General features: G+C 64.3%; 58 protein-coding genes and 1 riboswitch (2 of these 59 cut by a window edge). Of the genes, 30 read left to right on the forward strand and 28 right to left on the reverse strand.

Going from position 1 to position 55,357, the window contains the following annotated elements:
* Positions 1-110 carry the start of a glycosyltransferase family 2 protein gene (locus FNA67_RS12755; protein ID WP_147656289.1) on the reverse strand. Its footprint begins 631 nt before the window's first position, so 110 of the gene's 741 nt are visible here — the first part of the coding sequence; its start codon is at positions 108-110; its stop codon lies beyond the left edge, outside the window.
* Between the two features lie 160 nt (positions 111-270).
* On the opposite strand from FNA67_RS12755, the gene FNA67_RS12760 reads away from it, so the two are divergent.
* Positions 271-912: a sulfite oxidase-like oxidoreductase gene (locus FNA67_RS12760; protein WP_147656290.1), complete on the forward strand. Its 642-nt coding sequence runs from the start codon at positions 271-273 to the stop codon at positions 910-912.
* A gap of 1 nt (position 913) precedes the next feature.
* Here the strand turns inward: FNA67_RS12760 and FNA67_RS12765 are convergent, their stop codons facing one another.
* Entirely contained in the window at positions 914-2,293 is a 1,380-nt protein-coding gene (locus FNA67_RS12765; RefSeq protein WP_147656291.1) for an FAD-containing oxidoreductase, read from the reverse strand.
* A gap of 140 nt (positions 2,294-2,433) precedes the next feature.
* On the opposite strand from FNA67_RS12765, the gene FNA67_RS12770 reads away from it, so the two are divergent.
* The gene (locus tag FNA67_RS12770) at positions 2,434-2,838 is read left to right on the forward strand and encodes a hypothetical protein (RefSeq protein ID WP_049705536.1); all 405 of its coding nucleotides are present in this window, start codon (positions 2,434-2,436) and stop codon (positions 2,836-2,838) included.
* 303 nt (positions 2,839-3,141) lie between these two features.
* Positions 3,142-4,617 carry an AMP nucleosidase gene (locus FNA67_RS12775; RefSeq protein ID WP_049705537.1) on the forward strand — a complete coding sequence of 492 codons (1,476 nt, stop codon included), beginning with the start codon at positions 3,142-3,144 and terminating at the stop codon, positions 4,615-4,617.
* Between the two features lie 509 nt (positions 4,618-5,126).
* Here the strand turns inward: FNA67_RS12775 and FNA67_RS12780 are convergent.
* From FNA67_RS12780 to aspS, 3 genes are all read right to left on the reverse strand, one after another.
* Entirely contained in the window at positions 5,127-7,412 is a 2,286-nt protein-coding gene (locus FNA67_RS12780; protein ID WP_280176961.1) for an NADP-dependent malic enzyme, read from the reverse strand.
* Positions 7,413-7,484: 72 nt separating this feature from the next.
* Positions 7,485-9,089, reverse strand: a complete 1,605-nt coding sequence (locus tag FNA67_RS12785) for an EAL domain-containing protein (protein WP_145976747.1) — start codon at positions 9,087-9,089, stop codon at positions 7,485-7,487.
* Between the two features lie 133 nt (positions 9,090-9,222).
* Positions 9,223-11,004 (reverse strand): aspartate--tRNA ligase, encoded by a 1,782-nt coding sequence (aspS, locus tag FNA67_RS12790; protein WP_147656292.1) that lies wholly within the window; start codon positions 11,002-11,004, stop codon positions 9,223-9,225.
* A 190-nt stretch (positions 11,005-11,194) separates the two neighbouring features.
* On the opposite strand from aspS, the gene rnd reads away from it, so the two are divergent.
* On the forward strand, positions 11,195-12,352 hold the full coding sequence (rnd, locus tag FNA67_RS12795) for a ribonuclease D (RefSeq protein ID WP_049705539.1): 1,158 nt from the start codon (positions 11,195-11,197) through the stop codon (positions 12,350-12,352).
* Here the strand turns inward: rnd and FNA67_RS12800 are convergent.
* Genes FNA67_RS12800 through FNA67_RS12815 form a run of 4 tightly spaced genes read right to left on the reverse strand, consistent with a single transcriptional unit; the run spans position 12,339 to position 17,874 of the window.
* Complete coding sequence (locus FNA67_RS12800) at positions 12,339-13,877, reverse strand: Ppx/GppA phosphatase family protein (protein WP_147656293.1); 1,539 nt, start codon at positions 13,875-13,877, stop codon at positions 12,339-12,341. The two genes, rnd and FNA67_RS12800, sit on opposite strands and share 14 nt — an antisense overlap.
* Positions 13,874-16,045 (reverse strand): RNA degradosome polyphosphate kinase, encoded by a 2,172-nt coding sequence (locus FNA67_RS12805; protein ID WP_049705541.1) that lies wholly within the window; start codon positions 16,043-16,045, stop codon positions 13,874-13,876. The genes FNA67_RS12800 and FNA67_RS12805 overlap by 4 nt, the downstream gene beginning before the upstream one ends.
* A complete protein-coding gene (locus tag FNA67_RS12810; RefSeq protein ID WP_147656294.1) occupies positions 16,038-16,748 on the reverse strand; it encodes a P-loop NTPase family protein in 711 nt (236 codons plus the stop codon). Before FNA67_RS12810 ends, FNA67_RS12805 begins: the two co-directional genes overlap by 8 nt.
* A gap of 25 nt (positions 16,749-16,773) precedes the next feature.
* Positions 16,774-17,874 (reverse strand): AI-2E family transporter, encoded by a 1,101-nt coding sequence (locus FNA67_RS12815; protein WP_049705543.1) that lies wholly within the window; start codon positions 17,872-17,874, stop codon positions 16,774-16,776.
* 121 nt (positions 17,875-17,995) lie between these two features.
* Between FNA67_RS12815 and purM the strand changes: the two genes are divergently transcribed.
* From purM to purN, 3 genes are read left to right on the forward strand one after another with little or no spacing between them, the layout of a single operon-like run.
* On the forward strand, positions 17,996-19,072 hold the full coding sequence (gene purM, locus FNA67_RS12820) for a phosphoribosylformylglycinamidine cyclo-ligase (protein ID WP_049705544.1): 1,077 nt from the start codon (positions 17,996-17,998) through the stop codon (positions 19,070-19,072).
* 1 nt (position 19,073) lies between these two features.
* Complete coding sequence (locus tag FNA67_RS12825; RefSeq protein ID WP_147656295.1) at positions 19,074-19,553, forward strand: P-loop nucleotide/nucleoside kinase family protein; 480 nt, start codon at positions 19,074-19,076, stop codon at positions 19,551-19,553.
* The gene (gene purN / locus FNA67_RS12830) at positions 19,550-20,206 is read left to right on the forward strand and encodes a phosphoribosylglycinamide formyltransferase (protein WP_147656296.1); all 657 of its coding nucleotides are present in this window, start codon (positions 19,550-19,552) and stop codon (positions 20,204-20,206) included. Before FNA67_RS12825 ends, purN begins: the two co-directional genes overlap by 4 nt.
* A 1-nt stretch (position 20,207) precedes the next feature.
* On the opposite strand, the gene FNA67_RS12835 is transcribed toward purN, so the two are convergent.
* A complete protein-coding gene (locus tag FNA67_RS12835) occupies positions 20,208-21,176 on the reverse strand; it encodes a bifunctional helix-turn-helix transcriptional regulator/GNAT family N-acetyltransferase (RefSeq protein ID WP_170267306.1) in 969 nt (322 codons plus the stop codon).
* A gap of 171 nt (positions 21,177-21,347) precedes the next feature.
* On the opposite strand from FNA67_RS12835, the gene FNA67_RS12840 reads away from it, so the two are divergent.
* Positions 21,348-22,238: a DMT family transporter gene (locus tag FNA67_RS12840; RefSeq protein ID WP_147656298.1), complete on the forward strand. Its 891-nt coding sequence runs from the start codon at positions 21,348-21,350 to the stop codon at positions 22,236-22,238.
* Between the two features lie 71 nt (positions 22,239-22,309).
* Complete coding sequence (locus tag FNA67_RS12845; RefSeq protein WP_147656299.1) at positions 22,310-22,903, forward strand: carboxymuconolactone decarboxylase family protein; 594 nt, start codon at positions 22,310-22,312, stop codon at positions 22,901-22,903.
* A 126-nt stretch (positions 22,904-23,029) separates the two neighbouring features.
* Here FNA67_RS12845 and gatB read toward each other — a convergent pair whose 3' ends face one another.
* The 3 genes from gatB to FNA67_RS12860 all read right to left on the reverse strand — a co-directional run bounded on the left by gatB (position 23,030) and on the right by FNA67_RS12860 (position 25,416).
* The gene (gene gatB, locus FNA67_RS12850; RefSeq protein ID WP_049705549.1) at positions 23,030-24,511 is read right to left on the reverse strand and encodes an Asp-tRNA(Asn)/Glu-tRNA(Gln) amidotransferase subunit GatB; all 1,482 of its coding nucleotides are present in this window, start codon (positions 24,509-24,511) and stop codon (positions 23,030-23,032) included.
* Between the two features lie 67 nt (positions 24,512-24,578).
* Complete coding sequence (locus tag FNA67_RS12855; protein ID WP_049705550.1) at positions 24,579-25,094, reverse strand: GNAT family N-acetyltransferase; 516 nt, start codon at positions 25,092-25,094, stop codon at positions 24,579-24,581.
* A 4-nt stretch (positions 25,095-25,098) separates the two neighbouring features.
* Positions 25,099-25,416 (reverse strand): chorismate mutase, encoded by a 318-nt coding sequence (locus FNA67_RS12860; RefSeq protein ID WP_147656300.1) that lies wholly within the window; start codon positions 25,414-25,416, stop codon positions 25,099-25,101.
* Positions 25,417-25,577: 161 nt separating this feature from the next.
* Here FNA67_RS12860 and FNA67_RS12865 point away from each other — a divergent pair, with 161 nt between their 5' ends.
* Both FNA67_RS12865 and FNA67_RS12870 read left to right on the forward strand, forming a co-directional pair.
* Positions 25,578-26,051 (forward strand): c-type cytochrome, encoded by a 474-nt coding sequence (locus FNA67_RS12865; protein ID WP_049705552.1) that lies wholly within the window; start codon positions 25,578-25,580, stop codon positions 26,049-26,051.
* 224 nt (positions 26,052-26,275) lie between these two features.
* Positions 26,276-26,533: a YjhX family toxin gene (locus FNA67_RS12870; protein ID WP_147656301.1), complete on the forward strand. Its 258-nt coding sequence runs from the start codon at positions 26,276-26,278 to the stop codon at positions 26,531-26,533.
* A 49-nt stretch (positions 26,534-26,582) separates the two neighbouring features.
* Here FNA67_RS12870 and FNA67_RS12875 read toward each other — a convergent pair whose 3' ends face one another.
* From FNA67_RS12875 to FNA67_RS12920, 10 genes are all read right to left on the reverse strand, one after another.
* Positions 26,583-26,900 carry a hypothetical protein gene (locus tag FNA67_RS12875; protein ID WP_049705554.1) on the reverse strand — a complete coding sequence of 106 codons (318 nt, stop codon included), beginning with the start codon at positions 26,898-26,900 and terminating at the stop codon, positions 26,583-26,585.
* 114 nt (positions 26,901-27,014) lie between these two features.
* On the reverse strand, positions 27,015-27,782 hold the full coding sequence (locus FNA67_RS12880; RefSeq protein ID WP_147656302.1) for a pentapeptide repeat-containing protein: 768 nt from the start codon (positions 27,780-27,782) through the stop codon (positions 27,015-27,017).
* Entirely contained in the window at positions 27,776-29,260 is a 1,485-nt protein-coding gene (gatA, locus tag FNA67_RS12885) for an Asp-tRNA(Asn)/Glu-tRNA(Gln) amidotransferase subunit GatA (RefSeq protein ID WP_147656303.1), read from the reverse strand. The genes FNA67_RS12880 and gatA overlap by 7 nt, the downstream gene beginning before the upstream one ends.
* A complete protein-coding gene (locus FNA67_RS12890) occupies positions 29,257-29,733 on the reverse strand; it encodes a hypothetical protein (RefSeq protein ID WP_147656304.1) in 477 nt (158 codons plus the stop codon). Before FNA67_RS12890 ends, gatA begins: the two co-directional genes overlap by 4 nt.
* 20 nt (positions 29,734-29,753) lie before the next feature.
* Entirely contained in the window at positions 29,754-30,236 is a 483-nt protein-coding gene (locus FNA67_RS12895; protein WP_147656305.1) for a GNAT family N-acetyltransferase, read from the reverse strand.
* 5 nt (positions 30,237-30,241) lie between these two features.
* The gene (gene gatC, locus FNA67_RS12900) at positions 30,242-30,529 is read right to left on the reverse strand and encodes an Asp-tRNA(Asn)/Glu-tRNA(Gln) amidotransferase subunit GatC (RefSeq protein WP_049705559.1); all 288 of its coding nucleotides are present in this window, start codon (positions 30,527-30,529) and stop codon (positions 30,242-30,244) included.
* A 91-nt stretch (positions 30,530-30,620) separates the two neighbouring features.
* A complete protein-coding gene (locus tag FNA67_RS12905) occupies positions 30,621-31,160 on the reverse strand; it encodes a hypothetical protein (RefSeq protein ID WP_147656306.1) in 540 nt (179 codons plus the stop codon).
* Positions 31,157-31,432 (reverse strand): type II toxin-antitoxin system RelE/ParE family toxin, encoded by a 276-nt coding sequence (locus FNA67_RS12910; protein WP_147656307.1) that lies wholly within the window; start codon positions 31,430-31,432, stop codon positions 31,157-31,159. Before FNA67_RS12910 ends, FNA67_RS12905 begins: the two co-directional genes overlap by 4 nt.
* A complete protein-coding gene (locus FNA67_RS12915; RefSeq protein ID WP_147656308.1) occupies positions 31,432-31,680 on the reverse strand; it encodes a CopG family ribbon-helix-helix protein in 249 nt (82 codons plus the stop codon). The genes FNA67_RS12910 and FNA67_RS12915 overlap by 1 nt, the downstream gene beginning before the upstream one ends.
* Before the next feature lie 74 nt (positions 31,681-31,754).
* Positions 31,755-32,213, reverse strand: a complete 459-nt coding sequence (locus tag FNA67_RS12920; RefSeq protein WP_170267307.1) for a DUF2442 domain-containing protein — start codon at positions 32,211-32,213, stop codon at positions 31,755-31,757.
* Positions 32,214-32,582: 369 nt separating this feature from the next.
* Between FNA67_RS12920 and ruvX the strand changes: the two genes are divergently transcribed.
* The 10 genes from ruvX (at position 32,583) to rpmG (ending at position 43,811) form a co-directional block, all read left to right on the forward strand.
* On the forward strand, positions 32,583-33,044 hold the full coding sequence (gene ruvX / locus FNA67_RS12925) for a Holliday junction resolvase RuvX (RefSeq protein ID WP_147656310.1): 462 nt from the start codon (positions 32,583-32,585) through the stop codon (positions 33,042-33,044).
* A gap of 81 nt (positions 33,045-33,125) precedes the next feature.
* Entirely contained in the window at positions 33,126-34,115 is a 990-nt protein-coding gene (locus tag FNA67_RS12930; RefSeq protein WP_147656311.1) for an aspartate carbamoyltransferase catalytic subunit, read from the forward strand.
* The gene (pyrC, locus tag FNA67_RS12935; protein ID WP_147656312.1) at positions 34,112-35,410 is read left to right on the forward strand and encodes a dihydroorotase; all 1,299 of its coding nucleotides are present in this window, start codon (positions 34,112-34,114) and stop codon (positions 35,408-35,410) included. Before FNA67_RS12930 ends, pyrC begins: the two co-directional genes overlap by 4 nt.
* Positions 35,407-36,006, forward strand: a complete 600-nt coding sequence (gene plsY, locus FNA67_RS12940; protein WP_049705564.1) for a glycerol-3-phosphate 1-O-acyltransferase PlsY — start codon at positions 35,407-35,409, stop codon at positions 36,004-36,006. The genes pyrC and plsY overlap by 4 nt, the downstream gene beginning before the upstream one ends.
* Before the next feature lies 1 nt (position 36,007).
* Entirely contained in the window at positions 36,008-37,135 is a 1,128-nt protein-coding gene (dprA, locus tag FNA67_RS12945; RefSeq protein ID WP_147656313.1) for a DNA-processing protein DprA, read from the forward strand.
* A 42-nt stretch (positions 37,136-37,177) separates the two neighbouring features.
* Positions 37,178-37,258, forward strand: a riboswitch (ZMP/ZTP riboswitch).
* The gene (locus FNA67_RS12950; RefSeq protein ID WP_244616345.1) at positions 37,225-37,956 is read left to right on the forward strand and encodes a DJ-1/PfpI family protein; all 732 of its coding nucleotides are present in this window, start codon (positions 37,225-37,227) and stop codon (positions 37,954-37,956) included. It overlaps the preceding riboswitch by 34 nt.
* Positions 37,957-38,161: 205 nt before the next feature.
* A complete protein-coding gene (topA, locus tag FNA67_RS12955; protein WP_147656314.1) occupies positions 38,162-40,774 on the forward strand; it encodes a type I DNA topoisomerase in 2,613 nt (870 codons plus the stop codon).
* Complete coding sequence (gene rnr, locus FNA67_RS12960) at positions 40,774-43,080, forward strand: ribonuclease R (protein WP_147656315.1); 2,307 nt, start codon at positions 40,774-40,776, stop codon at positions 43,078-43,080. Before topA ends, rnr begins: the two co-directional genes overlap by 1 nt.
* A gap of 2 nt (positions 43,081-43,082) precedes the next feature.
* The gene (locus FNA67_RS12965) at positions 43,083-43,487 is read left to right on the forward strand and encodes a DUF983 domain-containing protein (protein ID WP_049705569.1); all 405 of its coding nucleotides are present in this window, start codon (positions 43,083-43,085) and stop codon (positions 43,485-43,487) included.
* 156 nt (positions 43,488-43,643) lie between these two features.
* On the forward strand, positions 43,644-43,811 hold the full coding sequence (gene rpmG, locus FNA67_RS12970) for a 50S ribosomal protein L33 (protein ID WP_035038488.1): 168 nt from the start codon (positions 43,644-43,646) through the stop codon (positions 43,809-43,811).
* Between the two features lie 394 nt (positions 43,812-44,205).
* On the opposite strand, the gene FNA67_RS12975 is transcribed toward rpmG, so the two are convergent.
* Positions 44,206-45,576 carry a PleD family two-component system response regulator gene (locus tag FNA67_RS12975; RefSeq protein WP_049705570.1) on the reverse strand — a complete coding sequence of 457 codons (1,371 nt, stop codon included), beginning with the start codon at positions 45,574-45,576 and terminating at the stop codon, positions 44,206-44,208.
* Between the two features lie 42 nt (positions 45,577-45,618).
* A complete protein-coding gene (locus FNA67_RS12980) occupies positions 45,619-45,993 on the reverse strand; it encodes a response regulator (RefSeq protein WP_035038484.1) in 375 nt (124 codons plus the stop codon).
* Between the two features lie 89 nt (positions 45,994-46,082).
* On the opposite strand from FNA67_RS12980, the gene FNA67_RS12985 reads away from it, so the two are divergent.
* The 7 genes from FNA67_RS12985 (at position 46,083) to FNA67_RS13015 (ending at position 51,824) form a co-directional block, all read left to right on the forward strand.
* Positions 46,083-46,373 (forward strand): DUF3572 family protein, encoded by a 291-nt coding sequence (locus FNA67_RS12985; RefSeq protein WP_147656316.1) that lies wholly within the window; start codon positions 46,083-46,085, stop codon positions 46,371-46,373.
* A 1-nt stretch (position 46,374) separates the two neighbouring features.
* A complete protein-coding gene (locus FNA67_RS12990; protein WP_147656317.1) occupies positions 46,375-47,694 on the forward strand; it encodes a DNA polymerase IV in 1,320 nt (439 codons plus the stop codon).
* The gene (locus FNA67_RS12995; RefSeq protein WP_049705573.1) at positions 47,691-48,149 is read left to right on the forward strand and encodes a RidA family protein; all 459 of its coding nucleotides are present in this window, start codon (positions 47,691-47,693) and stop codon (positions 48,147-48,149) included. Before FNA67_RS12990 ends, FNA67_RS12995 begins: the two co-directional genes overlap by 4 nt.
* A 3-nt stretch (positions 48,150-48,152) precedes the next feature.
* Positions 48,153-48,908: a glycerophosphodiester phosphodiesterase family protein gene (locus FNA67_RS13000; RefSeq protein WP_049705574.1), complete on the forward strand. Its 756-nt coding sequence runs from the start codon at positions 48,153-48,155 to the stop codon at positions 48,906-48,908.
* Complete coding sequence (locus FNA67_RS13005) at positions 48,901-50,061, forward strand: GNAT family N-acetyltransferase (protein WP_210246384.1); 1,161 nt, start codon at positions 48,901-48,903, stop codon at positions 50,059-50,061. Before FNA67_RS13000 ends, FNA67_RS13005 begins: the two co-directional genes overlap by 8 nt.
* 169 nt (positions 50,062-50,230) lie before the next feature.
* The gene (locus FNA67_RS13010; protein ID WP_170267308.1) at positions 50,231-51,316 is read left to right on the forward strand and encodes a sterol desaturase family protein; all 1,086 of its coding nucleotides are present in this window, start codon (positions 50,231-50,233) and stop codon (positions 51,314-51,316) included.
* Between the two features lie 82 nt (positions 51,317-51,398).
* Complete coding sequence (locus FNA67_RS13015) at positions 51,399-51,824, forward strand: HIT family protein (protein ID WP_147656319.1); 426 nt, start codon at positions 51,399-51,401, stop codon at positions 51,822-51,824.
* On the opposite strand, the gene FNA67_RS13020 is transcribed toward FNA67_RS13015, so the two are convergent.
* Positions 51,816-52,445: a TetR/AcrR family transcriptional regulator gene (locus tag FNA67_RS13020; protein WP_147656320.1), complete on the reverse strand. Its 630-nt coding sequence runs from the start codon at positions 52,443-52,445 to the stop codon at positions 51,816-51,818. The genes FNA67_RS13015 and FNA67_RS13020 overlap by 9 nt on opposite strands.
* A 35-nt stretch (positions 52,446-52,480) precedes the next feature.
* On the opposite strand from FNA67_RS13020, the gene FNA67_RS13025 reads away from it, so the two are divergent.
* Positions 52,481-52,951 (forward strand): cupin domain-containing protein, encoded by a 471-nt coding sequence (locus tag FNA67_RS13025; protein ID WP_049705579.1) that lies wholly within the window; start codon positions 52,481-52,483, stop codon positions 52,949-52,951.
* A gap of 125 nt (positions 52,952-53,076) precedes the next feature.
* A complete protein-coding gene (locus FNA67_RS13030) occupies positions 53,077-53,358 on the forward strand; it encodes a TFIIB-type zinc ribbon-containing protein (RefSeq protein ID WP_147656321.1) in 282 nt (93 codons plus the stop codon).
* A gap of 67 nt (positions 53,359-53,425) precedes the next feature.
* On the opposite strand, the gene FNA67_RS13035 is transcribed toward FNA67_RS13030, so the two are convergent.
* Both FNA67_RS13035 and clpA read right to left on the reverse strand, forming a co-directional pair.
* A complete protein-coding gene (locus tag FNA67_RS13035; RefSeq protein ID WP_147656322.1) occupies positions 53,426-54,097 on the reverse strand; it encodes a GAP family protein in 672 nt (223 codons plus the stop codon).
* 214 nt (positions 54,098-54,311) lie between these two features.
* Positions 54,312-55,357, reverse strand: the 3' end of a protein-coding gene (gene clpA, locus FNA67_RS13040; RefSeq protein ID WP_049705581.1) for an ATP-dependent Clp protease ATP-binding subunit ClpA. It continues 1,306 nt past the right edge of the window; only the last 1,046 of its 2,352 coding nucleotides appear in the window; its start codon lies off the right edge, out of view; it ends in the stop codon at positions 54,312-54,314.

The raw sequence follows: 55,357 nt of genomic DNA on the forward strand, positions 1-55,357 counted from the left end.
ATCTCCACATCGGCACCCGAGCGCGCGACTTCCTTGAGCACGGATTCGACGCACTGGCCGATTAGAGCCTGCTCGTTATAGGCCGGGATCACAAAAGCCAGTTTCGCCAAGACTACCTCCAGCCGCGTCAAAAAGCCGTGCGGCGCCGCTTCCAATGGCACAGGCGGGCACGAAGACGCAAATATGTCGTTCGACGGCGTTCATTTCTCTTTCATATTTATGGTGAAAACGCCCGTTGCGGGCGCATAATCGCCCGACAAGGAGTGTGCCATGGCCGACGAGAGCAAGCTAACCCGCACCAAGCAGCTTTGGGCCCAGACGGGGAAATTCCTCACCGGCCACACCACCCGCCCCGAAACCGACCGCCTTCCGCCGGGCCAGCACCTGGTCAACAATTGGCCGATCCTGGATCTCGGCCAGACGCCAAACGTGCCCAGGGAACGCTGGCGGCTCGATGTCGGCGGGTCGGTCGAGAATACGGTTTCCTGGGACTGGAGCACGTTTGCCGCCCAGCCGCAGGTGCAAAAGACCACCGATATCCACTGCGTCACCTCCTGGTCGCGCTACGACAATGCCTGGGAAGGCATCTCGACCCATCACCTGCTCGATGTCGTGATGCCCAGGGAAGACGCCGCCTTCGTGCTCTTCACCAGCAATGACGGCTACACCACCAACATGGCGATCGAGGATTTCGCCAGCCCGGACGCCATGCTTGTCCACTCCTGGCAGGGCGAGCCGCTGCCGCTCGAACATGGCGGCCCGGTGCGCGTCGTGGTGCCCCATCTCTACTTCTGGAAGAGCGCCAAGTGGATCCGCAAGATCGAGTTCGTGCCGCGCGACCAGCTTGGCTTCTGGGAGGTGCGCGGCTACCACAACCACGCCGATCCCTGGCTCGAGGAGCGCTATTCCTGATCTATTCGAGCGGCTTGAGCTCCTGCAGCATCGTCGGAATGAGCTCGCTGACGGTCGGGTGAATGTGCATCGCCCGCTTGATCACGGTGTAGGGCACCTTGCCCGCCATGGCATCGAGGATCGTGTGGACGATCTCGTCGCCTTCCGTGCAGAGGAAAGCCGCGCCCAGGAACTGCTCGCTGTCGGCATCGACCAGCACCTTCATGAAGCCCTGCGTCTCGCCCTTTTCCTTGGCGCGTCCGACCCGGGTCATCGGCATCTTGCCGGCCAGAACCCGCCGGCCGCTCTTGCGCGCCTCCGCCTCGCTCATTCCCACCCGGCCCAGCGGCGGATCGACGAAGAGGGCATAGGTATCGATGCGATCGCTCACGCGCCGCGGGTCGTTGTCGAGGAGATTGCCGGCCACCACTTCGAAGTCGTTGTAGGAGGTGTGGGTGAACGCGCCATGCCCGGTGACGTCCCCCATGGCCCAGATGCCCTCGGCACTGGTGCGCAACTGGTCATCGACCTTGATGTAGCCGCGCTCGTTGGTGACCACCTCCGACGGCAGGTCGAGAGCTTCGACATTGGGGACCCGCCCGATCGCCAGCAGCAGGTGGGAGCCTTCCGCCGTCATGCTCATGCCCCCAGCATTGGCATTGAGCTTGACCCCGCCGCCCTCCATGGCCGACACCGCTATGTCCCGCGCGTTGAGATGGATGGCGATCCCCTCCCCCTCGAGAACCTGGCGGATGGTGTCGGAGACGTCAGGATCCTCCCGCCCGATGAGGCGGTCGCCATGCTCGATGACGGTGACGCGCGAGCCGAAGCGCGCGAACATCTGCGCGAATTCCAGCCCGATATAGCTGCCGCCGACGATGATCAGGTGCTCGGGCAGGACATCGAGGTCCATGATGGATTCGTTGGTGAGGTAGGGAATGCCGGCCAGCCCCGGCCAATCCGGCACCACCGGCCGTCCGCCGGTATTGATGAAGATACGCGGCGCGGCGAACACGCGATCGCCCGCCGTGATCTCGCGCGGACCGGAGAACCGGGCAGTCTCCCAGACCAGTTCGAGGTTTTCCGTGCCCTCGATCCAGTCGACGAGGCCCTTGGCCGACGTCTCGACGATCTTGTCCTTGCGCGCCTTGACCGCCTTCATGTCCACGCTCACCGCCCCCCCGACCGAGACGCCGTACTCGGAGGCCCTGCGGGCCATGTGCGCGACCCTGGCGCTGGCGACCATGGTCTTGGTGGGCATGCAGCCGTTGTTGACGCAGGTGCCGCCCATGTGGCTGCGCTCGATGATGACGGTCTTCATCCCCGCCTGAGCGAGCCTGACGGCCAGGAACGGTCCCGCCTGGCCGCCTCCGATCACGATTGCATCGACTTGTTCGGCCATGGGTCCGGTCTCCCTGATTTGGCGCGGAGCCTAGCAGGGAGCGCCTGCATCCCCAAGCCGGGCCGCCTTATTTATGGATAACGAAACCTTAAATCCGTTCCGCTAGGGTCTGGATGCTTCACTAGCCAGGGATCCCTCGATTGCCCGCTTCCGCCGCCAGCTTCTTCAGCCTCAACACTGCCGCGAGCAACTACAGCCAGCTCACGCAGATGACGGAGAACGGCTATTTCCGCGGCACGGACGGCAAGATGCACATGAACGGCTCGTTCAAGGGCCGCGACGGCAAGTACCACCCCAAGGGTGCGTTCGTGGGCAATGACGGGCTGTATCACGTGCAGGGCTCCACGCTCGGACGCGACCGCAAGTATCACCTGCCCGGCTCCTTCCTCGGCCGGGACGGCGCCTATCACATCAAGGGCTCGTTCGTCGGCACGGACGGCAAGTACCACGGACCGGGCGCCGTGCGGCAGCGCGACGGCACCTACAAGGAAACCCGCTCGAGCGTGAGCCTGATGCAGCTCGAAGCCAGCAATTGCGTGGTGTGAATAGAAAAGGCCCCGATCACCATCTCTGATGATCGAGGCCTTTGGAGAAACGTGCCCGCCGCACTGTTGAGGGCTTGGGGGACAGCGGCGTTCGCGCCTCTCTCGCTCACCGGTGCATGGGTCGTTTGCAGGGTCCAGTGAACTGCCTCACTAGATGGGGTGCATTTGCGGCAGAAAAAGTGCGCTTCACTCAATGGTGAACCCGTTGTTAGCAATGCGCTCACGGTTGCCCAAACGCGACGAAGCTGTCATGGCTTTGCGCTAGAGCGCTGCCTCGAAAAGGTTACGCGAAGAGAGCGAACAATGCCCACGATCAGCCCCGAATCCATGCCCCTGAAGGGCTTCACCGACCCGCAGGAAGCCTGGGCTTACATCGACGAAATCTATAAGAGAAACACGGGCTTCATCCGCATGCACCTGGACGCGCTGGCGCGCGGCGTTGTGCCGGCGGGCAAGGTGCGGGCCTATTATCCTTCCGTGCAGGTGACCTCCAAGAGCTACGGCAAGACCGACTCCACACTGCCCTACGGATACCTGCACACGCCGGGCGTCTACCGCACGACGATCACGGCGACGGACCTGTTCAAGAACTACCTGATCGAGCAGTTCGCCGTGCTCCTCAAGAATCACGGCGGCACCATCGAAGTGGGCGAATCCGCAACCCCAATTCCACTCCATTTCGCGGTGCAGCCGACCGAGCGCGTCAACGGCGAAGCGCTCAACGCCCTGGGCATTCCGCTGCGCGACATTTTCGATGCGCCGGACCTCGCCCATGCCGACGACGAGATCGCCAACGGCACCTTCGTGCCGCCCCAGGGCGGCCCCTACCCGCTCTCGGCCTTCACCGCCCCGCGCATCGACTATTCCCTGCACCGGCTCACCCATTACACGGGCACCGATGCCGAGCATTTCCAGAATTTCGTGATCTTCACGAACTATCAGTTCTATATCGACGAGTTCTGCCGCATCGCGCGCGACCACATGGAGAGCGGCCACGGCTATTACGACGCCTTCGTCGAGCCCGGCAACGCCATCACCATCAACAAGCGCCATGGCGGCGGCACCGAAGGCACGCCCTCGACCCGCGTGCCGCAGATGCCGGCCTATCACCTGGTCGGCGAGCGCGGCCGGGGCATCACGATGGTCAACATCGGGGTCGGCCCCTCCAACGCCAAGACCATCACCGACCACATCGCCGTACTGCGCCCGCACGCCTGGATCATGCTGGGCCACTGTGCGGGGCTGCGCAATTCCCAGGAGCTGGGCGATTACGTGCTGGCCCACGCCTATGTGCGCGAGGACCACGTGCTCGACGCCGACCTGCCGCTCACGGTGCCGGTGCCGGCGCTGGCCGAAATCCAGGTTTCGCTCGAACAGGCGGTGGCCGAGGTCACCAAGCTCGAGGGGCTCGAAACCAAGCGCATCATGCGCACGGGCACGGTAGCGAGCTTCGACAACCGCAACTGGGAACTGCTCGACCAGCGCGAGATCGTCAAGCGCCTGAGCCAGTCGCGCGCGGTGGCGCTCGACATGGAAAGCGCCACGATCGCCGCCAACGGCTTCCGGTTCCGCGTGCCCTACGGCACCCTGCTCTGCGTCTCGGACAAGCCGCTGCATGGCGAGCTGAAACTGCCGGGCATGGCTTCGGACTTCTACCGCACCCAGGTGAGCCAGCACCTGCTCATCGGGCTGCGCGCCATGGAAATCCTGCGCGACCAACCGCCGGAACGGCTGCACTCGCGCAAGCTGCGCAGCTTTGCGGAGACGGCGTTCCAGTAGAGCCCGTCACCCGATCTTCCTTCACCCCGATCTTCCCCGGCCGCAGAGCCGGGGCCCACGTAAGGCTCCACTCGGGCGGAGGGGTGCAATGGGCCCCTTTGCATTTGCGTTATGGTTAGATTGCGGGCGTGACAGACCGGGACGGCTCGCTTCCCTCCCCCTTGTGGGGAGGGATTGAGGGTGGGGAGCAGCCTAAAGACTCCGAGCTCGCTTCTCCCCCACCCTTGTTCCCTCCCCACAAGGGGGAGGGAGACCTGCTGGCGCGATCGTGCTCACCTGCTTGCGCTCGCTGCCCTGGCTAGGCGGTTCCTTCTCACCCTCAACGCCATGATGAGGTCCGGTCCAACTTCGCAGCGTGAATTACAGTTGCCGGATAAGTACGGGAAGGTCAGTGGGAGTGGCGAGTGTTGTGGTCAAGCGCACCAGTGGTTAAGCGCGACAGTCGTGGCTTAAGCACACCAAAAGCAAAGGGGGCCGCAGCCCCCTCTTCATTCCACGCCCAGCGAACCTCACAGCTCCGCGGAGATCGATTCCGTGGCGGCGATGGAGGCCATGTTGACGATGCCGCGGCTGGTGACCGATGGGGCCAGGATGTGCGCGGGCGCGCGGGTGCCCATCAGGATGGGGCCGACTGCAAGTGCGTTGTTCATTTCCTTGAGCAAGGTCATGGAAAGATTCGCTGAATCCAGGTTCGGGAAGATCAGCAGATTGGCTTCGCCCTTGAGCACGGTATCGGGAATATAGCGCTCGCGCAGGTCGGGATTGAGGGCAAGGTCGCCCTGCATTTCGCCCTCGGCGATGAGGTCGGGCGCCACCGCCTTGAGCTTCTGGTAGGCCTCGCGCATCTTGAAGGCGCTGTCGCCATCGCGTGAACCAAAGTTGGAATAGCTCAGCAGCGCCACCTTGGCTTCGATGTTGAAGCGCTTGAGATGGTCGCGCGCCTGGAGCGCGATCGCCACGATCTCGTCGGCGGTGGGGTCCTGGTTGACATAGGTGTCGGCCAGGAAGAACGCGCCGCGCGGCATAATGAGCATCGAGAGCGCCGAAACGTCCTTCACCCCATCCTGGAGCCCAATCACGGAACGGATGTCGCGCACGTGCTTGATGTAGCGGCCCTGAAGGCCGCAGAGCAGCGCGTCGGCCTCCCCGCGCTTGACCGCCAGCGCGCCGATGACCGTGGTGTTGGTGCGCACGATGGTGCGCGCGGTATCGGGGGTCACCCCGCTCCGGCCCACCAGGGAATGGAAGAGAGCCACATAGTCGCGATAGCGCGGATCGTCCTCGGGATTGATGACCTCGAGGTCGCGCGAAAGGTCGAGCGAGAGGCCAAAGCGCGCGATGCGGGCCTCGATGACGCTCGGGCGGCCGATGAGGATCGGGCGGGCGATCTGCTCTTCGAGCAGCACCTGGGCGGCGCGCAGAACGCGCTCGTCCTCGCCATCGGCAAAGGCGATCCGCTTGTTCTGGCCATGGGCGCGATCGATGATCGGCTTCATGACCAGGCCCGAGCGGAACACGAAGCGGTTGAGGCTGTCGTTGTAGGCGACGAAATCCTCGATCGGCCGCTTGGCCACGCCTGAGTCCATCGCCGCGCGCGCCACGGCCGGCGCGATGCGAAGAATCAGGCGCTGGTCGAACGGGTTCGGGATGATGTGCTCGGGGCCGTAGATGGCCGGAGCGCCCGAGGGCGAGACTTCCAGGCCCGGCTCATGGGCGAGCTTGGCGATGGCCTTGACCGCGGCCAGCTTCATCTCCTCGTTGATCGCGGTTGCGCCCACGTCGAGCGCGCCGCGGAAGATGAAGGGGAAGCACAGAACGTTGTTGACCTGGTTTGGGTAGTCAGACCGGCCGGTGCACACCATGGCGTCCGGGCGCGTGGCCTTGGCGACTTCCGGCATGATCTCGGGATTGGGGTTGGCAAGCGCCATGACCAGCGGCTTGGGACCCATGCGCGAGAGCATTTCGGGCGAAAGCGCGCCTGCGGCCGACAGGCCAAGGAAAATGTCAGCGCCATCAATGACTTCGGCAAGCGTCGTCGCTTCGCTGGTCTGGGCGAACTTGGAGCGCCATTTATCGAGCACGTCGGTACGCTTGTGCGTGACGAGCCCGTCCTTGTCGCCGACCCAGATATTCTCGATCTTCGCGCCGAGCGCCACGAGGATGTTGAGGCACGCAATGGCCGCCGCGCCGGCGCCAGACGTGCAGATCTTGACGTCCTCGATCTTCTTGCCGGCCAGTTCGAGACCGTTGAGCACCGCCGCGCCCACGATGATGGCCGTGCCGTGCTGGTCGTCATGGAACACCGGAATGTTCATGCGCGCCCGCAGCGCTTCCTCGATCTCGAAGCAGTCGGGCGCCTTGATGTCCTCAAGGTTGATACCGCCGAAGGTCGGCTCGAGCGGGGCCACGACCTCGATGAACTTCTTGGGGTCGAGTTCGTCGATCTCGATGTCGAAGACGTCGATGCCTGCAAACTTCTTGAAGAGGACCGCCTTGCCTTCCATGACCGGCTTGCTGGCCAGCGCGCCGATGGAGCCCAGGCCGAGAACGGCGGTGCCGTTGGAAATGACGGCCACGAGGTTGCCGCGCGACGTGTAGCGGGTGACGGCGTCCGGATTGGCGGCGATTTCCTCGCACGGAGCGGCTACACCGGGGGAATAGGCGAGCGCCAGGTCGCGCTGGTTGCCCAGCGGCTTGGTCGGCTGGATTTCAAGCTTGCCGGGCTTGGGAAACTCATGGAAATGCAGCGCCGCTTCGCGCAACGCTTTTTTCTGCTCGCTCATGTCCGACGACATGCTGGCCCCCTGCTATTTTCGTGGGGTTGTCCTGCCACTAAACCGAGACAAATGAAAGGCGCAAAAACGGGTTTACGCCGCTGCCGGCTTGAGCTTTCCGCCCGAGGTGACGCCGCCCTTGGAGGGAACGTTGAGCCCGCGCGCGAGCTCGCGGAACTGGGCAACCTTGAGCGCGGGCGCAAAGAGGAAGCCCTGGGCCATGAGCACGCCGTGGTTGCGCAGGTAGATGGCCTGCTCCTGCGTCTCGACGCCTTCGGCGATGACCTCTGTACCGAGATCCCGCGCCATGGCCACCAGGCCATCGAGCACCGGGACGGTGGTGGTATCGGCCTTGACCATATCCACGAACACCCGGTCGATCTTGATGATATCGACGCCCAGCGTCTGCATGTAGGCAAGGTTCGAGTGGCCGGTGCCCACATCGTCCATGGCCAGCTTGCAGCCCAGGGCATGCAGGCCCGCGATGACGCTGTTGGCGGCCGTCGAATTGCCGATGGGTCGCCGTTCGGTGATTTCGAAGCACAGCTGGCGGAAGCCGATGGGGGAATCCCCGAAGATGGCCTGCACGTCCTCCACGATCGTCGAGTCGCGGAAATGGCCCTCGAAGAGGTTGATGGAAATCTTGAGGTCCGGGATCTCGCGGGCGAGATCGGACATATCCACCCTCACCTGTTCCATGAGGCTGAGCGTCATCGGCACGGCCAGGCCCGTGACCTCGGCATAGTCGATGAACGAGCCGGGCGGCACGATCTGGCCGTTGCGCTTCTCCCAGCGGCAGAGCACCTCGCAGCCGGCGATCTTGCCCGTCGCCAGGTTCACCACCGGTTGGTAGTAGGGCTTGATCTCGCCGGCCTGGATGGCGCGCTCGAGATCGAAGGCGGGCAACTGGGAACGGCGCACATACTGAAGCATGAGCAGCAAGAACGCCCCGCTCATGGCTGCCGCGATGACAGTGAAGCTCAGATCGAGATCGGAATAGGTGGAGCGCACCAGCGCGAACGGCAGGGCTGCGTCGACGCGCAGCGGCAGCTCGCCTGCGAAGGCCTGGGCGGTAATGAACTCGGCATCGCTCGAGCGGCGCTCATAGGGCGTGGGATCGCCCGAAGTGCTGATCGGGGTACCGTTGGTCAGCGAGACCTGCGCCATGCCGCCGGTCGTCAGGTCCTGCGCGACGGTCTCGGGCGGGAACGGCAGCACGGGCACGAAGGCCGAGATCCGGCGGGTCGTGCTGTAGCTCTGCGTGATCTTGAAGGCCGGCACGTCCAGGTCCGCCAGGCGCACCACTGCAATCGTCTCGGTGCGGCCCGGGATGCCCAGGTCGTCGGACAGACGGGTATATTTCACCTCGCGCCCGAAGGCGTCGCAGAACTGGGCCCCATCGGTGTTCTCGACCAGGATCTGGCGCAGGTAGAGGTTGGATTCCATCTCCTTGAGCACGTTGCCGACGAAGGTCGGCGTGCACAACGACGGACTCTCGGCCACGATGGTCCGCAGACCGGCAATGCCGGCATTGGCGGTGGCCTGGATCTTTTCGGTGACGTGCTCGATGCCGGCCTGCAGCACCCCCTGCTCGCGCACCCGCACGTAGTTGTCGAGGAGATAGTCCACGCCCAGGACCGGCACGAAGGCTATGAGGGCCGTCAGCAGCACGACGATGTGTGAGTACCGGGATTTCACGCTGCGCGGTTCCAAGGACACGGATCCCTATTACCGCTAGCAAGGGCCGCTTAAATTGGCGTTAAACGCGCAACAGGCAAAAGGCGGCACAAGTGCCGCCTTTTCAGATGTTTGGCTTGATGGGGCGTGAGCCCTATTCCTTGACGTTCAGGCGCACGTGCAGTTCGCGCAACTGCTTGGGCGAAGCCGGCGACGGCGCGCCCATCAGCAGGTCTTCGGCCTGCTGGTTCATCGGGAACAGCGTGATCTCGCGCAGGTTCTGCGCGCCGCAGATCAGCATCACGATGCGATCGATGCCGAATGCGGCGCCGCCGTGCGGGGGTGCACCGTACTGGAAGGCGCGGTAGAGGCCACCGAAGCGCTCCTCGACGTCCTGGCGGGTCAGGCCGACCTTTTCGAACGCCTCCACCATCGTCTCCGGTTCCTGGTTACGGATCGAGCCCGAGGCGATTTCGAAGCCGTTGCAGACGGCGTCGTACTGGTAGGCCTTGATCTTGAGCGGATCCTGGTTGTGCAGGGCGTCCAGCCCCCCCTGCGGCATCGAGAACGGGTTGTGCGCGAAGTCCAGCTTCTTTTCTTCCTCGCTCCACTCGTAGAACGGGAAGTCCACGATCCAGCAGAGCTCGAACCGCTCGGTATCGACCAGGTTCAGGTCCGTGCCGGCCTTGGTGCGGGCCTCGCCAGCGAACTTGTAGAACTTGGCCGGATCGCCTGCCACGAAGAAGGCGGCGTCCCCGTCACCCAGGCCCAGCTGGTTGCGGATGGCCTCGGTGCGCTCGGGCCCGATGTTCTTGGCGATCGGGCCAGCGCCCTCGATGACGTCGCCTTCCTTGCGCCAGAAGATATAGCCCAGGCCCGGCTGGCCCTCGCCCTGCGCCCAGGCGTTCATGCGATCGCAGAACGCGCGCGAACCGCCGGTCTTGGCCGGAATGGCCCACACTTCAGTCTTGGAATCGGAAGCGATGAGGTTGGCGAAGACCTTGAAGCCCGAACCGGCGAAATGCTCGGTCACGGCCTGCATCTCGATCGGATTGCGCAGGTCCGGCTTGTCCGAGCCGTACTTGCGGATCGCGGTGTCATAGGGAATACGCGGCCATTCCTTGGTGACAGGCTTGCCCTCGGCGAATTCCTCGAAGAGGCCGGTGATGACCGGGCTCATCGTGTCCCAGACGTCTTCCTGGGTCACAAAGCTCATCTCCAGGTCGAGCTGGTAGAACTCGCCCGGCAGGCGGTCGGCGCGCGGATCTTCGTCACGGAAGCACGGCGCGATCTGGAAGTAGCGGTCAAAGCCCGCCACCATCAGGAGCTGCTTGTACTGCTGGGGCGCCTGCGGCAGGGCGAAGAACTTGCCCGGATGGATGCGGCTGGGCACCAGGAAGTCGCGCGCGCCTTCCGGCGAGGACGCCGTCAGGATGGGAGTCGAATACTCGGCAAAGCCGATCTCGCCCATGCGCTGGCGCATCGAGGAGATGACCTTGGTGCGCTTGACGATATTGGCGTGCAGCGTTTCGCGGCGCAGGTCGAGGAAGCGGTAGCGCAGGCGCACGTCTTCCGGGTAGTCCGGCTCGCCGAACACCGGCAGCGGCAATTCCTTGGCGGCGCCGAGCACTTCGATTTCGCGGATGAACACTTCGACCGAGCCGGTCGGCAGGTTCGGGTTCACCGTCTCGGGCGTGCGCAGCTTGACCTCGCCGTCGATCCGCACGACCCATTCGGCGCGCAGCGTCTCGGCGAGCGCGAAGGCCGGGGAATCCGGGTCGATCACGCACTGGGTGAGGCCATAATGGTCGCGCAGGTCCAGGAACAACAGCCCGCCGTGATCGCGGATACGATTGACCCAGCCGGCAAGGCGGACGGTCTGCCCTACCTCCTGGACGGTGAGTTGTGCGCATGTGTGCGAACGGTAGCGATGCATCTTGATACTCTTGCGGGAAAAAACCGGCGGATTCTGCGCCGGGAAAAGCGCATGCAAGGGCCGCTTTGTCAAGGCGAGCCGCCCTTTCCATTTACCTTAGGCCAACGTTTCCGCGAGCGCGGCAAATCGGTTCTGGAGTGATCCGGCCACACCTGTTAGGAATTCGTTAATTGTGTTTGGTGGGCGAATAATGGATCTAGTTACCTCCACCGCTGTCTTGGCCGAGTTCAGCGCCAGGGCGGCGGGGTATGATTTTGTTACGGTTGATACCGAATTTCTTCGCGAAACAACCTATTGGCCGAAGCTGTGCCTCATACAGGCCGCAACGGATGATGAAGCTGTACTTATCGACCCGCTGGCGCCCGGCCTCGACCTCGCCCCGTTCCTCGAACTGATGAACAATCCCGCCGTGGTTAAGGTCTTCCACGCCGCGCGCCAGGATATCGAAATCTTCGTCAAGCTGACCGGCCAGGTCCCCCAGAACATCTTCGATACCCAGGTCGCCGCAAGCGTTTGCGGTTTTGGCGACAGCGTCTCTTACGACAACCTGGTGCGCTCGATCACCAATGTCGATCTCGACAAGAGTTCGCGTTTCACCGACTGGTCGGCCCGCCCGCTGACCGACAAGCAGAAACTCTACGCGCTGGCGGACGTCACCCACCTGCGCGACATCTACAAGGCCCTGCGCAAGCAGATCGAGGATACCGGGCGCGGTGCCTGGGTGGAGGACGAAATGTCGGTGCTGCGCAGCATCGATACCTATGTCGTCCAGCCGGATACGGCCTGGGAGCGACTCAAGCTCAAGATCAATCGCCCGCGCGACCTGGCCGCCCTCAAAGTGCTGGCCGGCTGGCGCGAGAAGCGCGCGCAGGACACCGACCAGCCGCGCAGCCGCATTCTCAAGGACGACGCGCTTTACGAACTCGCCCAGCAGCGCCCGCTCTCGCCGGAAGACTTCGAAAAGCTGCGCGCCGTGCCGCGCGGCTTCGGGCGCTCGAGCGCGGCCGGCGAGATCATGAACCTGCTCAAGAGCGTCGAAGCGCTGACCAAGGCGCAGCTGCCGCCGATGCCCGAGCGCTATCGCGGCCCCTCGCCCAAGGGCGCCGTCGGCGACCTGCTGCGCGTGCTGCTCAAGGCGGTCTCCGAACAGCACGGCGTCGCCACCCGTATCATCGCCACGTCCGACGACATCGACGCCATCGTGCTCGATGACGAGGCGGACGTCCCTGCCCTCAAGGGATGGCGGCGCAAGCTCTTCGGAGACAAGGCGCTGGCGGTCAAGCACGGCCGGGTCGGGCTGGCCGCGACCCGCAAGGGAATCATCGAGATCCCGATCAAGGAATCCTGATCACCGCGCCTTTGAGATCGGCCACGGACGCCAACTGATCGAGCCGTCCTTGCAGGTGCTCGCCTGCAAGGAACGCCAGGTCCTTGGCGAGATTGAGCACCAGCGTCTCCCCGTCGAGCGAGAAGCTGGTCCGCGGCAGGACGCCGGGCATGGCAGCCGACATCGGATAGGCTACGCGGAACAGCGCACCCAGCAGGCGCGCCCGGGTGCTGTAGATGGGCCCGGAAAGGCTCAGGATCGCGCGGCTTACGCTCTTCTGCTTGAGGCCCATGTAGCGCACGGCCAGGACCTCGGCGAGGAAGGCGCGGCCCGGATGGTCGATGCCGGTCATCGAGCCATAGGCGACCATGTCGATACTCTGCTCGCCGCGATAGTCCGGATGCCCGCGCCAGCCGATATCGGAGATGAGGCAGGCAACGCGCCGCAGGCGCTTCTCTTCCTCGGTCTCGGAAAAGCCGATGGCGCCGAGGAAATTGTCGGTGAACCCCACCAGATCGATGGCATGAAGCGGCGAGCGCGAACGCAGTACCGAGACTTCCTCGGCCGCCTGCACCAGCGGATCGACGTCCTGCTCCCCGGCTTCGAGCAGGCTGTAGAGGTAGCCCTCGCGCACCCCGAGGGCGGAGAACACCACGGTCTTGAAATTGCCCGCCTTGATCACTTCGCCCAGCACCGCCGCGCCATAGGGCACGAGGTCCCGGCGCGAGGACGAGGCGGTATCCATGCCAGGATAGGGCTTGCCCGCCTCCGCGGCCTCCACGATGTCGTCGCAAAGCTTGACCAGGTCAGGCCCCTTGGCTGTGTAGTGCTGGACCATATGGAGCGGGTAACGCCGCTGGACCTGATGCACCTTGGCCAAGGACCGCCAGGTGCCGCCGATGGCGCAGAAGGCCGTGGCCGGCGTCTTGATGAGCTGGGAGTCCTTGAGACGCGCCCGCACCAGCGCCGCGGCCTTGACCGGCGAGACCTCGCTATCGTCCTGAAGACGGATGACGCCGAGTTCGTGGGTTTCCCCCACCGCGTCGAGGCCATCGGCGATGCTGGAAAGTTCGAGGCTGCCGCCTCCGAGATCGCCCACGAGGCCGGTGAAGCCCGGGATGCCCGCAACCACGCCGAGCGAGGCGAAATGGGCTTCCTGCTCCCCGCTGAGCACCTTGACCGGCACGCCCATGATGCGCTCCACCGCCGAGACGAACTCGGCGCGGTTGCTGGCATCGCGAACCGCGGAGGTCGCCAGGACATGGACGGTGCCGGCCTTCATCAGGCGCGCCACGAGCGCGAACCGCTGGATGGCGGTCAGCGCGCGCGTCATGTTTTCCTCGGCCAGCTTGCCGGTGGTGGCAATCCCGCGCCCGAGGGCGCAGGACGACTTTTCGTTGTAGAGCGCGGTCAGCGCCCGGGCGTGACGTTCGTAGACGACGAGTCGAACGGAATTGGAGCCAATGTCCAGAACCGCGACCGGCCGGGCCCCTTTGATTCGCCCCTGCGCAGTCGGGTCGGCATCAACGCCCCAGTATTGGTTCAATCGTCGCCCTCGTCGCTATCGTGCGCAATGGCACTGCCCCGCCCGGAAAGACTGGGGTTGGTCATGAAGTAGTCGTGCGCGTTGAAGGGCTCTTCCCCCTCTTCGATCCGCACACGATGCGAGCTGCCGTCGGGCAGCACTTCCCAGCTCTGCTGGTTGTCCCGAAGATACGCAACCAGGATGCGGTCAACAATCTGCTTATGCACGGTCTTGTTGAGAATGGGCACCATCACCTCGACGCGCCAGTCGAGATTGCGCTGCATGAGGTCGGCCGAGGACATATAGACCTTGGCCTGGCGCGAAGGCAGCGGGGCACCGTTGCCGAAGCAGTAGATGCGCGAGTGCTCGAGGAAGCGCCCGACCACCGACTTGACCCGGATATTGTCCGAGAAGCCCGGGATCCCGGGCCGCAGGCAGCAGATGCCGCGCACGATCAGCTCGACCTTAACCCCGGCCTGGCTGGCATCGTAAAGGGCGTCGATGATCTGCGGATCGACCAGCGCGTTCATCTTGAGCCAGATGGTGGCCGGCTGGCCGTTGCGGGCGAACTCAACCTCGCGGGCGATGTTGTCGAGCAGGGTCTGGCGCAGGTTGACCGGCGAGGCCGCAATGACTTCGAGTTCGGTCGGACGCGCATAGCCGGTGATGAAATTGAAGACCCGCGCCACGTCCCGCGTGATGGCGGGGTTGCAGGTGAAATAGCTCAGGTCCGTGTAGATCTTGGCGGTGATCGGGTGGTAGTTGCCGGTGCCCAGGTGGCAGTAGGAAACGAGCTTGCCGTGCTCGCGCCGCACCACCTGGCTCATCTTGGCGTGGGTCTTGAGCTCGATGAAGCCGAAGACCACCTGCGCCCCTGCCCGCTCGAGATCGCGGGCCCAGCGGATATTGGCCTCTTCGTCGAACCGCGCCTTGAGCTCGACCAGCGCCGTCACCGACTTGCCGGCCTCGGCCGCCATCACCAGCGCCTTGACGATCGGGGAGTCCGCCGAGGTGCGGTAGAGCGTCTGCTTGATGGCCACCACATCGGGGTCGCGTGCCGCCTGCAGCAGGAACTGGGCCACGACGTCGAAGCTCTCGAACGGATGGTGGACAAGGATATCCTTCTGCCGCACCGCCGCGAACACGTCTCCGCTGTAGTCGCGGATCCGCTCGGGAAAGCGGGCGTGATAGGCGGCGAACTTGAGGTCGGGCCGCTCGATGTCGCAAATCTTGCGCGCATCCGCCAAACCGAGGAAACCCTCGACCTGGAAGATGTCTTCCGGGCTCGCATGGATCTGCTCGCTGATCTGCTTGCGCAGCGCCATGGGTGCGGACTTTTCGATTTCGAGGCGGATCACCTGCCCGCGCCGGCGCTGGCGCAGGGCGGATTCGAACTCGACCACGAGGTCGGCCGCTTCGTCGTCGATTTCGATTTCGCTGTCACGGATTACGCGGAACGCGCCTGACCCGATGACCTCGTAGCCGGGGAACATCTTGTGAAAGAAGATCTTGATCAGCGTCTCGATGGCCACGACCTCGATCCGCCCCTCCGACACCAGCCCGGCCGGCAACGAAATGAAACGCTCGAGATTTGCCGGAATGCGCACCAGCGCGGTCAGTTGCTGGGACGAATTGGGGCGCTGGAGCTGGAAAGCCAGCGCAAAGCCGAGATTGGGAATGAACGGGAAAGGATGGGCCGGATCGATGGCGATCGGCGTCAGGACCGGGAAGATTTCCTCCCGGAACAGCCGTTCGAGATAGCGCAACTGCTCGGAGGTCAGGTCGTCCGCCTCGTGGATCACCACGTTAGCGGCGAACAGTTCCTCGCGGATCGACTGCCAGTAATCCTGCTGCTCGAGCTGGAGATGCTGGGTGAGCGTGATGATGTCGTCGAGCTGTTCCTTGGGCGTCAGGCCGTCATCGGACGGCTTGGTGAGCCCGGCGCGCAACTGGCCCTTCAGGCCCGCCACGCGCACCATGAAGAACTCGTCGAGATTGTTCGCGGAGATCGAGACGAACCGCAGCCGCTCGAGCAGCGGGTGATGAACGTTCCCCGCCTCCTCGAGCACGCGCATGTTGAACTGGAGCCAGGAGACCTCGCGGTTCACGAACCGCGCCGGGCTGTTGCGCAGTTCGGCCACGTCCGGAACCGCCCCTTCGGCTTCGGCAATCTCGGTTATCTCATTCATCCTCTTGGTCGCTTTCCAGCTCGCTGTCCGCGGCCCCTTCGCCGCTTTCCCCCCGGCGCATCGCCAGCGCTTCGGCCGCCAGCGCCCGTGTGATCCTGCTCCCGCGCTCGAGCGCAAGCCGATCCAACAGGTCCACCAGCGCCGTCGCCTCCTCGGGCGACCGCTCCATCCGCGCCACCAGATAGGAAATGATCCGGGGATCGACCGCCACCTGGCGATCTCCGAACAACTTCACGAAAATCTGTGACAATTGAATGTCGTCGGTCTGCTCGATGGTAAACGATGCGGCCAGCCGCGCACGCGATTTTACATCGTCCGTCACATAGGGCCAGCTTGAAACCGGCTCGCGCGCCGTCATCAACAGCGGCCGTCTGTCGCGCATGGACTGGTTGAGCAGGTGGAAGAGCGCCGCCTCCTCATAGCCGGCCCGATCCACATCCTCGATGACGAGCGGCGCCGTGCCACCCTGGCGCGAGAGCTCTTCGAGCTCCTCGGGCCTGGCCGTGCGGGCACCGGTGCGATCGGCCCAGATACGGGCCAGATGCGACTTGCCCGCGCTCGCCGGTCCGGTGACCAGCGTCAGCGGCCCGGGCCAGTTGGGATAGGCGAGCAGGTGCGCGAGCGCCAACTCGTTCCCCTCCCCGACCAGGAAATCAGCTTCTGCATGCGAAGGCGTGTGGCCGAGTTCGAGCGCCAGTTGCACACTCGGGAGAGCACCTTCGCCCGCCTTAGGCGGCCGCGTCGGGCTTGTCACCGCCGCCCCCGTTCGGCCCGAGATAGAGCGGGCTCGCCTTGTACTTGCGCACGCTGTAGCGCAGCAGCACCGCAGCGATGGCCGAAAGCGGCACTGCCAGCAGCAGGCCGAGGAAACCGAAGAGCTGGGCAAAGGCCAGCAGCGCCAGCATCAGCCAGACCGGGTTGATGCCGATGCTGGAGCCCACGAGCTTGGGATAGAGCACGTTCCCTTCCAGGAACTGCCCGACACCGAAGACAATGCCGATGATGATGATCCGGAACCAGTCCGGCCAGAACTGCACGATGGCGATGCCGACCGACAGCCCGAAGCCGATGACGAACCCGACATAGGGAATGAAGCTGAGAAGCCCGGTGATGAGGCCCAGCACGAGGCCGAAACTGAGCCCGCCCAGTGTCAGGCCCGTGGCGTAATAGACGCACAGGATCAGCACCACGCTGCCCTGCCCACGGATAACGCCTGCCATGGACCTGTCGATATCGGCCAGGACACCCTGGATTTCCTCGCGATAGGCGCGCGGGAGGAGGTTATCGAGCCCTTTGACCATGCCGTCCCAATCGAGCAGCAGGTAGAAGGCCACCACCGGCGCGACGATGGCGAGGCCCAGCGTACCGATGAACGAGGCGCTGCTCTGGTAGATCTGGCCGGTGACCCAGGCGGTGATGCCCGGCAGGTTGAGGCTGTTGAACCACTCGGTAAGGCTATGTTCGAGCTGCAGGGTGCGCTCGGGGCCGAGCCACTCGTTTAGGGCCGGAACGGCGCGATTGGCCAGGGCCTGGAGGTCCGACACATATCCGGGCAGGCGTTGACCGAGGCCGATCACCTGCGAAACCACAAGCGGCACCAGCAGGAACATGCCCCAGGCGATGACCGACAGCACGACCACGAGTACGATAGCCGTGGCCCAGCCGCGGTTTAGCCGCAGCTTTTCAAGCTGGGCGACAACCGGGTTGAGCAGGTAGGCCAGCGCCAGGCCGATCACGAAGGGCAGCAGGATGCCCCGGAAGAACCAGATGGATAGCGCCAGGGCGACCAGAAAACCCACCCAGACGAGGACCTGATTTCGCAGCGACATAAATCGGGCAACCCTTGCGTCGTATCGGTGGAGCGTTTATCAGCGCTGTTAACGGCCGGGACCGGCAATTTCAACTGTTTTGGTCTCGACCCAAATGCCAACCAAACCGGCATCGAGGCCAATGTCCGACCAGCAAAACCTGCCATCAAACGGGCTGTCCTACAAGCAGGCGGGTGTCGATATCGACGCCGGGAACGCCTTGGTCGAAGCCATCAAGCCAGCGGTGCGCTCGACGCGCCGGCCCGGCGCCGACGGCGAGATCGGCGGCTTCGGCGGCCTCTTCGACCTCAAGGCCGCCGGCTTCAACGACCCGATCCTCGTCGCCGCCAATGACGGCGTGGGCACCAAGCTCAAGATCGCCATCGATACCGGCAAGCACTCGACCATCGGCATCGACCTGGTGGCCATGTGCGTCAACGATATCGTCGTGCAGGGCGCCGAGCCGCTGTTCTTCCTCGACTACTTCGCCACCGGCAAGCTCGACGTGACGGCCGGTACGGCCATCGTTGAAGGCATCGCCGAGGGTTGCCGCATCGCCGGCTGCGCGCTGATCGGCGGCGAGACCGCCGAAATGCCCGGCATGTACCAGGGCCACGACTACGACCTGGCGGGCTTCGCGGTGGGCGCGGCCGAACGCGGCACGCTGCTGCCCCGCAACGACATCAAGGCCGGCGACACGCTGGTGGCCATCGCCTCCTCGGGTGTGCACTCGAACGGCTATTCGCTCGTGCGGCGGATCGTCGATATTTCGGGTCTCGACTGGTACATGCCCGCTCCGTTTGCCGAGGGACAGGAACTCTCCGAGGCCCTGCTCACGCCCACCCGCATCTACGTTAAGCCGATCCTGGCCGCCCTCAAGGCGGGCCTCGGGATCAAGGCGCTGGCCCACATCACCGGCGGCGGCTTCATCGACAATATCCCGCGCGTGCTGCCCGAGACGCTGGCGGCGCACATCAACCTCTCCGCCATCACCGTGCCGAAGGTCTTCGGCTGGCTGGCCAAGGTCGGCGGCATCGAGGAGCGCGAGATGCTGCGCACCTTCAATTGCGGCGTCGGCATGCTGGTGGCCGTCGAGGCTGCCGATGCCGAAGCGCTTGTCGCCCAGCTCACCGCAGCCGGCGAAACGGCCTCCGTGATCGGCACGCTGACCGAGCGGACGGGCGAACCCGTGACCTTCGAAGGCGCGCTGGCCCTCTAGGATGGCGGGCGGCAAGGGGCGGCTGATCATCGTCTGCGGCTTGCCGGGGTCCGGCAAGACCCCCCTTGCCCTCGAACTCGCCGCCGAACCCGGCGCGGTGCGCTATTCGCCCGACGACTGGATGGACGCCCTGGGCATCAACCTCTGGGACGAGGATAAGCGCGACGGCATAGAGCAGTTGCAGTGGCAGGCCGCCCAGCAGGTCCTTGCGCTTGGCGGCACCGCCATCATCGAATGGGGAACCTGGGCTCGCTCCGAACGCGACCGGCTGCGACTGGGCGCCCGCGCCCTTGGCGCCGCAGCGGAACTGATTCATCTCGAAGCCCCGCTCGAGGTGCTTCTTGAACGCACCCGCAAGCGTGGCAGGGAAAACCCGCCAATCACGCTCGACATGCTCGAAAAGAGCTCCAGGTCCTTTGAAGTCCCGAACGCCGAAGAACTGGCGCTCTACGATCCTCCAGCAAAGGTTCGCTCCTCGTGAAAGTCCGCAAGCGCGTCGCCATCCTCATTTCGGGCCGGGGCTCGAACATGACGGCCCTGATAGAGGCCGCCAAGGCGCCGGACTTTCCGGCCGAGATTGTCGGGGTGCTCTCCAACAAGGCTGACGCCAAGGGCCTTGAAACGGCGGCCGCGAGCGGCATCGCCACCGCCGTCCGCTCGCACCGCGATTACGCCTCGAGGGAAGCCTTCGATGCCGAGCTCGATGCCGTGCTGCGCGGCTGGGAGGCCGATTTCGTCGCCCTCGCCGGCTTCATGCGCCTGCTGACGCCCGAGTTCACCGAGAAGTGGCTGGGACGGATGATCAACATCCACCCCGCCCTCCTGCCCTCGTTCAAGGGCCTGCACACGCACGAGCAGGCGCTTGCCGCCGGCGTGCCGCTGCATGGATGCACCGTGCACTTCGTGACCCCGGGCATGGACGAGGGCCCTGCGATCGCCCAGGCAGCCGTGCCGGTGCTCCCGGGCGACACCCCCGACGACCTCGCGGCCCGGGTGTTGGTGGCCGAACACGCCATCTATCCACGCGCATTGGCGGCGCTCGCCGAGGGCCGGATTGCGCTCGAGGACGGCAAGGTCGTGCACAAGGGCGCGGCAGGCACCCCGCCGGCCCCCTTCGCCTGGCCGCTCTACTGAACTACTCGGCGGCCGAACACTCGGCCTGTGGCCGCCAGATCATGTAGACATTGGCGCGGCTGTAGTGGGAGTCCTGCTTGACCGACGGCTGGTGCTCGAACCCCGAACTCTCGTAGAGCCGGATCGCGGTGGCGAGCTTCGTATTGGTCTCCAGAAAGAGCTCGCTGCCTCCGAGACGCTGGAAGGCGGCGATGGCAGCCTCGATCAGGGCACGGCCCAGCCCCAGGCCCTGGACCGACGGGTCAACCGCCATCTTGGTCAGCTCGTATTCACCCGGTTTCACCTGCATCAGCGCACAGGTGCCCACGACCTGCCCGTCGAGCAGTGCGAACAGGATTTCGCCGCCCGTCGCCAGGATCGCGCCCTCGGGGTTCGACAGGACTTCGATATCGTAGGATTCCAGCTCGAAATACCGTTCGAGCCAATCGGCGTTGAGCCGGTAGAAATCCTCGCGGAACTCCGACCGGAAGGGCACGATCGAAAGCGCCCTCCTGCGCCCCTCCCGCATGCGCTCGCCAATCGCTTCGGCCAGGTCGGGCCCCGGAACCCGCGCCAGGGCATCAAGGGTCGCCTCATCGATTCCGAGGCTGTGCGCACGTTCCTCGAGGCCCTCGCGCATGGCCCGCCACAGCGGCTTGGCGATCCGCACGGCCTCGACTGCCTTTGGCGTCAACGCCAGCCGCCGCGTTCGCCGATCGCCGGCATCGCTGGAGGCGCTTAGCCAGCCGTCGCGCACCAGGCGCGAGGCCGCCTGGCTGATGGCGGAATGCGTCTGCCCCACGGCGGTCGCCATCTCGCCCACCGTCATCGGCCCGCGATCGTGCAGCAGCTTGAGTATGGGAAACCAGCGCGCCTGCAGCTCAAGGCCGTGCGGCGCATAGACATCGTCGGCCATGGCGTAGAGCTGGTCGCTGATCGCCTTGAGCTGGCTGCCCAGCGACAGCAGACCCATGTCGGAAAGATAGCTCATCAGCATGTCTCCGGAAATTATGTAAGCACTAACATAATTCGCGGAGATGCCCAGAGTCCATGGGCTCGCGCGCATCCGCCGCCCCATCACCGGAATTGATACCCTTATCGTCAAAATCGGTTCGACGCGCCCCGCGCGGCGGCATAGGTTCCGGCATTCGGAGACTTTCCAATGCAACTTCGTGACTGGTTCTGGGTCATTCTGGTCGGCAGCATCTGGGGCTGCTCGTTCCTCTTCAACGCCGTGCTGCTGCGTGAGGTCGGCCCGATCTGGGTCTCTGCAGGCCGCGTCACCATCGCCGCCATCGGCTGCTGGGCGTTCTTCTTCGCGCTCGGCAAGAAGGTGCCGACCGATCTCTCCCTCTGGATCAAGCTGATGATCCTGGGCATCTTCAGCTACGCCGTGCCCTTCACGCTGTTCCCGCTGGGACAGACGCATATCGCATCAGGTCTCACCGCCATCATCAATGCCATGACCCCGATCACCACCGTGGTCGTCTCCCACTTCTGGCCCGGCGGCGAAAAGGCGACGGCCAACAAGGCCATGGGTGTACTGGCAGGCTTCGCCGGCGCCAGCCTCCTGGCTTTCCCGGCGCTCCAGCAGGGCGGGACGACCCAGCTCTGGGCCATTCTCGTCTGCTTCTGCGCCACGCTCTGCTACGCGGTGACGCTCAACACCACCCGCGCCTTCGTCAAGATCGACCCGACCACCATCGCGACCATCGCCATGACCGGCGCTGCTGTGACGGCCCTGCCCGTCGCCTTCATCTTCGAAGGCGTGCCGCACGCCACGCGTATCGAGACCTGGGGCGCGTGGCTGGGCCTGGGCCTTCTCGCCTCCACCTTCACGTTCCAGATCATGTACCGGATGCTTCCGCGCATCGGGGTGACGAACTTCGCCGTCAACACCTTCATCACCCCGGTCTTCGCCATCATCCTTGGTGTGATCTTTCTGGGCGAAACGATTCTGCCGATTCAGTTTTTTGGAATGCTGGTGATCTTCCTCGGCCTTCTGCTGATCGATGGCCGCATCGTCAGGCGCTTCCAGCGCGCCCCTGCCTGACGAGACCATAGGCGGCGCCGGACGGCAGGAGTAAGATCGCGCTTCAGGATCACGAACAGGGAGCCTCCCCCGTGTTTTTGAAGACGATTGCCCCCGAAGATGCGACCGGCGAAATCGCGACGTTCTACCGCGAGGAACTGGACAAATACGGGTTCGTCATGGACGCGACGCGTTGCATGACAACCCGGCCGGACCTCATGCCGCTGGTCGAGAACTTCATCGCTGCCCTGCGCGGCAACTTCTCCCTTGGCCTGCGCGGCTGGCGCCTCATCACCCTGGTCGCAGCCAAGGAAGTGCCCTCGACCTATTGCTCCCATGTCTACAGCAAGGCGCTCGCCGCCGAGTTCGGCAAGGACAAGGTGCTGGCCATTCAGCGCAACTTTCGCTCCGCGGGGCTGGATGACAAGGACGTGGCCATGCTGGCCTACGCCCAGAAAGTCGCCCGCAACGCCTCGCAGGTCACCGAGGCGGATATCAAGGGATTGCGCGAAGTCGGGTTCTCCGACCTGGAAATCAGCGACATAGCGGCATGCGCGTCGTTCAGGTGTTTCCTGAGCCGGCTGTTCGATGCCCTCGGCGCCCAGACGGAAAGCTATTTCGTTGATGAAGACGAGGTGTTCCGGCGCGCGATGACCGTCGGTAGGCCGCTGCGCGAAATGGCCTGAGTGGCTGCGGCGTCGCGGACACCCGACGCTTCGGGCGTTTCAATCCCTCCCGGCGAAGGCCGGGAGAAAGAAGCGGATGTCGTCGCGTAGGGAGAACTGCGACCGGCGTCCGGCCGCAGCTGAACGCTAGAGCCCCAGCTTCTGCTTGAGGATCTCGTTGAGCGCCTGCGGGTTGGCCTTGCCGCCGGAGGCTTTCATGGCCTGGCCGACGAACCAGCCGATCATCGTCGGCTTGGCCTGGACCTTGGCCACCTGATCGGGATTGGCGGCGATGATCTCGTCGACGACCTTTTCGATCGCGCCCAGGTCGGTCACCTGCTTCATGCCGCGGGCCTCGACGATCTGCGCCGGATCGCCGCCTTCGGCCCAGACGATCTCGAACAGGTCCTTGGCGATCTTGCCCGAAATGTCGCCCTTGCCGATGAGATCGACGATACCGCCGAGCTGGGCCGCGCTCACCGGGCTCGAAGTCACGTCGAGCCCTTCCTTGTTGAGGCGGGCAAAAAACTCGTTGATGACCCAGTTGGCGGCCAGCTTGCCGTCACGACCGCGCGCCACTTCCTCGTAGAAGTCGGCGGACTCGCGCTCGAGCGTAAGCACCATCGCGTCATATGGGGTGATGCCGTATTCCTCGATGAAGCGGTTCTGCTTCTCGTCGGGGAGCTCGGGCAGGTGCGCGGCAAGTTCGGCGATGAAGGCATCGTCGAATTCGAGCGGCAGCAGGTCGGGATCGGGGAAGTAGCGATAGTCGTGTGCTTCTTCCTTGGAACGCATGGAGCGCGTCTCGCCGGTCTTGGGATCGAAGAGGCGCGTTTCCTGGTCGATGGCGCCACCATCTTCCAGGATGTCGATCTGGCGGCGTGCCTCGTATTCGATGGCCTGGCCGGCAAAGCGGATCGAGTTGACGTTCTTGATCTCGCAGCGCGTGCCGAACGCGCCGCCCGGGCGACGGACGGAGACGTTGATGTCGGCGCGGAGGGAACCTTCCTCCATGTTGCCGTCGCACGTGCCCAGGTACCGCATGATGGCGCGGAGTTTGGAAAGATAGGCCTTGGCCTCGTCGGACGAACGCAGGTCCGGCTTGCTGACGATTTCCATCAGCGCCACGCCGGAGCGATTGAGATCGACGAAAGTGATGCTCGGATGCTGGTCGTGAATCGACTTGCCGGCGTCCTGCTCCAGGTGCAGCCGCTCGATGCCGATCTCGATCTTGCCCTCGGCGCCCATGTCGAGCGAGATCTTGCCCTCGCCCACGATCGGGTCCTTGAACTGGCTGATCTGATAGCCCTGCGGCAGGTCCGGGTAGAAGTAGTTCTTGCGGTCGAAGATCGAGCGCTTGTTGATCTTGGCCTTCAGACCCAGCCCCGTCCGCACCGCCTGGCGCACGCACTCGTCATTGATGACCGGCAGCATGCCGGGCATGGCCGCATCCACGAAGCTGACATTGGCGTTCGGCGGGCTGCCGAACTTGGTCGAGGAGCCGGAAAACAGCTTGCTCTCGGAAGTCACCTGCGCGTGCACTTCCATGCCGATGACGATTTCCCAATCGCCGGTCGATCCCTGGATGAAGTACTTCGGGTTGGGTGTGCGCGTATCGATGAGGGTCAATTAGACTAACCTGTAAATCAGTGCTGGCCTACGCATAGTGGCAGGCGCGCCGCGATGCAATCGCTGGCTATTCGGTATCGGTGACCTGACCCATGAAGGGGTGCAAAAGCTTCTCGAGCCGCACGCTCATGAAAGGCTGGTGGTCAGGCCGCCCGTCGGGGCGCAGCGCCAGGATGCGATAGCCCTGATGTTCGTAGAAGCGCACGGCGCGGACATTGTCGGCCGGCGTTTCGAGGTGCACACGGTCGGCGCCCTCGAGTTCGAGCATCGCCTCCATGCGCGCCAGCAGCAACCTGCCGATGCCATGGTTCTGGAATTCGGGCGCCACGAAGAGGAACGGAATGTAGGACCGGCCGCGGGCCCGCGAGCACCAGCCCACCACCACGCCATCTACCTCGGCCACGATGATGCGTTCGAGCGTTTCGTGGACAGCGGCGGCCAAGCGCCGCTGCTCGGAAGCCCGCATGCCCGGGGTTTCGGTCAGGAGCGGCAGGATGCTGGTTTCCCAGGCGAGATAGCCGATCGTGGCGAGGCGCCGTGCGTCATCGGGTTCGGCTTTCCGGATCGAAACGGCGCTGGTCATGGCCTTACTCCGCGCGGCGGCGAGCTACAATAATGCCCTTTTCGTAGTTTACATTCCAGTCGATAAGCGTCCGCCAAATCAATTCGGCCTGATCCTCGTCCAGATCCATCGACTCGGCGCGATCGCGAACCCGGGAAATCACGGCCTCGATACGGACCGGATCATAGGCCTCGTGCGGGTCGGTCTTGATCTGCGCCATGCGCGTCACATAGCGGTGGCGCTCGGCGAAAAGGTTCAGCAGCGCCTGGTCGATGCGGTCGATTTCAGCGCGAACGTCATCTTTTGTCGCGCACTCGGCTGGTTTCTTGGAAGACGTGGTCACGAGGCAAGCTCTTCAAAAGGGTTCGAAAATATCGTCCCGCTTGGTTTGCACCGTGCCGCGCCCGATTTCAACCGCCCCACCCTCAAAGGTGCAACTTGCCGCGCCCGCGCGCTGTGACAGAATGCAGCGCCCGCGAAGGGCGGGCTCAGGGGACACGAACTATGTTCAAGACAGCCTTGATTATCGCGGCGGCCACGATTTCGACGGGAGCCATTGCGCAAGACGCAGAGGTCTCGGTCGCCAACGGAGAGCGTATTTCGATCATCGGCGGTTGCCACGACTGCCACTCGACCAACTATGCCGAAACCGGCGGCAAGATTGATCCGGCCACCGCACTGAAGGGCAACCCGGTCGGCTATAGCGGACCATGGGGCACCAACTACGCGGTGAACCTGCGCCTCGTCGTCGCCAGCAAGTCCGAGGACGAATGGGTGCCCTACATCAAGACCCTGCAGGCCGGACCGCCGATGCCCTGGTTCAACCTGCACGTCTTCACCGAAGCGGAGAGCCGGTCCCTCTACCAGTACATCAAATCGCTGGGCGACCCCGGCGATCCCGCGCCCGAACGTGTACCGCCGGGCCAGACGCCCAAGACGCCCTACATCGTCTTCGCACCACCCGTCATGCCGCAGTGAGGCCGGACGGCCACACCACCACACAACCTGCACGCCGCCTCTGGAACCGGAGGCGGCGTTTGTCTATGTGTCGGTTCATGTCTAGCAAAGTTGAAACCCTCTAAAGCCCCGTTCCACGACGAACGGGGCAGATCCAGCAAGCCAGGTACCCGCCACGCGTGATGCTGTCGGGTACTCGTGTTTTGTCGCGGCCAGGCCGCGGGATCTACGGGTTTCATCTCCCAATGAACGTTTCGAAAGCCGAGCAGCGCGTGCTGCATGCCCTCGCCCAGGGCGGCAAGATCATTGCCATCAAGAACGACAAGGGCTCCATCATCGAAGTCGAGTGCTTCAATCGCGAGGGCTGGGTGCTGTCGCAATGCGACCTGAGCCTCTTCAAGAAGCTCAAGGCCAAGGACGCGATATCCTCGGCCAATGGGCAGCCCTACCGCATTACGCGGCGCGGGCTCGAACTGGTGCGCAGCCGCTCCGACAACCGGTAGACGCGTGCGGGCGACGGGGATCGGCCCCTCGCCCGCCCAACCGGGAAAATCAGTGGCTGACGGTCGTTTCGGTCAGGGCCTTGGCGATGTGCTCCCACTCGGCCGCCACGCTCGGGGCTGCGCGCTTCTTGCCGGCCCGGCGATACCAGAAGTCGGCATTGCCCATGTCCGCCTCGATCCAGTGCGCCAGCGCGTGGACCCAGTCGAAGGCCTGCACGCCCTCGCCCGCGGCCAGAATCTGGTGCGCGCGTTCCCATTCGGGGCCGACGCGCAATCCGCCCTTCTTGAGCCACCAGAGAGCCTTTTGCGGCTGGGAAAGGGTCTTGGGCGGCTCGGACCAGTCCAGTGTCGTGAACACGTCGTGCATGGATTTCACCCTGTAGTTCGCTGGCTCGCCGCGCCACGCCAGTCTTAGGCCAGTTCTCGTCATGCACTGGCAGATAGACCGCCAGCGCCGCGCAATCAAGGATCGATGCCGTGATCAGCCCGGGAAGACACGGATGCCGAGCCCTCGAACGAGTGCTCCAGCCTCCGATTCACTGACCTTGAGCCCCTGGTAGGTCGTGACCTGGCGAAGGTTGAACCCGCTCAGCGATGCGCCCCGCAGATCGGTGTTCTCGAAGCTTGCGCCGCTCACCACGGCCTCGGAAAGGTCGGCCCTCTGCAGGCTGGCCCCCTTCAGACTCGCCCGCGAAAAATCGGCGGATCGCAGGTTGCTGCCCTCAAAACTGCAATCGTCGAGATCGACGCCACGGAACGAGGCCATCTCGAGGTTGCATTCGGTCAACTCGCCGCCCGTCATGCTCTGGCGGCCGACCTTCCGGGCAAACCGCGCCTCCTCGAAGCTGACGCCCGGTGCCTTGCAGCCAACGAACTTGGCGTTGTGAAGGCTCGCCCCGGCGAACTTGCACATCGAGAGATTGCAGCGCTCGAACAGCGCTCCCCCCAGCTCGGTGCCAAAGAAATCGCAGCCCTCTCGCTCTTCGGTATCAAAGAAGGTGCAATGCTTGAACTGGGCAAGGCTGAGCGAAGCCACGCCGAACTTGCAGCCGGTAAAGGTGCAGCGCTCGAACACCGCGCCCTCCAGCGCCGCCTCTGCGAAACGCGCGCCCTCGAAGACGCAGTCGCGCGCGACCAGCCTGCCATCGGGCAGGTCGTTCCACTCGATGCCTGAAAGGTCGCGCCCTTCGATGGCTTCGCCCCGGCGAAAGGCCGCGACGAAGTCGTCGTTGTCGAGCGCGGTTACCACCAGCGCTTGGGCGAAAAGTCCATCGCCGCGCTCCGCTCGATAACCCGCGCCGCTGCAAACAGCGTCTCTTCGTCGAACGGCTTGCCGATGAGCTGGAGGCCGAGGGGGAGGCCCTTGCCGTCCTTGCCGGCCGGAACGGCGATGCCGGGGAGCCCGGCCATGTTGACGGTCACGGTGAAGACGTCGTTGAGGTACATCTTGACCGGATCGGCCTTCATGTCCTCATCGCCGATGCCGAAGGCCGCCGACGGCGTGGCCGGGGTCAGGATGGCATCGACGCCGGCCTGGAACGCCAGTTCGAAGTCGCGCTTGATAAGCGTGCGGACCTTCTGTGCCTGGACGTAATAGGCATCGTAGTAACCGGCGGAAAGCACGTAGGTGCCGATCATCACGCGGCGCTTGACCTCGCGACCGAAGCCGGCGGCGCGGCTGAGTTCGTAGAGGTCGGTGATGTCCTTGCCGGTCTCGCGCAGCCCGTACTTGACACCATCGTAGCGCGCCAGGTTCGAGGAGGCCTCGGCGGGCGCCACGATGTAATAGGCCGGCAGCGCGTACTTGGTGTTCGGCAGCGAGATGTCGCGCACGGTCGCGCCCTCAGCCTTGAGCCACTCGAGCCCCTGCTGCCAGAGCTTTTCGATCTCGGCGGGCATTCCATCCATGCGGTATTCGCGCGGCACGCCAATGACGAGACCCTTGACCCCGCGCTCGACGGCAGCGGCGAAATCGGGAACCGCCATCTCCACGCTCGTCGAATCCTTGGGGTCGAACCCCGCCATGGACTGGAGCATGAGCGCATTGTCTTCGACCGTACGCGCGATCGGCCCGGCCTGGTCGAGAGAGGACGCGAAGGCAACAACGCCCCAGCGCGAGCAGCGCCCATAGGTCGGCTTGATGCCCACGGTGCCGGTGAAGGCGGCCGGCTGGCGGATGGAGCCGCCCGTATCGGTGGCCGTGGCGCCGGCGCAGAGCCAAGCGGCAACAGCGGCCGCCGAACCGCCAGAGGAACCGCCCGGCACGAGATCGAGATTGGAGCCCTCAGCACGCCACGGGCTGATGACCGGACCGTAATAAGAGGTTTCGTTGGACGAGCCCATGGCGAATTCGTCCATGTTGAGCTTACCCAGCATGACGGCGCCATCGCGCCAGAGATTGCTGGTGACGGTGGATTCGTATTCCGGCTTGAAGCTGTCGAGGATGTGGCTCGCCGCCTGCGTGTGGACACCCTTGGTGCCGAAAAGATCCTTGATGCCGAGCGGCAGGCCTTCGAGCGGACCACCCTGCCCCTTGGCCAGCTTCTCGTCGCTCGCCACGGCCATCTGCCGGGCCTGATCGGCGGTAACGGCGACATAGGCGTTGAGCTTGGGGTTAGCCTCGTCGATGGCCTTGAGATAGGCCTCGGTCAGTTCCAGCGAAGTGAATTCCTTCGCCTTGAGGCCCTTGCGGGCTGCGGCGAGGGTGAGCTTGGTCAGATCGGTCAACGGGGTAACTCGCTTAGGGAATCGCAACGGGTATAAAGCGCCACGCCAAGGGGTTGGCCCTGGCTTTCGCTGTCGTCAATGCCTTCGCCGCTCAGCTCGGCATTGGCAGCGCTCTCGAGCGCGCGGGACGAAGCGACCTGGATGGTCGTGTCGTCCCATGGCCCGATGGCAATCAGATCGGGATACATGAAACCGGGCTCTTCGCAAATGGCCTCGACAAGCAGCGCATTCGAATGGGGCTTGTCCTTCACGTCATAGAATCCGCAATGGAACTCCATGCCCTGGATGCCATCGGCAAAGGTCATGACGGTGAAATCGAGGTCGTTGAAGGCATCGATGCCCTTCGACTGCAAGGCCTCGCAAGCCTCGGGCTTGCTGACATAGACCTTGGTGCGGTCGATGGCCGGCGGCTCCTGCGCCACCACGGGGGCGGCCAGGAGAACGAGGAATGCACTGCTCAACGTCAACCGCATCGAAGTGTCCTTCATGTGGGTCAGGCAGCGACCCGACCGCTGAGGTCTTTCTCAAAGAACGCTGAATGGCCGCTATCGGGATAGTCGAGAAATGCACCGCGCGGCGTAAAGCCGCTGCGGACGTAGAGGCGGTGCGCGCCCTCGAAACCCTCGCCGACGCCAGTCTCGAGCATCAGCCGGGCCAGGCCCTTTTCCCGCGCCAACTGCTCGACGGCATCCACGATGGCCGAGCCGACGCGCTGGCCCCTGACTTCGGGCAGCGTGAACATACGCTTGACCTCGCCGAGCTCGGCCGAATGCACCTTGAGCGCCCCCAGGCCCACGGCCCTGCCCGCCTCGTCGCGCGCCACGAACACCGTGGTATCGGCGCCCGACATCTGCTCGACAGTCATCTTGAACTGGAACTCGACCGGCGAGAGCGGCAGCAGATGCGCGTTGAGCGCTTCCACAAGGGTGCGGACATCGTCCTGGAGTGGGGTCTCGATGGCGATCGTAACCGCCATGAGGATTACTCCACCACCTTGGGAACCATGAAGAAATTGTCTTCCGAGAGCGGCGCGTTGGAGACGACCTTCTCCGGATAGCCGCCATCGGTGACCTTGTCCTCGCGGCGGCGCAGCGCCATCGGGGTAACGGAGGTCATCGGCTCGACGCCGGTGACGTCGACCTCGTTGAGCTGTTCGACGAAGCCGAGGATGGCATTGAGCTCCTGCTGGTAGGCAGCAACCTCGTTTTCCTCGATCCGGATGCGCGCCAGGCGCCCGATTCGCTTCACGGTTGCGGCGTCGACCGACATGCAGTGCTCCTTGAATGCAGGAATGGGTTCGTTTCCGCGCTTTTAGCAACGCGGCCGCGGAAAAGACAACGATTTTGCCTTATGGCAGGTATCAAACTTCCAGGGCCAGGCCCTTTTCCATCGACACCAGCCCAGCGCCGCCCAGATTCTCCCGGAGCGCCGCCACCGCGTAGTCTATGGCGATCTCCTCGCCGGCGAGCGCGATGAGCTTGGGCCGCGCCGCATCGAGCAGGCCTTCGGCCAGCGCACTCATGGCTTCGCCGACGCCAAGCAACACCACTACCGCGCCATCGGCCCAGCGCCCGAAGCTGGGGGCCTCCGCGCTCAACAACACCAGGGGTGGTTCGCCCACCGCATCGACCAGCATCGCGCCGGGCGCGATCCTGTAAGCATGGACCGGCGGCGGCGGCCCCTCCTCGTCGATCGCGCGCGGTATCCGCCGCGGCCGCCACTCGGCCGGATCCATGTCCACCACCGTCTCGTCGGCACCGGCCAGCCGCAGCACCCGATCAGCCCCCGAAACCAGCTCCGCCTGGTCGATTCCCTTGGGGGCGAGTTGCGGATCCGCCACGAAAATCTGCCCGCCAATGTAGATGCGGATCGTCGTTCCGCCGAACCAGGTGAGTTTCATCGATCTTCCCGTGTGTGCCAGATGCGCAGAATAAAGACCGCTTGATCGGCGACCTCGTAGCGCATTTCATAGCGCCCAACGATAATGCGGCGAACCTCCCTGGGTGAAAATTCCTCGAGACGTTGGCCGAGGCGCGGTGCCTTGAGCAACTGCTCGGGTGCTGCCACCAGCATTTGGACCACCCTTGCAGCAGCGCCGGGACTGTCAGTCTTAAGAAACTCGTGGAGCCGAGCGAGGTCACCCTGAGCGGCAGAAGTCCACCGCAGACGCATCAGCGATTGGGGCCCTCGCCGAGCCCCGCCGCCCATGACACCATGCTGTCATGCTCGACAAGGCGCCCCTCATCGACATCGGCGAGCGCCTCGAGCGTGAGGTGCCTGCGCTCATCCTCGAGCGCCACCCAATCGGTCAAAGCCTGTTTGACGATCCAGCCCCTCGACCGCTCCAGCCGCGCGGCCAGTTGGTCCACCCGCTCAGCGAGCTCTTCAGGAACATGGGCTGTAAGGACACGAGTGCTCATAATCACTCCTAATCAGAATGATTAAAGATAAATCCCTGCCCCGCTCTTCGCAAGGTACCTGGGAGGCGGGCGCTCTAGAATACGGCGCGCTCGCGACGCTCGGCCAAATAGCGCAAAGCGAGCACAACATGCTTGGGAATGGGCTTATCGCGTCGGTAGTCGGCAATCAGACGCCGCGAAAGACCCAGCGTGACGCTGATGGCTTCTACCGACAAATGCAGGTCATCCATCAGATTGCGGAATTCCCTATTATCCATTGATGTCCGCGGAAGCGAGCGTATCGCTTGCGCCGTGACCTCTGTCCCATCCTCCCACTCCAAAGCAAAACCGCCAGTTTTGACGCGCACTGTGGAGAACAAATGATCATCCTGTCGCAAACGAACAAGCGACCTATGGTTGGCAAGAATTGGAAAAACATCCCGCAATTCTGCAACACCGTCGTCCCAGGTCAACTTAAGCGTTCGGCCGCTAAGAGGAACGACGTCTTTTAGCCGTGCAGGCTTTCGCTCGACGAGTACGACATCGGGTTGCAAGATTCCGCTTCTCCCTTCCCGGCCCGCTCGACCAGATACTGCCGAGCTCAGATCTTCGCTGCGCGTCTAAAAGGCTAGTCCACCACTCAAAGGCCAGAACGATATGCGCGCGCCATAAGCCCGGCACACTAGCGCAAACCCCTATCTTCAAACGACTGCACCGTTTCATGCTTTCTCCTCCCAGCCGTCAAAACACTGCACCGCATGCCGAGAAGGAAAACCGACGGTGTCAAACACCCATAGTGAGGAAGAATACCTATGTATTACATAGTTCACAATATGTTCGCAATTTGTTCCAATGTCTAGTCTCTATTTCCACAAGTTAGCAGTGTATTTGCCGTCGACCCGCCATTGCGATAGACGAACACCATGATTGACCTCCCCGAAAATCCGCTCGCTGCCCTGCCCGCTTCGGGGAAAATCCTGGGTCTCGATCTGGGGACCAAGACCATCGGTGTGGCCGTGTCCGATGCCATGCGGTATTCGGCGACGCCGCTCGAGACCATCAGGCGGCAGAAGTTCACGCTCGATGCCGAGCGGCTCGACGTCCTCATCGCGCAGCACAACGCCGTCGGTATAGTTCTGGGCCTGCCTCTCAACATGGATGGCTCGGAGGGGCCGCGCGTGCAGTCGACGCGGGCGTTCGCGCGCAATCTGGCGGCGCGCATCTCGATCCCCATCGTGTTCTGGGACGAGCGGCTTTCGACCAGCGCTGTCACGCGTATGCTGATCGAGGCCGATACCCGCCGCGACAAGCGCGCCGAAGTCGTGGACAAGCTCGCCGCCTCCTACATCCTCCAGGGTGCGCTCGATCGCCTCAGGCGTGGGTGACATTGGAAAAAATCCCAGCAGACCTTGCCCGTCATATCGGCCTAGGTTAGACCGCCCCGAACAGATACGGGACGGAGCCGAATGGCGCATAAATCGCCACCTGAAACCTCGGAACAGCAACCCGGACGCTCCGGCAGCTCGCCCGTTTTTTCCAAACGCCACCTTCTCGGCATCGCCGATCTCAATCAATACGAAATCGTCGACCTGCTCGATCGCGCCGAGCGCATGATCCCGGTTTCGCGCCAGGAGCGCAAAACCCTGCCCACCCTTTCGGGCAAGACGCAGATCAACCTTTTCTTCGAGCCTTCGACCCGCACGCAGGGTTCGTTCGAGATCGCCGGCAAGCGGCTGGGCGCGCTCGTGGTCAATATGTCGGTGCGCACCTCTTCGGTGACCAAGGGTGAGACGCTGATCGACACGGCATCCACGCTCAACGCCATGCAGCCGGACGTGCTCGTCGTGCGTCACTCGGCCGCCGGCGCCGTGGAGCTGCTCAGCCAGAAGGTCGGCTGCTCGGTGATCAACGCCGGCGACGGGGCCCACGAGCACCCGACCCAGGCGCTGCTCGACGCGCTCACCATCCGCCAGCACAAGGGCCGCATCTCGGGCCTCACCGTCGCCATCTGCGGCGACATCGCCAATTCGCGCGTGGCACGCTCGAACCTGCTGCTGCTCAACGCCCTCAACGTCCGCACCCGGGTCGTGGCACCCAAGACCCTGCTGCCCAAGGGAATCGAGGACATGGCCGCCGAGGTCTTCACCGACATGCACGAGGGCCTCAAGGATGCCGACGTCGTCATGATGCTGCGGCTCCAGCACGAGCGCTTCGCCGGACGCATGATCCCTTCGGTGCGCGAGTACTACCACTTCTATGGCCTCGACGCCGAAAAGCTCGCCGTCGCCCGGCCGGACGCCATTGTGATGCACCCCGGCCCCATGAACCGGGGCGTGGAAATCGACCCCTCCATCGCCGACGGTCCGCGCTCGGTCATTACCGATCAGGTGGAAATGGGCGTGGCGGTGCGCATGGCCGTGCTCGATGCCCTGCTGCCGGCGGGAGGCACCAAGTGAGCAAATCCCTCCTCATCGAAAACGCCCGCATCATCGATCCGGCTTCCGGCCGTGACGAACGCGGGACCCTGCTCGTCGTAGACGGCAAGATCGCCAACGCCACAGCCGGCATCCCTGCCGATGCCACGCGGATCGACGCCGAGGGCCTGATCGTCGCGCCCGGCCTCATCGACATGCGCGTCTTCACCGGCGAGCCCGGCCGCGAATACCGCGAGACGCTGGCCTCCGCCTCCCAGGCAGCTGCCGCCGGTGGCGTCACGAGTTTCGTCGTCATGCCCGACACCCAGCCGGTTATCGACGACGGCGCCCTGATCGACTTCCTCGTCCGGCGCGCGCAGGCCACGGCAAAGGTCAACGTGCTGCCCGCCGCTGCCATCACCAAGGGCCTGGAAGGCAAGGAAATCACCGAGTTCGGCCTCCTCCGGGAAGCTGGTGCCATCTGCTTTGCCGACGGCCGCAATTCCATCCAGAACGCCAGCCTGCTGCGCGCCGCCTTCACCTATGCGGCCAACTACGACATGCCCGTCGTGCATCACCTGGTTGAAAAGTCGCTGACCGGCGAAGGCGTGATGAACGAAGGGCTCTATGCCACGGGCCTGGGCCTCAAGGGCATTCCCGCCGAAGCCGAGACCATCCCGCTCTCGCGCGATCTCCAGCTCGCTTTGCTGACGGGCGTGCGCTACCACGCCGCCCAGATCTCGGCGGCCAAGTCGGTGCCCCTGGTCGCCGAAGCCAAGAAGCAGTCGCGGCGCATCTCCTGCGGCGTCTCCATCAACAACCTGTCGCTCAACGAGAACGATGTCGGCTCCTACCGCACGTTCTACAAGCTCGCCCCGCCCCTGCGCTCGGAAGACGACCGGCAGGCGATGATCGCCGCCCTTGCCGACGGCACCATCGACGTCATCCATTCCGACCACGACCCCCAGGATACCGAGGTCAAGCGGCAGCCCTTCGCTGAAGCGTCCGATGGTGCACTGGGTCTCGAAACACTCTTGGCGGTGGCGCTGCGCCTCGTGCACAATGGCCAGGTCGATCTCCTGACGGTTCTGCGCGCCATGACCTCACGACCAGCGGAAATCCTGGGCCTCGCCTCCGGCCGGCTCACGCCCGGCGCGCCGGCCGATTTCATCGTGCTCGACCTCGATTACCCCTGGGTGGTCGAAGAAAAGAAGCTGCTTTCGCGCTCGCGGAACACCGCGTTCGAAGGCGCACGCCTCATGGGCCGCGTCATGCGCACGTTCGTGGCCGGGGCAGAAATATACACCCATCCAGACGCGCAAGGGCCCGCCGCATGATTCCCTACATCATCACCGCCGTCCTGGCCTATCTGTGCGGCTCGATCCCCTTCGGCCTTTTGCTGACCCGCGCCGCCGGGCTCGGCGACATCCGCTCGATCGGCTCGGGCAATATCGGCGCCACCAACGTACTGCGCACCGGCAACCGGCCCATCGCGGCAGCGACCCTGCTGCTCGACGCGGCAAAGGGCGCGGTGCCAGTCCTCGTCGCCCGCTACTTCCTGGGCGAAGACGCCGCCAACCTGGCGGCGGTGGCGGCTTTTCTCGGCCACGTCTTTCCGGTCTGGCTCAACTTCAACGGCGGCAAGGGCGTTGCGACGTTCATCGGCGTGCTGCTGGCGCTCTCCTGGCCGGTAGGCCTCATCTTCTGCGCCGTCTGGCTGGTGATCGCCTTCGCCCAGCGCTATTCCTCGCTGGCCGCCATCACCGCGGCCTCGACGAGCCCCATCTTCGCCTATGTAGTGACAGGCAGCCTCCGCCTCGTGCTGGTGACTGTGCTGATCACCGCCGTATTGCTCTACCGGCACGCCACCAACATCTCACGCCTGATCAGGGGTACCGAACCCAAGATCGGCAGCGAAAAGAAGGCGTCCTAGCATGCAGCCGCGGACGGAAGGCCAAACCCTCACCCGTCCGCAGCGTACCGCCTGGTTGCGGTTGATCCGCACCGAAAACGTCGGCCCCACGACCTTCCGGCAACTGCTCAATCGCTATGGCTCGGCCGAAGCCGCGCTCGACCAGCTCCACGGACTGGTGCGCCGCAGCGGCACCGCCAACCCGCCGCGCGTTCCCTCCATTTCCGAGATGGAAGACGAAATCGCGCAGATCGAGAGGCGCGGCGCCCGGCTGGTCGCGTCGGGCGAGCCGGGCTATCCCCCGCTCCTGCGCCACATCCCGGACGCCCCGCCGCTCGTCACCATTGCCGGGGGCGAGAACCTTTCCTGGAAATTCACCATCGGCATCGTCGGCGCCCGCAACGCATCGGCTGCCGGGCAGAAACTGGCCGGCCTGCTGGCTCGCGAGCTCGGCGATGAGGGTTACACCGTCGTCTCGGGCCTTGCCCGCGGCATCGACACCGCCGCCCACGCCGCCAGCCTGCGGACCGGCACAGTCGCCGTCCTCGCCGGAGGGCTCGATCATCTCTATCCGAGCGAGAACATTCCGCTCGCCGAAGCCATCCTCGAACAGGGCGGCGCACTCCTGACCGAAATGCCGATGGGCTGGGAGCCGCGCGCCCGCGACTTCCCCCGCCGCAACCGCCTCGTTTCCGGCCTCTCGCTGGGCGTGGTCGTGGTGGAAGCGGCCAAGCGCTCGGGCTCGCTGATCACCGCCAGGATGGCCCTCGAGCAGAACCGCGAAGTCTTTGCGGTTCCCGGCTCCCCGCTCGATCCGCGCGCCGAAGGCGGCAACCACCTGATCAAGGAGGGCGCCCATCTCGTCACCGGCGTCCCCGACATCATCGAAGCGCTCACCGCCTCTATCCCGACGCGCCGCCGCGCCTTCGAACCCGAATGGGAACCCGAACTCGACCTCGAGGCCGAAGCCCCCACCGAGGGCGATCGCGGTCGCCTGCTCCAGGCCCTCAGCGTCACGCCCGTTGCCGTCGACACCCTGATCGCGGAAACGGGGCTTCCGGTCTCGGCGGTCCAGACGCTCCTGCTCGAACTCGATCTCGGCGGACAGATCGAGTGGAGTGGCGGGCAATTGGTAGCGTTGCGCGGCTGACGCGAGCAGGCTTGTCAAATTCCCCGACCTCGCACATTCTCGCTGACCTCACGTGACTGGCGAGATCGGGTGGAAAACCACCGTGGAGCGTGAGCGTAGCAGCCGTTCGCCTGGGCACCCTTCGCAACCTCGAGGTGCCCCCCATGAACGTCATCATGCTCCTCTATCCGCGCCTGACCCAACTCGACCTCACCGGGCCGTTTGAAGTCCTCGCCCGTTTTCCCGAACTCAAGCTGCACCTGGTCGCCAAGACGGTCGACCCTGTGGCCGACGGCAGCGGCCTGCGGCTGCTCCCCACCGCGACGTTTCAGTCCGCTCCGCAGCCGAACATCCTCTTCGTTCCCGGCGGACCGGGGCAGATCGATCTCATGGATGACGCCCAGACCCTCGATTTCCTGCGTCTCCAGGCGTCAGGGGCCACCTATGTCACCTCGGTCTGCACGGGATCGCTGGTATTGGCCGCCGCGGGACTGCTGACGGGCTATCGCGCCACCAGCCACTGGCTCTCGCTCAATCAACTCGCCTTCTTCGGCGCCACCCCCGTGCAGGAGCGCGTGGTCGAAGATGGCAATCGCATCACCGGGGCTGGCGTCACCTCGGGCATCGACTTCGCCCTGACCCTCTGCGCCCGCCTGTTCGGCGAGGATCGAGCCCGGCAGGTTCAGCTAGGGATGGAATACGACCCCCGTCCCCCCTTCGTCGGCGGCTCGCCGCGATCGGCGGACCCGACACTGCTCGCCGACTTCACGAACCGCGCCAGCGAATTCCAGCAGCGGCGCGAAGCCGTCGCCAAGGCCGCCGCCGAGCGTCTACGGGCCTGAGCGCGCTGTCGCCGGCCCGAGCCAGAGCGGGCTGGCGAGTTTGCCACACCAAGGCTCTCATTTTCCTCCCCTATAAGGGGAGCGCCGGGGCGCCCCTCGCCTCCCCGTTGACACCGCTAAACTCCTTCACCATGTTGCGCCACGTTTGATGCGGCGCCGCGCCGGTCGTCTCGCCCCTCGTGGCCCCTCCTCCGAAAGAGTGCGAATGAAAGTCGTCATTGTTGAAAGTCCGAACAAGATCAAGACGATCAACAAATACCTTGGCAAGGATTATGAAGTCATGGCCAGCTTCGGCCATGTTCGCGATCTTCCGGCCAAGGACGGCTCCGTTCGTCCGGACGAAGACTTCGCCATGTCATGGGAAGTCGACAGCAAATCCAACAAGCGGCTCACCGATATTGCGCGCGCCGTAAAGGAATCTGACGAACTCATCCTCGCGACCGACCCGGATCGCGAAGGCGAGGCCATTTCCTGGCACGTGCTTGATGTGCTCAAGCAGAAGCGCGCCATCCGCAAGGACCTGCCGGTCCGCCGGGTGGTGTTCAATTCGATCACGCAGTCGGCGATTACCGAGGCGATGAAGCACTCGCGCGACATCGACGAGCCGCTGGTCGACGCCTACCTGGCGCGCCGCGCTCTCGACTATCTGGTAGGCTTCACCCTTTCACCGATCCTCTGGCGCAAGCTGCCGGGCTCGCGCTCGGCCGGCCGCGTGCAGTCGGTGGCCCTGCGCCTCGTCTGCGACCGTGAAGACGAGATCGAAAAGTTCAAGCCCGAGGAATACTGGTCGGTCCTGGCCAAGCTCATCGAAAAGGGCAAGACGTTCGAGGCCCGTCTCTATTCGGTGGACGGCAAGAAGACCGACAAGCTCGATATCAAGTCGGGCGATGAGGCCGAGGCCATCCGCAAGGCGATCCTCGCCGGCCGGTTCACGGTCGAGAGCGTCGACAAGAAGCCGACCAAGCGCAACCCCTACCCGCCCTTCACCACCTCGAGCCTGCAGCAGGACGCCTCCTCGCGCCTCGGCTTCTCGCCCTCGCGCACCATGCAGATCGCCCAGCGGCTCTACGAGGAAGGCATCATCACCTACATGCGTACGGACGCCGTGCAGATGGCGCCCGAAGGCATCGACCAGGCGCGCCGCGCCATCGACAAGGAATTCGGCACCGCCTACCTGCCTGCCACGCCGCGCATCTACCAGACCAAGGCCAAGAACGCCCAGGAAGCGCACGAAGCCATCCGTCCCACCGACATGTTCCGCCGGCCGGAAAGCCTCAAGGGCGACGCCGACCAGCAGAAGCTCTATGGCCTCATCTGGCGCCGCACCCTGGCCAGCCAGATGCGCCCGGCCGAGATCGAACGCACCACCGCCGACATTGCCGTCGCAACCGATCGCGCCATCACGCTGCGCGCCGTCGGCTCGGTCGTCACCTTCCCCGGCTTCCTGGCGCTCTACGGCGTCGAGGCCAAGGAGGACCGCGAGGGCGACGATGACGAGGATAGCCGCGAACTGCCGCCGCTGGCCGTCGGTGACACGCCCAAGCTCGATGCCTGCGATATCGAGCAGCACTTCACCCAGCCGCCGGCGCGCTACACCGAAGCCAGCCTCATCAAGAAGATGGAAGAGCTGGGCATCGGGCGCCCCTCGACCTATGCGGCCACCATCTCGACCCTGATCGAGCGCAACTACGTGCGGCTGGAAAAGCGCGCCCTCATCGCCGAGGATCGCGGCCGCATCGTCACGGCATTCCTCGAGAGCTTCTTCACCCGTTACGTCGAATACGGTTTCACCGCCGCCCTCGAGGAGCAGCTGGACGAAATCTCGGACGGCAAGCTCGACTACAAGCAGGTGCTCCGCGAGTTCTGGGAGGACTTCTCCAGGGCGACCGCCGAGATCAAGGATCTGCGCGTCTCCGAAGTCCTCGACGCCCTCAACGAATTGCTCGCCGATCACATCTTCCCGGCCAAGGAAGACGGATCCGATCCGCGCCGTTGCCCGACCTGCGGCACCGGGACGCTCTCGCTCAAGCTGGGCAAGTACGGCGCCTTCATCGGCTGCTCGAACTACCCTGAGTGCAAGCACACCATGCAGCTCTCTGACGCCGCTGCCGGCGGCCTTTCGGAGAACGCTCCGAGCGACGGCATCCTCGGCGCCGATCCCGAGACGGGCGACAACGTCTACCTCAAGTCCGGCCGTTTCGGTCCTTATGTGCAGCTCGGGGACGAGAAGGAAGCCAAGCGCTCGTCCCTCCCCAAGGGCTGGACGCCCGACTCGATGACGCTCGATCGCGCACTCCAGCTCCTGTCACTGCCGCGCCTCGTGGGCGCCCATCCGGAGACCGGCCTGCCGATCACGGCTGCCCTGGGCCGCTACGGACCGTTCATTCTCCATGACGGCAAGTACGCCAACCTGCCCGATTTCGAAGAAGTCTTCACCGTCGGGCAGAACCGAGCGGTTGACCTGCTCGCCGCCAAGGCGGCCGGAGGCTTCAAGCGTGGCGGCGCTGCCGTTGCCGCCATCAAGACCTTCGAGCACGACGGCGGCCCCATCACCGTGCGCTCCGGGCGCTATGGACCCTATGTGAATCAGGGCAAGATCAACGCTACCATCCCCAAGGACGCCAAGCCCGAGGATGTGACGCTCGAACAGGCCCTCGCCCTTCTGGCCGCCCGCGCAGAAGCCACCGGCACCAAGACCAAGCGTGCCCCGGCCAAGAAAACGGCGACCAAGGCGGCAGCCACCAAAAAGGCCCCAGCCAAGAAGGCGACGGCGGCCAAGAAACCTGCTGCCAAGAAGGCGGCGACGAAAGCGGAGTAATGGCCAAAAAGCCAGCCGAACGCCCTACGCCACGCTCAGGCAAAGCCGGCCCGAGCAGATCCTCCGGCCCCAAGCGCCCACGCCGGAATACCGACGAGCTGCCCACCCGCGAGCAGATCCTGGAGGCCATGGCCACCTTGCCCGACATCAAGGGCAAGCGCGACCTGGCCAAGGTCCTGGGCGTGCACGGGGACATGCGCACGCCCTTCAAGCGGCTGCTGCGCGAGATGGAAGGCGAAGGCCTGGTTACGCGTACGCGCAAGACGCTGCGGGTCACCTCGGCGCTCCCTGCCGTAACCGTCCTCGACATCCCTTCCGATGCCGACCCGGACAATCTGCACGCCTTCCCGGCCACCTGGAACGAGGAAGAGGGCGAACGCCCGCGCGTCGAGGTGGTGCAGCCGCCGAACGCGCGCGTCGCCCCTGCCCCCGGCGACCGCATCCTGGCGCGCATCGATCCGGGCGAGGATGTCTTGCCGCACTACACTGCCCGCGCCATGAAGATCCTGGACAAGCCCCGGCGCGGCCAGATCGGCATCGTGCGCGTGGACGAGGATGGGGCGCGCCTCATCCCCGTGGACCGCAAGCAAAAGGAAATGCGGATCACCGGCGACGACCTGGGCGCGGCGCGCGACGGCGACCTGGTCGAGGTCGAGGTCAAGTTTTCCGGGCGCCTCATGATCCCGCGCGCCAAGGTCGTGGAAGTCATCGGCAACCCGGCCACGGAAGGCGCCGTGAGCCTCATCGCCATCCATAACCTCGATATCCCCTACCGCTTCCCCGCCTCGGTGGAGAAGGCGGCCGAGGCCGCTACCGAAGCCACGCTCAAGGGCCGCGAGGACTGGCGGCAAATCCCGCTCGTCACTATCGATCCGCCCGACGCCAAGGACCACGACGACGCCGTCTACGCCGAGCCCGACAAGGACCCGGCAAATCCGGGTGGACACATCATCTACGTGGCCATCGCCGACGTCGCCGCCTATGTGCGTCCCGGCGAGACGCTCGACCGCGAGGCTTACCTGCGCGGCAACTCGGTCTACTTCCCCGACCGGGTGGTGCCGATGTTGCCCGAGCGCATCTCGAACGACCTGTGTTCGCTCAAGGAAGGCGAGAACCGGCCATCCATGGCGGTGCGCATGGTCTACTCGTCAGAGGGCATCAAGAAGAGCCACAGCTTCCACCGCATCATGATGCGCTCAGCCGCCAAGCTGAGCTACCAGCGCGCCCAGGACGCCATCGACGGCAATCCGGACGACCAGACCGGCCCGCTGCTCGAACCTGTCCTCAAGCCGCTCTGGAAGGCCTACGCCGCCATGGCCAGGGCGCGCGACAAGCGCGGCCCGCTCGATCTCGACCTGCCCGAGCGCAAGATCCTGCTAAACGAGCAGGGCATGGTCGACCGCATCTACATTCCCGATCGGCTCGATGCCCATCGCCTGATCGAGGAAATGATGATCGCCGCCAACGTCGCGGCCGCCGAAACGCTCGAGCGCCACAAGACGCCCCTGCTCTACCGCGTCCACGACACGCCGAGCAGGGAGAAGCTCACCGCCCTGCGCGAGTTCCTGACCTCGCTGGACCTTTCGTTCGACAAGACCGATGCCGTGCGCCCGGCCAACTTCAACCGCGTGCTCGCCACCGCCCGCAAGGCCGGCAAGATCGAGCAGGTGAGCGAAATGGTGCTGCGCAGCCAGGCGCAGGCCGAGTACTCCGCCGAGAACTACGGCCACTTCGGCCTCAACCTCGACCGCTACGCCCACTTCACCTCGCCCATCCGGCGCTACTCGGACCTCATCGTGCACCGGGCGCTGATCACGGCGCTCAACCTGGGCAATGACGGCCTCAGCCAATCCGAAATCGTCAAGCTGCCGGGTATCGCCCAGCACATCTCCTCGACCGAGCGGCGCGCCATGGCCGCCGAGCGCGAGACGGCGGACCGGCTGCTGGCTGGGTTCCTGGCCACCAAGATCGGCGCACAATTCGTGGGGCGCATTTCAGGCGTGACCAAGTCCGGCCTCTTCGTGCGCCTCAACGAAACCGGCGCGGATGGCTTCATTCCGGCTTCCACGCTCGGCCAGGACTATTATCGTTATGTCGAGGAACAGCAGGCGATGATCGGCGACCGCACAGGCGAGATGTTCCGCCTGGGCGATACGGTGGAAGTGCGCCTGCTCGAGGCCGCCCCCGTTGCCGGCGCGCTGCGCTTCGAGTTGCTGTCCGAAGGCCCCCGCGTCAATCCGTCCTCTTACAAACGCGGCGGGAAACGCCCAACTAGGTCGTACGGCCCGAAGGGCCGCAGGAGGTAGATATGGGTGTAGAAGTCCAAACTCTCGACAAGCGCGCCATGTGGCCTGCGCTGCGCAACGGCATGGCCTGCAAGTGCCCCAAATGCGGCAAGGGTAACCTGTTCCGCGCCTACCTCAAGGTCAACGACGTCTGCCCCAATTGCGGCGAGGAACTCTACCACCACCGCGCCGACGACGCCCCACCCTACATCGCCATCGTGATCGTGGGCCACATCATCATCTTCGCCATGCTGCACCTCGAAATGGTCTGGCATGTGGCGCCGGTCACCTACCTCTATACGATGGTCCCGCTCGGCATCGTCATGCCGCTGCTGATGCTGCCCTCGATCAAGGGATTCGTGGTGGCGCTGCAATGGGCCAATCGCATGGGCGGATTCGACCCGGCCAACCGCGAAGCCGCCTACTGATTTTCCTGCGTGGAGCGGTCCCGACCCGCTCCTGACCTTCCCCGCGACCCAGGATGCCGCCTCACTTGACATAAGGCGCAAAATCCGTAGGTTGCGGCCAAATTTCAAGCGCCACGCGCCGGATCGCGCGGCTCGCCCTTTTCAAGGACAACCACCATGGCAAAAGCCGCCTCCGTAAAGATCAAGCTCGTCTCGACCGCCGATACCGGTTTCTACTACGTGACCAAGAAGAACTCGCGTACGATGACCGAGAAGATGTCGATGAAGAAGTATGACCCCGTCGTGCGCAAGCACGTCGAGTTCAAGGAAGCCAAGATCAAGTAAGACCTGGCATCCGCAAGGATTTCCAGCGCCCCGCATCCACGATGCGGGGCGTTTTGTTTTGGCTGGCTGCGCAACAACAAAAAAACCCCGCATCGGTGATGCGGGGTTGTACTTCAGATAGGTTGGCTGGTCCGAGCGGCATGTCGAAGAGGCCACTCTGTCCGTTCGGACCAGCCGCCCTACGGAACCCAGGAGTTGCGGCGGACCTGAGAGAGACCGTAGGGTAGCTCGGTGGAAGCGCTGTGGGCGTTTCCGATGACCGGAACCTACTCCGCGCCCCCAAAAACTCAAGCGTTTCTAGGCGCAGAACAGCCGGTTTGAGCATTAATAATGAAGCATTAACCCTAACGTATATTGGGCTATATCGATATAGCCCAATTGAGGCGTCTTTCGGTCACGCGGCGTCGAAAATCACGCGGTTCCGGCCCTCGCGTTTGGCGCGATATAGGGCGATATCGGCGCGTTTAAGCACCATTTCGGGGGTATCGCCCCCTGAATCATTGAGGGCCACGCCAACCGAGACGGTGACCTCGAGCGGGCGCTGCGCCCCGGCCTCGAACGGGCGCTCGGCAACGGCCTGGCGGACGCGCTCGGCAACCCCCTGAGCCTGGCGATAGTCGGTATCGGGCATGAGCACCACGAACTCTTCCCCGCCGAACCGGCAGGCCAGGTCCACGCCGCGAATATTGCGGCGCAGGCGCAAGGCGAACTCGCGCAGCACCGCGTCGCCGATGTCGTGGCCGTGAGTGTCGTTGACCGCCTTGAAGTAATCCATGTCGATCAGCATCACCGCCATGTCCCGGCTCTGCTCCTGGGCCTTGCCGAGGAGGAGCGCCAGGTGGCGATCGAAGTAGCGGCGGTTGTAGAGCCCCGTGAGCTCGTCCGTCACGGCGAGCGCCAGAGTGTGATTGACGCTCTCGCGTAGCTCCACCGCGTAGCGCTGGCGCCGAATCTGCGTGCGGACACGCGCGGACAGCTCGTTGCGCTCGACAGGACGCATGATGAAATCATTGACGCCCAGGTCGAGCCCGCGCACGACGCGATTGCGATCGGCATCCTCGGCAATGAGGATGATGGGCAGGGTCCTGCCCTGCTCGAGCGTCCGCATCTGCGAGCAGATCCGCAGCGGATCGAACTCGCCAAGCGACATGGAAACCAGCACGAGCTCATACCCACCCGTCGCCAACGAGAGCACGGCATCGCCCGGATTGATGAGCACGTCCACTTCGTGGTGTTCGCGCAGGTAGCCGGCGATGCGCTCGCCCTGGCGAGCATCGGAATCGATGAGCAGTATCCTGCCACCTTCCGTCGTGATCGAATCCATTGCCCTGAGAGCGTCTTCGGCCGCGATCTGCTGGCCGGTCTGGGCGCGTGCCCGCAACTCGTCGGTTAACGCCTTGAGGCGCACCAGGCTCTTGACCCGAGCCATGAGCTGAACGTCGTCGACAGGCTTGGTGAGGAAGTCATCAGCTCCCACCTCAAGGCCCCTCACCCGGTCCGACGGCTGGTCAAGAGCGGTGACCATCACGACGGGAATGTGTTGGGTCCGGGTGCTCGACTTGAGCCGCTGGCACACCTCGAAGCCGTCCATCTCGGGCATCATGACGTCGAGAAGGACGATATCGACTTCGGTGCGATCGCAGATCGACAGCGCCTCCCGGCCGGAACTGGCGGTAAGCACTTCAAAATATTCCGCCGTCAGGCGCGCCTCCAGAAGACGCACGTTCGTAGGAATATCGTCAACGATCAGCACACGCGCTGTCACCGGCCGACTAACCTCATGTCTATGAAAACTGCCCCAGGGAGCCTAAACGGCCGGACCAATGTAGTGAGCAATGGTTTCCAAAAAGTGAGGCACTGATATGGGCTTGGAGATATAGCCTTCACATCCGCCCTGAAGAATCCGCTCCTCGTCGCCCTTCATGGCGAAGGCCGTCACCGCGATCACGGGGATCGATGCCAGGTCGTCGTCTTCCTTGAGCCACTTGGTCACCACCAGGCCCGAAACTTCGGGCAACTGGATGTCCATCAGGATGAGATCCGGGTGATGCGCGCGCGCAAGATCGAGCGCCTCCATCCCGTTGCGGGTCTGGATGACCGAGTAGCCGCGCGATTCGAGCAGATCGTTGAAGAGCTTCATGTTGAGCTCGTTGTCCTCAACGATCATTACCGTCTTGGCCATGCACCCTCTCTTGGCCCCATCCTCGATGGTGCCGGCTCTTCGTTTTGCATCATCTCTCGGCTAACATCAACTTCGTTACAAATCCTGAAATGGACCTGCACGTGGACCGCCTGAAGCCGCCCCCGATCGATGCCAAGTCTTTGGCTGATATGTGTCTTGGATACCTCGCGGAAAACCCCGAGGAGCTGGGAAATTTCATGTCGATGGCCGGGTTCGATCCCGCCTCCCTGCGCGCCTCGGTCGGCAGCGATTCCCTGGGCCGCGGCCTTATCGATTATTTCGCCTCCAACGAGCCGTTGCTGCTGGCCTTCTGCGCCAACCAGAACATCGCCCCCGACTCGTTCATGCGGGTCTGGGCAAAGCTCAATCCCGTCGGGTAGAATGGCCGCCGTTCCCTTTCTTTGCAGGGACTGCATGGCAACGGGCGCGGCCGAGACGCCGCCGTCGCGCTGCCGCCTATGCGGCTCGCCGCGAATCCTCGCCCACCCCGAACTCTTCACGCTCTCGATCGCCCATGTGGACTGCGACGCCTTCTACGCTTCGATCGAGAAGCGCGACGATCCCTCGCTGGTCGACCGGCCGCTGATCATCGGGGGCGGCACGCGAGGCGTGGTTTCCACCTGCTGCTACATCGCGCGCCAGAGCGGCGTGCGTTCGGCCATGCCCATGTTCACGGCCAAGAAGCTGTGCCCCGAGGCCGTGATCATCCGGCCCAACATGGCCAAGTATGTCGGCGTCTCGCGCCAGGTGCGCGCCCTGATGGATGCCCTCACGCCTTTGGTCGAACCACTCTCGATCGATGAGGCCTTTCTCGACCTGTCCGGCACCGAGGCCCTGCACAAGGCTCCTCCCGCCGTGGTCCTTGCCCGCTTCGCCAAGCAGGTGGAAACGGAACTCGGAATCACCATCTCGGTGGGACTGTCACACAACAAGTTCCTGGCCAAGATCGCATCCGACCTCGACAAGCCCAGGGGCATCGCGGTGATCGGCAAGGCCGAGACCGTCGACTTCCTGGCGCCGCGCCCCATCAGCCTCATCTACGGGGTGGGCAAGGTATTCTCCGAGACGCTACGCAAGGACGGCTTCACGACCATCCGCCAGCTCCAGAATCATCCCCTCAAGGACCTCGTCCGGCGATACGGCGATTCCGGCGCGCGCCTCTCCCGGCTGTCGCGCGGCGAGGATTCGCGGCCGGTGTCGATCGACGGAGAGATGAAGTCGGTTTCGAGCGAAACCACCTTCAACACCGACCTGAGCGACTTCGAGGCCCTTTCGACCGAGCTTCTGGCGCAATCCGAGCGCCTCTCAGAGCGTCTCAAGGCCAAGGGGCTGGTGGGCGACACTGTGCATCTCAAGCTCAAGTCGGCAGGATTTCGCTTGCGAACCCGCGCGCGGGCCCTGATGATCCCTACGCAACTGGCCAACGTCCTATACGAACACGGCGTCCAGCTCCTGGCGCGCGAGATCGATGGCACGGCTTTCCGTCTCATCGGTATCGGCGTAACTGGACTGGAACCTGCCTCGGGCAGCGATCCGACCGACCTGCTGGAGCCGGCGATCGCCAGGAAAGCGGCCGCCGAGCGGGCAATGGACCGGGTGCGGTCGCGCTTCGGCACCGATGCGGTGGTGCGCGGCAAACTCTACGGGCGGCAAACCCGCCCCAAAACGGCAGAGAACACGGAAAGAACCGACGAAAAATGACCAAGGCGATCGAGAAACTGCGTGAATACGGCTACGAGCTTCCCTCCGCCAATCCGCCGGTTGCGAGCTACCTGCCGGTATGCCGCAGCGGCAATCTCCTCTACATCTCCGGCCAGCTCTCCACGGGGGAAAACGGCGTGGTCGAAGGACGCCTCGGCGACACGATGAATGTCGTGCAGGGTGGAAACGCCGCCGAACTGGCCGCCGTCAACATCCTCGCCCAGATCGTTCACAATGGCGGTGTCGCGCTCGAAGACATCAAGCGCGTGGTCAAGCTCTCGGTACTGGTCGCCTCCACCGCCGAATTCACCGAGCATCACCTGGTCGCCAACGGCGCCTCCAACCTCCTGGTGGGCGTCCTGGGCGACAAGGGCAAGCACGCCCGCGCCGCTTTCGGCGTTGCCGGCCTGCCGCTGGGCGCGGCTGTCGAAATCGAAGCCATCGTCGAAGTCTGATCTATGACCAAGCTCAATTTCGACCGCCCAATCGCCCATCGAGGCCTCCACGACCGCCAGGCGGGCGTCATCGAGAACTCGCGCTCCGCCTTCGATGCCGCCATTGCCGCCGGCTTTGCCATCGAGTGCGACCTGCAGCTCACTTCCGACGGCGTCCCCGTGATCTTCCATGACGACGACCGCAAGCGCCTGCAGGGCGTCGACGGCATGGTGCGAAACGCCACGGTCGCGGAAATGACCTCGACGCCCCTGCTCGGCTCGTCGACCGGCGACTGCCCGCAGACGTTCGATGATTTCCTCGCCCAGGTCGCCGGACGCGTCCTGCTCCAGGTCGAGCTCAAGACCCAGACCCACGAGAACACCGCACGCCTCGCCGAGGCCGCCGCCAAGGCGGTCAAGGACTACAAGGGGCCGCTTGTTTTCGAATCCTTCGATCCCCATCTCATTGCTGCCGTCCGCCGCGCCGGGTTCCCCGGTCAGGTGGGCATCATCACCTACAGCTATGACGAGCCGGACGAGGACGGCCGCCTGACCAGCAGCCAGCGCTTCCAGCTCCGCCACCTGATCCACGCGCCGTGGTCGCGCTTCGACTTCATCTCCTGCTACCAGAAATCGCTGGATCTGCCCGCCATTCGCTTCTTCCGCGCCATGGGGGTGCCGGTAACCGCCTGGACCATCCGCACACCGGCGGAAGCCCGCGAGGTTGCCGGCCGGGCCGACCAGCTCGTCTTCGAAGGATTCGACCCCGACCGTGTCTGAAGCGGAACTGACCGCGACCATCCACCCCACGACGGCCTCAATACCCGCCGTGACCTGGAACGCGCTGCTCCCATCGATTTCCGGAAAGCCGGACAACCCGTTCCTGGACCATGCCTTTTTCCTGGCCCTGGAACAGTCCGGCTCCGCCACGGCCCGTACGGGCTGGCAGCCCCAGCATATCGTGCTCGAGCGCGACGGCTCGCCGGTCGCCCTGATGCCGCTCTACCTCAAGTCGCATTCGCAAGGAGAATACGTCTTCGACTACGCCTGGGCCGACGCCTACCAGCGTGCTGGCGGCGACTACTACCCCAAGCTGCAATCCTCAGTGCCCTTTACGCCCGTTACCGCGCCCAAGTTGCTGGTGCCCTCGGCAGACCCTGCCCTCAAGCGCGCCTTGCTGACCACCGCTGAAACCCTGGCGCGCCAGCGCCACGCCTCCTCGGTCCATGCCACCTTCGTGCCCGAAGCCGAGGCCGACCTGGCCAGCGACGCCGGCTGGCTGCATCGCGTGGACACCCAGTACCATTGGCACAACGAGGGCTTCGCCAGCTTCGAGGAGTTCCTGGGCACCCTCTCCTCGCGCCACCGCAAGATCACGCGGCGCGAGCGTCGCGACGCCCTTGGCGCCGACGGCCTTACGGTGCGCTGGATCACCGGCGCGGACATCCAGGAGCACCACTGGGACGAGTTCTTCGCCTTCTACCAGGACACCGGCAGCCGCAAATGGGGGCGCCCCTACCTGACGCGCAGCTTCTTCTCGCTGCTCTCGGCTTCGATGGCCGATCGCGTCGTGCTGATGTTCGCCTATGACGGAGACCGCGCCATCGCCGGTACGCTGAACCTGCTCGGCTCCGATACGCTCTACGGCCGCTACTGGGGTGCAATCGAGGACGTGCCGTTCCTCCATTTCGAGCTCTGCTACTACCAGGCCATCGATTTCGCCATCGCCCATAAGCTCAAGACCGTCGAGGCCGGAGCCCAGGGCGAACACAAGCTCGCCCGCGGCTACGTGCCTACGCCAACCCACTCGATCCACTGGATCGAGCATCCCGCACTGCGCCAGGCCATCGCCGACTACCTCTCCCAGGAACGCACCGCCGTCCTGCGCGAGCAGCACCTGCTCGACGAAATGACCCCATTCAAGAAGCAGTGAAGGTTTTGACGCAGCCCACCGCAGGTGGCACTACCCGTTCGGGGCATGTTTCATCAATTTGCTTGCTGCGATTGCGCCGGCCCGCAACTGGGCGGACCTACTCGAATCGATTTGTTAGGAGATCGCCATGGACCTTTGGGCGATAACGGTTTTTCTGCTGCAGTCGGCAATGATTTTTGTCGTTTCGACTTTGCTCTTCGACATCCTGCACTACCTGCTGCATCGCTGGGAAAACTCCCGCTTCAAGCTCCTGCGCACCTTCTCGTCCTGGCACTGGGTGCACCACAAGTTCCTCGACATGAACCTGGACATCGACCCCCGCTATGTCCGGCAGAACTTCTGGTTCCACATCCTCCCCGAATTCGTGACCGGCCTTATCGGGACCCTGCTCTTTCTCTTCGTCTTCCCCTGGCCCGCCGTTGCCGCTAACGTGGTCCTGCGCATCGTGCTCCTGATCGGAACCATCCGCGAGGAAGGCATGGACTTCAACCACATGGCCATGGACCGCGTCGACGGCCAGCGCCCGCTCTGGTGGGTCAACAACTCCTACCACGCGCTCCACCACGTCCATCCGCACAACTTCTTTTCCTCCTTCTTCAACCTGTTCGATCTGCTCTTCGGCACCGGCAACCAAATCGCCGGCCGCCGCTTCCTGCTGACCGGCGCCAGCGGCGCCTATGGCACGGCGATGAAGGAACGCCTCGAGCGCGAGGGCGGCATCGTCGAGACGGCGAAATCCGGCCTCGATTTCTCCGCGGGCAACTACGAGAAGATGCGCGAAAAGCTCGAGAGGGCCGATGTGCTCATCCTCGCCCATGGCGCCAAGAGCGAAGATTGCTGGAACGCCAACTATCGCACCCCTGTCGACCTCACCGAACTTTTCATCGAAATCGGTAGGGACAGGCTGACCGCCCCAGAGGTCTGGGGGCTGGGTTCGGAAGTCGAACTCCATGGCGACATGGGGATAGACGAACTGCGCGACTACGCCGCCTCCAAACGCGCCTTCGCCGCCCGGGCGCGCGACTTCTACACCTCGGGCAACCTCGTCTACCGCCACATTGTCCCCGCCTCATTTACCTCGGCCATGGGCAAAGGCGCCATGAGCGCCCGGACGGCTGTCGCCATCACGCTCTTCTTCATCAAGCGCGGCTTCACCTACGTGCCGGTGACCTACACCACCCTGGCGGTCTGGAACTATTTCCGCTTCCGCTTCATCCAGAAGCCGGAAACCGCGGAACTGCGCGCCGCCGAATAGCCCAGTCGCCGCGCCCCCCTTGAGGTGGGAAGGCCCTCAGGGTAAGCCACGGCAAACCAACACGTTTTGCGAGGAACGCAGCATGCCGGCCTATGATCCCTCCAACATCTTCGCCAAGATCCTCGCCGGCGACATTCCGAGCCACAAGGTCTATGAGGACGGCGATGTGCTCGCCATCATGGACGTCTTCCCCCAGTCGCGCGGCCACGTGCTCGTGATCCCCAAGATCGCCAGCCGCAACCTGCTGGACGCCGAACCGGAGGTGCTCTCGGCGGTGATCCCCAAGGTGCAGAAACTGGCCCAGGCCGTGATGAAGGCCACCAGCGCCGATGGCTTCCGCCTCGTCCAGTTCAACGAAGCGCCCGCCGGGCAGACGGTCTTCCACCTGCATTTCCACATCATGCCCGTCTATGAGGGCCAGGAACTGGCCCGCCACGCCGCCGGCCAGAAGGCCGACGACGCAGACCTCGCCGGCCTCGCAAAGGCCATCGCAGCCCAGCTAGGCTGATCCGTCGGGCTTGAGGGAAGCTTCGACCAGTGCCTTGACGGTCCACCGCACCACCTCCTTGATGTGCGGCTCGTCAAGGCGGCAGACGTCCTTGAGCACGATGATCGTTTCGATCCCCGTCAGCAGCGAGAGCGCAGCGGTCAGCCGCCTGGCGTTCTTCTCGCCCATGCGCCGGGCATCGTCTCCAATCGCCTTGCCGATCCAGCGTGTCCGCCGCGCGCCCCTGCTCTCCCCATCCGCCAGCGCCGAGCGCAGGTAGGTCCGGAACAGCGCTTCGTTGCGCAGCACCATTTCGATAACGCGGTCCACGACGGTCTCCAACCGGACGGCCACCGCCGCCCCCTCCGCCGTTTCGAGGTTGAGCGTATCCAGCTCGGCCATGATTCCATCCAGCACAGCCTCGTGCATCATCACGTCGGGCGACGAATAGTACCGATAGGCGGTCGCGCGCGAGATACCCGCGCGGTCGGCGACCTCGGCCACGTTCGGCGTGCCTCCCGAAGCTAGCATTTCCCGTGCAGCCGCCAGTAGGACCCCGCGCGTCCGCGCCTTCTGCATGCTTCGGCTACCACCCGCTTGACTCATTAACGCACTCCTTTTATGAGACCGTAATCTCATCATGAGATTTATGTCTCATCAACACAAGGTCCATCGTTATGAACTATCCGTTTGCATCTGATGCCGCCAAGACTGTTCACCTGCTTGGCAACCTGATTACCTTCCGCGGCCGCGCCTCCCACACCGAAGGCAGCTTCTCCCTTGTCGACGTCCGCACCGCTCCCGGCGCCGGCACGCCCCCGCACCTGCAACGCGAAGACCAGGAAGCCTTCTACGTTCTGGAAGGTGAATATGAGTTTATGCGTGGCGGCGACACATTCCGCGGCGGCCCGGGCACCTTCGTCTTCGTACCCAGGGGCGTTCCGCACGCTTTCAGCAACCCGGGTTCGGAACCCGCCCGGATGCTGATCATCAACCTGCCCGGCGGGTTGCACGAAGGCTTCTTCGAGGAAGCCGGCGACATTGTGCCCAGCAACCGCGCCTTCCCGCCGGCCGGAGCCCCCGACCTGCCCCGGCTCGGCGCTGCCGCAGAACGCGTCGGCATCGAGTTCCTGCCCCCCAAGGCCTGAGAAACAAACGCTGCAGAGGTCGGATCGCGCGCGGTCCGACCTCTCACCAGGTCGCCTTCTTGATCTCCGCGCCTCGTTCACCATCTACCCAGCAGGCGCAACCATATGGAGAACAGGGCCAGCCCATGAAGTGTCCAATCGACAATGCCGACCTCCTCATGACCTCGCGAGAGGGTATCGAGATCGACTATTGCCCCCAATGCCGCGGCGTCTGGCTCGACCGCGGCGAGTTGGACAAGATCATCGAGCGCTCAGCCGGTCCGTCCCCATCAGCGCCCCCGCCGCAACACCCCGAACCACCGCGCCAGGACTATCGCCCCGATCACCGCTACAAGGACCGGGACGACGACGACCGCTACCGCAAGAAGAAACGCAGCTCGTTCCTGGGCGACATCTTCGATTTCTGAGAGTGACGAGGCCGGGGCAACCCGGCCTTCTTTCTAACGACCCACAGTCGCTCTCTGCCCCGGATCTCTACCGATCCAGTCCAGCCAATCCCGCCCCAAGCACGTTCATCCCGATCAGCGCAAACACCATCATCATGATCACGGCGTTGTTGCGGATCATGAACTCCTCCGCTGCCGCCAGTGTCCCGTCCAGCCGCGAGCCGCCCACGGCGCGCCCGAGCAACACTGCCAGAACAGAAATCGAGCCCACGATCACGAAGGCCACGATACCCGCCAGCACGTCGCCCCTGCTGATCTCGGAATAATCGAGCGCCGACATTGCGGCCAGGGCCAATGCCAGATTCTTGGGGTTGGCTCCCGCCAGAGCCGCTCCGAGCACGAACGCACGCATCGGGCTGGCCTTGCCGAACGCTTCCAGCCAGCCGGGCACCTTCGGCTCCTCGCCCGCCTGTGGTCGGCCATGGAACTTGCGCCACGCGGCCCACAACAGCGCCAATCCGACGACGATCCGCACCCAGTTGGTAATGGGCCCGTCATCGCCCCCGCCCACTGTGTTTACCAGCACGGCCATCACGATGGCCGCAGCGGCGAGACCCACGATCCACCCGATCGTGTTGGAGACAAGCGCCGGCATGCCATGTGGCGACCGCGCCACCAGGATCGCTCCGACAATCGGAAACGGGCTGAAGGCGACTGCGAGGGCATAGGGAAGTGTCGGGCCGATCGCGCTGAGAACCAAAGCCGCCTCCTCCGAGTGGGGGCTTCAGCCTAGCGCGTCCTCCGCAAACGAAAAATCCGAGGAAAATCCCCGGCCTTGGCAATGCGTCCCGCAGCGCCCCTGCCTTACCCGGCATTCGTAGCGGCGAGTGAGGGGAAGCCAATAAAGCGACCTCCTTCAGGCAAACAAAAAGGCCGGGGACTTACCCCGGCCTTCGACTTTCTCAATGCGAGCCTTAGCTCTTCTCTTCGGCCGCCTTCGGCTTGCGCTTCTTGGGCGCGCTGATGGCCTTGGGCTTTGCCGGACGCGGGGGCACTGCCACCAGTTCCAGCTTGGCGTCGGAGCCCTCGCCCACCACGGCCACGGTCACCGTGCCGCCGTTGACGAGTTCACCGAACAGCACCTGCTCGGCCAGCGGCTTCTTGACGTATTCCTGGATCACGCGGCCCAGCGGGCGCGCACCCATGCGTTCGTCATAACCGCGTTCGGCCAGCCAGTCGGCGGCTTCCGGCGTCAGGTTGATCGTCACGCCGCGCTCGGCCAGCTGGCCTTCGAGCTGCAGGACGAACTTCTCGACGACACGACGGACCACGCTCGGCGGCAGCGGCGCGAACGAGATGATCGCATCGAGCCGGTTGCGGAATTCCGGCGTGAACATCCGGTTGATCGCTTCCTCGTCGTCCCCCTGCTCGCGCTTGCGGCCAAAGCCGATCGGCGACTTCTGCAGTTCCATGGCGCCGACATTGGACGTCATGATGAGGATAACATTGCGGAAATCGACCTGCTTGCCGTTGTGGTCGGTCAGCTTGCCGTGGTCCATCACCTGCAACAGGATGTTGAACAGGTCCGGATGCGCCTTCTCGATTTCGTCGAGCAGCACGACGCAATGCGGATGCTGGTCCACGCCATCGGTGAGCAGGCCACCCTGGTCGAACCCGACGTAGCCCGGAGGCGCGCCGATGAGGCGGCTCACCGTGTGCCGTTCCATGTACTCGGACATGTCGAACCGCAGCAGCTCCACGCCGAGCGTATCGGCGAGCTGCTTGGCCACTTCGGTCTTGCCCACGCCGGTCGGGCCGGTGAAGAGGTAGGAGCCGATGGGCTTTTCCGGTTCGCGCAGGCCCGCACGGGCGAGCTTGATTGCCGAAGACAGCGCCGTGATCGCCGCATCCTGCCCGAACACAACCGTCTTGAGGTTGTTCTCGAGCCCCGCCAGCAGTTCGGCATCCGACTTGGAAACCGACTTGGGCGGAATGCGCGCGATGGTGGCGATGGTCGCCT

Origin of the sequence: Youhaiella tibetensis, assembly GCF_008000755.1 — a bacterium.
Lineage (GTDB): Bacteria > Pseudomonadota > Alphaproteobacteria > Rhizobiales > Devosiaceae > Paradevosia > Paradevosia tibetensis.

What these genes read in the sequence shown, in the direction of transcription:
- FNA67_RS12890 (WP_147656304.1), bottom strand. Translation starts at nt 29,733, where the DNA reads ATGCGGTTGACGTTGAGCAGTGCATTCCTCGTTCTCCTGGCCGCCCCC.
- FNA67_RS12990 (WP_147656317.1), top strand. Translation starts at nt 46,375, where the DNA reads ATGGCCGCCGTTCCCTTTCTTTGCAGGGACTGCATGGCAACGGGCGCG.
- FNA67_RS12895 (WP_147656305.1), bottom strand. Translation starts at nt 30,236, where the DNA reads ATGGCGGTTACGATCGCCATCGAGACCCCACTCCAGGACGATGTCCGC.
- FNA67_RS13025 (WP_049705579.1), top strand. Translation starts at nt 52,481, where the DNA reads ATGAACTATCCGTTTGCATCTGATGCCGCCAAGACTGTTCACCTGCTT.
- FNA67_RS12855 (WP_049705550.1), bottom strand. Translation starts at nt 25,094, where the DNA reads ATGACCAGCGCCGTTTCGATCCGGAAAGCCGAACCCGATGACGCACGG.
- FNA67_RS12765 (WP_147656291.1), bottom strand. Translation starts at nt 2,293, where the DNA reads ATGGCCGAACAAGTCGATGCAATCGTGATCGGAGGCGGCCAGGCGGGA.
- dprA (WP_147656313.1), top strand. Translation starts at nt 36,008, where the DNA reads ATGCAGCCGCGGACGGAAGGCCAAACCCTCACCCGTCCGCAGCGTACC.
- FNA67_RS12840 (WP_147656298.1), top strand. Translation starts at nt 21,348, where the DNA reads ATGCAACTTCGTGACTGGTTCTGGGTCATTCTGGTCGGCAGCATCTGG.
- FNA67_RS12825 (WP_147656295.1), top strand. Translation starts at nt 19,074, where the DNA reads ATGGCGGGCGGCAAGGGGCGGCTGATCATCGTCTGCGGCTTGCCGGGG.
- aspS (WP_147656292.1), bottom strand. Translation starts at nt 11,004, where the DNA reads ATGCATCGCTACCGTTCGCACACATGCGCACAACTCACCGTCCAGGAG.
- FNA67_RS12870 (WP_147656301.1), top strand. Translation starts at nt 26,276, where the DNA reads ATGAACGTTTCGAAAGCCGAGCAGCGCGTGCTGCATGCCCTCGCCCAG.
- FNA67_RS12965 (WP_049705569.1), top strand. Translation starts at nt 43,083, where the DNA reads ATGGGTGTAGAAGTCCAAACTCTCGACAAGCGCGCCATGTGGCCTGCG.
- FNA67_RS12980 (WP_035038484.1), bottom strand. Translation starts at nt 45,993, where the DNA reads ATGGCCAAGACGGTAATGATCGTTGAGGACAACGAGCTCAACATGAAG.
- rpmG (WP_035038488.1), top strand. Translation starts at nt 43,644, where the DNA reads ATGGCAAAAGCCGCCTCCGTAAAGATCAAGCTCGTCTCGACCGCCGAT.
- FNA67_RS12815 (WP_049705543.1), bottom strand. Translation starts at nt 17,874, where the DNA reads ATGTCGCTGCGAAATCAGGTCCTCGTCTGGGTGGGTTTTCTGGTCGCC.
- FNA67_RS12910 (WP_147656307.1), bottom strand. Translation starts at nt 31,432, where the DNA reads ATGCGTCTGCGGTGGACTTCTGCCGCTCAGGGTGACCTCGCTCGGCTC.
- FNA67_RS12985 (WP_147656316.1), top strand. Translation starts at nt 46,083, where the DNA reads ATGGACCTGCACGTGGACCGCCTGAAGCCGCCCCCGATCGATGCCAAG.
- FNA67_RS12865 (WP_049705552.1), top strand. Translation starts at nt 25,578, where the DNA reads ATGTTCAAGACAGCCTTGATTATCGCGGCGGCCACGATTTCGACGGGA.
- FNA67_RS12915 (WP_147656308.1), bottom strand. Translation starts at nt 31,680, where the DNA reads ATGAGCACTCGTGTCCTTACAGCCCATGTTCCTGAAGAGCTCGCTGAG.
- FNA67_RS12875 (WP_049705554.1), bottom strand. Translation starts at nt 26,900, where the DNA reads ATGCACGACGTGTTCACGACACTGGACTGGTCCGAGCCGCCCAAGACC.
- plsY (WP_049705564.1), top strand. Translation starts at nt 35,407, where the DNA reads ATGATTCCCTACATCATCACCGCCGTCCTGGCCTATCTGTGCGGCTCG.
- FNA67_RS13000 (WP_049705574.1), top strand. Translation starts at nt 48,153, where the DNA reads ATGACCAAGCTCAATTTCGACCGCCCAATCGCCCATCGAGGCCTCCAC.
- FNA67_RS12760 (WP_147656290.1), top strand. Translation starts at nt 271, where the DNA reads ATGGCCGACGAGAGCAAGCTAACCCGCACCAAGCAGCTTTGGGCCCAG.
- FNA67_RS13010 (WP_170267308.1), top strand. Translation starts at nt 50,231, where the DNA reads ATGATTTTTGTCGTTTCGACTTTGCTCTTCGACATCCTGCACTACCTG.
- FNA67_RS12995 (WP_049705573.1), top strand. Translation starts at nt 47,691, where the DNA reads ATGACCAAGGCGATCGAGAAACTGCGTGAATACGGCTACGAGCTTCCC.
- FNA67_RS12905 (WP_147656306.1), bottom strand. Translation starts at nt 31,160, where the DNA reads ATGAAACTCACCTGGTTCGGCGGAACGACGATCCGCATCTACATTGGC.
- rnd (WP_049705539.1), top strand. Translation starts at nt 11,195, where the DNA reads ATGGATCTAGTTACCTCCACCGCTGTCTTGGCCGAGTTCAGCGCCAGG.
- FNA67_RS13030 (WP_147656321.1), top strand. Translation starts at nt 53,077, where the DNA reads ATGAAGTGTCCAATCGACAATGCCGACCTCCTCATGACCTCGCGAGAG.
- gatC (WP_049705559.1), bottom strand. Translation starts at nt 30,529, where the DNA reads ATGTCGGTCGACGCCGCAACCGTGAAGCGAATCGGGCGCCTGGCGCGC.
- FNA67_RS12805 (WP_049705541.1), bottom strand. Translation starts at nt 16,045, where the DNA reads ATGAATGAGATAACCGAGATTGCCGAAGCCGAAGGGGCGGTTCCGGAC.
- FNA67_RS12930 (WP_147656311.1), top strand. Translation starts at nt 33,126, where the DNA reads ATGGCGCATAAATCGCCACCTGAAACCTCGGAACAGCAACCCGGACGC.
- rnr (WP_147656315.1), top strand. Translation starts at nt 40,774, where the DNA reads ATGGCCAAAAAGCCAGCCGAACGCCCTACGCCACGCTCAGGCAAAGCC.
- FNA67_RS12835 (WP_170267306.1), bottom strand. Translation starts at nt 21,176, where the DNA reads ATGAGCTATCTTTCCGACATGGGTCTGCTGTCGCTGGGCAGCCAGCTC.
- FNA67_RS12780 (WP_280176961.1), bottom strand. Translation starts at nt 7,412, where the DNA reads ATGTCGTCGGACATGAGCGAGCAGAAAAAAGCGTTGCGCGAAGCGGCG.
- ruvX (WP_147656310.1), top strand. Translation starts at nt 32,583, where the DNA reads ATGATTGACCTCCCCGAAAATCCGCTCGCTGCCCTGCCCGCTTCGGGG.
- FNA67_RS12775 (WP_049705537.1), top strand. Translation starts at nt 3,142, where the DNA reads ATGCCCACGATCAGCCCCGAATCCATGCCCCTGAAGGGCTTCACCGAC.
- topA (WP_147656314.1), top strand. Translation starts at nt 38,162, where the DNA reads ATGAAAGTCGTCATTGTTGAAAGTCCGAACAAGATCAAGACGATCAAC.
- purM (WP_049705544.1), top strand. Translation starts at nt 17,996, where the DNA reads ATGTCCGACCAGCAAAACCTGCCATCAAACGGGCTGTCCTACAAGCAG.
- FNA67_RS13020 (WP_147656320.1), bottom strand. Translation starts at nt 52,445, where the DNA reads ATGATGAGATTACGGTCTCATAAAAGGAGTGCGTTAATGAGTCAAGCG.
- FNA67_RS13015 (WP_147656319.1), top strand. Translation starts at nt 51,399, where the DNA reads ATGCCGGCCTATGATCCCTCCAACATCTTCGCCAAGATCCTCGCCGGC.